This window comes from Rhodovulum sp. PH10, from assembly GCF_000293785.1.
GTDB lineage: Bacteria > Pseudomonadota > Alphaproteobacteria > Rhizobiales > Xanthobacteraceae > Rhodoplanes.
The window spans coordinates 1-56,426 of sequence record NZ_AKZI01000025.1 but is presented as its reverse complement, the minus strand read 5'-3'; the positions used below and the strand labels follow the sequence as shown (position 1 = coordinate 56,426).

At 70.5% G+C, this 56,426-nt stretch carries 48 protein-coding genes and 1 pseudogene (1 of these 49 running past the window's edge); 19 read left to right on the top strand and 30 right to left on the bottom strand.

From position 1 onward, the window contains the following. From ubiV to ubiT, 3 genes are all read right to left on the bottom strand, one after another. On the bottom strand, positions 1-324 hold the 5' end (the start) of the coding sequence (gene ubiV / locus A33M_RS05200) for a ubiquinone anaerobic biosynthesis protein UbiV (protein ID WP_008384267.1). The gene continues 597 nt to the left of window position 1, outside the view; only the first 324 of its 921 coding nucleotides appear in the window; it begins with the start codon at positions 322-324; its stop codon lies off the left edge, out of view. Positions 325-389: 65 nt separating this feature from the next. Further along, a complete protein-coding gene (ubiU, locus tag A33M_RS05195; RefSeq protein WP_008384265.1) occupies positions 390-1,439 on the bottom strand; it encodes a ubiquinone anaerobic biosynthesis protein UbiU in 1,050 nt (349 codons plus the stop codon). After that, positions 1,436-1,990: a ubiquinone anaerobic biosynthesis accessory factor UbiT gene (gene ubiT / locus A33M_RS05190; protein WP_040619375.1), complete on the bottom strand. Its 555-nt coding sequence runs from the start codon at positions 1,988-1,990 to the stop codon at positions 1,436-1,438. The genes ubiU and ubiT overlap by 4 nt, the downstream gene beginning before the upstream one ends. Before the next feature lie 109 nt (positions 1,991-2,099). Between ubiT and A33M_RS05185 the strand changes: the two genes are divergently transcribed. Continuing rightward, positions 2,100-3,593, top strand: coding sequence for a UbiD family decarboxylase (locus A33M_RS05185; RefSeq protein ID WP_202801797.1), 1,494 nt, complete (start codon positions 2,100-2,102; stop codon positions 3,591-3,593). 269 nt (positions 3,594-3,862) lie between these two features. Here A33M_RS05185 and A33M_RS05180 read toward each other — a convergent pair whose 3' ends face one another. Then, complete coding sequence (locus tag A33M_RS05180; protein WP_008384258.1) at positions 3,863-4,741, bottom strand: HAMP domain-containing protein; 879 nt, start codon at positions 4,739-4,741, stop codon at positions 3,863-3,865. Positions 4,742-5,186: 445 nt separating this feature from the next. Here A33M_RS05180 and cysK point away from each other — a divergent pair, with 445 nt between their 5' ends. Continuing rightward, on the top strand, positions 5,187-6,179 hold the full coding sequence (gene cysK, locus A33M_RS05175; protein WP_008384254.1) for a cysteine synthase A: 993 nt from the start codon (positions 5,187-5,189) through the stop codon (positions 6,177-6,179). A 205-nt stretch (positions 6,180-6,384) separates the two neighbouring features. Here the strand turns inward: cysK and A33M_RS05170 are convergent, their stop codons facing one another. Next, positions 6,385-6,864, bottom strand: coding sequence for a hypothetical protein (locus tag A33M_RS05170; protein ID WP_008384252.1), 480 nt, complete (start codon positions 6,862-6,864; stop codon positions 6,385-6,387). Between the two features lie 279 nt (positions 6,865-7,143). On the opposite strand from A33M_RS05170, the gene A33M_RS05165 reads away from it, so the two are divergent. Next, positions 7,144-7,548, top strand: coding sequence for a c-type cytochrome domain-containing protein (locus A33M_RS05165; RefSeq protein ID WP_008384250.1), 405 nt, complete (start codon positions 7,144-7,146; stop codon positions 7,546-7,548). 121 nt (positions 7,549-7,669) lie between these two features. On the opposite strand, the gene gshB is transcribed toward A33M_RS05165, so the two are convergent. Beyond that, complete coding sequence (gene gshB, locus A33M_RS05160; protein WP_040619373.1) at positions 7,670-8,611, bottom strand: glutathione synthase; 942 nt, start codon at positions 8,609-8,611, stop codon at positions 7,670-7,672. A 96-nt stretch (positions 8,612-8,707) separates the two neighbouring features. Here gshB and A33M_RS05155 point away from each other — a divergent pair, with 96 nt between their 5' ends. Beyond that, positions 8,708-10,420 carry a methyl-accepting chemotaxis protein gene (locus A33M_RS05155; protein ID WP_008384246.1) on the top strand — a complete coding sequence of 571 codons (1,713 nt, stop codon included), beginning with the start codon at positions 8,708-8,710 and terminating at the stop codon, positions 10,418-10,420. A 45-nt stretch (positions 10,421-10,465) separates the two neighbouring features. Here A33M_RS05155 and A33M_RS05150 read toward each other — a convergent pair whose 3' ends face one another. Both A33M_RS05150 and rsmI read right to left on the bottom strand, forming a co-directional pair. Further along, a complete protein-coding gene (locus A33M_RS05150) occupies positions 10,466-10,891 on the bottom strand; it encodes a YraN family protein (RefSeq protein ID WP_008384243.1) in 426 nt (141 codons plus the stop codon). After that, entirely contained in the window at positions 10,884-11,891 is a 1,008-nt protein-coding gene (gene rsmI / locus A33M_RS05145; protein WP_008384240.1) for a 16S rRNA (cytidine(1402)-2'-O)-methyltransferase, read from the bottom strand. The genes A33M_RS05150 and rsmI overlap by 8 nt, the downstream gene beginning before the upstream one ends. Before the next feature lie 187 nt (positions 11,892-12,078). Here rsmI and A33M_RS05140 point away from each other — a divergent pair, with 187 nt between their 5' ends. After that, entirely contained in the window at positions 12,079-13,263 is a 1,185-nt protein-coding gene (locus A33M_RS05140; protein ID WP_008384239.1) for a penicillin-binding protein activator, read from the top strand. A 251-nt stretch (positions 13,264-13,514) separates the two neighbouring features. Next, positions 13,515-14,621, top strand: coding sequence for an AbrB family transcriptional regulator (locus A33M_RS05135; protein WP_040619370.1), 1,107 nt, complete (start codon positions 13,515-13,517; stop codon positions 14,619-14,621). 92 nt (positions 14,622-14,713) lie between these two features. Here A33M_RS05135 and A33M_RS05130 read toward each other — a convergent pair whose 3' ends face one another. Beyond that, positions 14,714-14,998, bottom strand: a complete 285-nt coding sequence (locus tag A33M_RS05130) for a hypothetical protein (protein WP_008384236.1) — start codon at positions 14,996-14,998, stop codon at positions 14,714-14,716. A 528-nt stretch (positions 14,999-15,526) separates the two neighbouring features. Between A33M_RS05130 and acnA the strand changes: the two genes are divergently transcribed. The 3 genes and pseudogenes from acnA to A33M_RS22760 all read left to right on the top strand — a co-directional run bounded on the left by acnA (position 15,527) and on the right by A33M_RS22760 (position 21,011). Continuing rightward, positions 15,527-18,232 (top strand): aconitate hydratase AcnA, encoded by a 2,706-nt coding sequence (gene acnA / locus A33M_RS05125; protein ID WP_008384233.1) that lies wholly within the window; start codon positions 15,527-15,529, stop codon positions 18,230-18,232. A gap of 266 nt (positions 18,233-18,498) precedes the next feature. Then, a complete protein-coding gene (locus A33M_RS05120) occupies positions 18,499-19,494 on the top strand; it encodes a DUF1223 domain-containing protein (protein WP_008384232.1) in 996 nt (331 codons plus the stop codon). 149 nt (positions 19,495-19,643) lie between these two features. After that, a pseudogene (locus A33M_RS22760) lies at positions 19,644-21,011 on the top strand (IS1182 family transposase). A gap of 226 nt (positions 21,012-21,237) precedes the next feature. Here the strand turns inward: A33M_RS22760 and A33M_RS05100 are convergent. The 4 genes from A33M_RS05100 to hemC all read right to left on the bottom strand — a co-directional run bounded on the left by A33M_RS05100 (position 21,238) and on the right by hemC (position 26,264). Beyond that, entirely contained in the window at positions 21,238-23,034 is a 1,797-nt protein-coding gene (locus A33M_RS05100; RefSeq protein ID WP_008384228.1) for a heme biosynthesis protein HemY, read from the bottom strand. A gap of 51 nt (positions 23,035-23,085) precedes the next feature. Further along, a complete protein-coding gene (locus tag A33M_RS22185) occupies positions 23,086-24,156 on the bottom strand; it encodes a COG4223 family protein (protein ID WP_157223339.1) in 1,071 nt (356 codons plus the stop codon). 452 nt (positions 24,157-24,608) lie between these two features. Continuing rightward, positions 24,609-25,316 carry a uroporphyrinogen-III synthase gene (locus tag A33M_RS05090; RefSeq protein ID WP_008384226.1) on the bottom strand — a complete coding sequence of 236 codons (708 nt, stop codon included), beginning with the start codon at positions 25,314-25,316 and terminating at the stop codon, positions 24,609-24,611. 15 nt (positions 25,317-25,331) lie between these two features. After that, a complete protein-coding gene (gene hemC / locus A33M_RS05085) occupies positions 25,332-26,264 on the bottom strand; it encodes a hydroxymethylbilane synthase (RefSeq protein ID WP_008384225.1) in 933 nt (310 codons plus the stop codon). Positions 26,265-26,354: 90 nt separating this feature from the next. On the opposite strand from hemC, the gene tsaD reads away from it, so the two are divergent. The 4 genes from tsaD (at position 26,355) to A33M_RS05065 (ending at position 29,745) form a co-directional block, all read left to right on the top strand. After that, positions 26,355-27,758: a tRNA (adenosine(37)-N6)-threonylcarbamoyltransferase complex transferase subunit TsaD gene (tsaD, locus tag A33M_RS05080; protein ID WP_083850318.1), complete on the top strand. Its 1,404-nt coding sequence runs from the start codon at positions 26,355-26,357 to the stop codon at positions 27,756-27,758. Further along, the gene (locus A33M_RS05075; protein WP_008384223.1) at positions 27,755-28,771 is read left to right on the top strand and encodes an NAD(P)H-dependent glycerol-3-phosphate dehydrogenase; all 1,017 of its coding nucleotides are present in this window, start codon (positions 27,755-27,757) and stop codon (positions 28,769-28,771) included. Before tsaD ends, A33M_RS05075 begins: the two co-directional genes overlap by 4 nt. Positions 28,772-28,781: 10 nt before the next feature. Then, entirely contained in the window at positions 28,782-29,204 is a 423-nt protein-coding gene (locus tag A33M_RS05070; protein ID WP_008384222.1) for an EVE domain-containing protein, read from the top strand. A gap of 115 nt (positions 29,205-29,319) precedes the next feature. Continuing rightward, complete coding sequence (locus A33M_RS05065) at positions 29,320-29,745, top strand: type II toxin-antitoxin system PemK/MazF family toxin (RefSeq protein WP_008384221.1); 426 nt, start codon at positions 29,320-29,322, stop codon at positions 29,743-29,745. A 182-nt stretch (positions 29,746-29,927) separates the two neighbouring features. Here the strand turns inward: A33M_RS05065 and murA are convergent, their stop codons facing one another. The 3 genes from murA to A33M_RS05050 all read right to left on the bottom strand — a co-directional run bounded on the left by murA (position 29,928) and on the right by A33M_RS05050 (position 35,162). Beyond that, positions 29,928-31,217, bottom strand: coding sequence for a UDP-N-acetylglucosamine 1-carboxyvinyltransferase (murA, locus tag A33M_RS05060; RefSeq protein WP_008384220.1), 1,290 nt, complete (start codon positions 31,215-31,217; stop codon positions 29,928-29,930). Between the two features lie 102 nt (positions 31,218-31,319). Next, positions 31,320-31,529, bottom strand: coding sequence for a hypothetical protein (locus A33M_RS05055; RefSeq protein WP_008384219.1), 210 nt, complete (start codon positions 31,527-31,529; stop codon positions 31,320-31,322). A gap of 93 nt (positions 31,530-31,622) precedes the next feature. Further along, positions 31,623-35,162: a chemotaxis protein CheB gene (locus tag A33M_RS05050; RefSeq protein ID WP_083850317.1), complete on the bottom strand. Its 3,540-nt coding sequence runs from the start codon at positions 35,160-35,162 to the stop codon at positions 31,623-31,625. 271 nt (positions 35,163-35,433) lie between these two features. Between A33M_RS05050 and A33M_RS05045 the strand changes: the two genes are divergently transcribed. Beyond that, positions 35,434-36,441: a chemotaxis protein CheB gene (locus A33M_RS05045; protein ID WP_008384216.1), complete on the top strand. Its 1,008-nt coding sequence runs from the start codon at positions 35,434-35,436 to the stop codon at positions 36,439-36,441. 79 nt (positions 36,442-36,520) lie between these two features. Here A33M_RS05045 and A33M_RS05040 read toward each other — a convergent pair whose 3' ends face one another. The 3 genes from A33M_RS05040 to A33M_RS05030 form a co-directional block, all read right to left on the bottom strand. After that, positions 36,521-37,378 (bottom strand): Crp/Fnr family transcriptional regulator, encoded by an 858-nt coding sequence (locus A33M_RS05040; RefSeq protein WP_008384214.1) that lies wholly within the window; start codon positions 37,376-37,378, stop codon positions 36,521-36,523. Between the two features lie 261 nt (positions 37,379-37,639). Next, positions 37,640-38,065: a DUF6894 family protein gene (locus tag A33M_RS05035; RefSeq protein WP_157223338.1), complete on the bottom strand. Its 426-nt coding sequence runs from the start codon at positions 38,063-38,065 to the stop codon at positions 37,640-37,642. 206 nt (positions 38,066-38,271) lie between these two features. After that, a complete protein-coding gene (locus tag A33M_RS05030; RefSeq protein WP_008384212.1) occupies positions 38,272-39,759 on the bottom strand; it encodes a methyl-accepting chemotaxis protein in 1,488 nt (495 codons plus the stop codon). Positions 39,760-40,040: 281 nt separating this feature from the next. Between A33M_RS05030 and A33M_RS05025 the strand changes: the two genes are divergently transcribed. Continuing rightward, positions 40,041-40,493 carry a cache domain-containing protein gene (locus A33M_RS05025; protein WP_008384211.1) on the top strand — a complete coding sequence of 151 codons (453 nt, stop codon included), beginning with the start codon at positions 40,041-40,043 and terminating at the stop codon, positions 40,491-40,493. An 88-nt stretch (positions 40,494-40,581) separates the two neighbouring features. On the opposite strand, the gene holA is transcribed toward A33M_RS05025, so the two are convergent. The 9 genes from holA to A33M_RS04980 form a co-directional block, all read right to left on the bottom strand. Continuing rightward, on the bottom strand, positions 40,582-41,607 hold the full coding sequence (holA, locus tag A33M_RS05020) for a DNA polymerase III subunit delta (protein WP_008384210.1): 1,026 nt from the start codon (positions 41,605-41,607) through the stop codon (positions 40,582-40,584). Positions 41,608-41,623: 16 nt separating this feature from the next. After that, a complete protein-coding gene (gene lptE, locus A33M_RS05015) occupies positions 41,624-42,172 on the bottom strand; it encodes an LPS assembly lipoprotein LptE (RefSeq protein WP_008384209.1) in 549 nt (182 codons plus the stop codon). Positions 42,173-42,200: 28 nt separating this feature from the next. Further along, a complete protein-coding gene (gene leuS / locus A33M_RS05010) occupies positions 42,201-44,825 on the bottom strand; it encodes a leucine--tRNA ligase (RefSeq protein ID WP_040619366.1) in 2,625 nt (874 codons plus the stop codon). 96 nt (positions 44,826-44,921) lie between these two features. Beyond that, on the bottom strand, positions 44,922-45,416 hold the full coding sequence (locus tag A33M_RS05005; RefSeq protein ID WP_040619389.1) for a hydrogenase maturation protease: 495 nt from the start codon (positions 45,414-45,416) through the stop codon (positions 44,922-44,924). Positions 45,417-45,705: 289 nt separating this feature from the next. Continuing rightward, positions 45,706-47,190 (bottom strand): Ni/Fe hydrogenase subunit alpha, encoded by a 1,485-nt coding sequence (locus A33M_RS05000; protein WP_008384205.1) that lies wholly within the window; start codon positions 47,188-47,190, stop codon positions 45,706-45,708. 14 nt (positions 47,191-47,204) lie between these two features. Then, entirely contained in the window at positions 47,205-47,771 is a 567-nt protein-coding gene (locus A33M_RS04995) for an NADP oxidoreductase (RefSeq protein WP_008384204.1), read from the bottom strand. Then, positions 47,768-48,496, bottom strand: coding sequence for a 2Fe-2S iron-sulfur cluster-binding protein (locus A33M_RS04990; protein ID WP_008384203.1), 729 nt, complete (start codon positions 48,494-48,496; stop codon positions 47,768-47,770). The genes A33M_RS04995 and A33M_RS04990 overlap by 4 nt, the downstream gene beginning before the upstream one ends. Beyond that, positions 48,493-50,316, bottom strand: a complete 1,824-nt coding sequence (locus tag A33M_RS04985) for an NAD(P)H-dependent oxidoreductase subunit E (RefSeq protein WP_052026851.1) — start codon at positions 50,314-50,316, stop codon at positions 48,493-48,495. Before A33M_RS04985 ends, A33M_RS04990 begins: the two co-directional genes overlap by 4 nt. Positions 50,317-50,895: 579 nt before the next feature. Continuing rightward, a complete protein-coding gene (locus A33M_RS04980; protein WP_008384200.1) occupies positions 50,896-52,530 on the bottom strand; it encodes a sensor domain-containing diguanylate cyclase in 1,635 nt (544 codons plus the stop codon). 115 nt (positions 52,531-52,645) lie between these two features. Between A33M_RS04980 and A33M_RS04975 the strand changes: the two genes are divergently transcribed. After that, a complete protein-coding gene (locus A33M_RS04975) occupies positions 52,646-53,374 on the top strand; it encodes a YggS family pyridoxal phosphate-dependent enzyme (protein ID WP_040619365.1) in 729 nt (242 codons plus the stop codon). Positions 53,375-53,391: 17 nt separating this feature from the next. Here A33M_RS04975 and A33M_RS04970 read toward each other — a convergent pair whose 3' ends face one another. After that, positions 53,392-53,955, bottom strand: a complete 564-nt coding sequence (locus tag A33M_RS04970; RefSeq protein WP_202801795.1) for a L,D-transpeptidase family protein — start codon at positions 53,953-53,955, stop codon at positions 53,392-53,394. 108 nt (positions 53,956-54,063) lie between these two features. Here A33M_RS04970 and A33M_RS04965 point away from each other — a divergent pair, with 108 nt between their 5' ends. Next, on the top strand, positions 54,064-54,750 hold the full coding sequence (locus A33M_RS04965) for a response regulator transcription factor (RefSeq protein ID WP_008384197.1): 687 nt from the start codon (positions 54,064-54,066) through the stop codon (positions 54,748-54,750). 121 nt (positions 54,751-54,871) lie between these two features. Then, positions 54,872-55,348: a cyclic nucleotide-binding domain-containing protein gene (locus tag A33M_RS04960; RefSeq protein ID WP_040619382.1), complete on the top strand. Its 477-nt coding sequence runs from the start codon at positions 54,872-54,874 to the stop codon at positions 55,346-55,348. Between the two features lie 37 nt (positions 55,349-55,385). On the opposite strand, the gene A33M_RS22180 is transcribed toward A33M_RS04960, so the two are convergent. Further along, on the bottom strand, positions 55,386-55,739 hold the full coding sequence (locus tag A33M_RS22180; protein ID WP_157223336.1) for a hypothetical protein: 354 nt from the start codon (positions 55,737-55,739) through the stop codon (positions 55,386-55,388). A gap of 129 nt (positions 55,740-55,868) precedes the next feature. Here A33M_RS22180 and A33M_RS04950 point away from each other — a divergent pair, with 129 nt between their 5' ends. After that, on the top strand, positions 55,869-56,384 hold the full coding sequence (locus tag A33M_RS04950) for a GNAT family N-acetyltransferase (RefSeq protein ID WP_040619379.1): 516 nt from the start codon (positions 55,869-55,871) through the stop codon (positions 56,382-56,384). The last annotated feature ends 42 nt before the right edge of the window (positions 56,385-56,426 follow it).

Below are 56,426 nucleotides of genomic sequence, written 5' to 3'. Positions count from 1 at the left end.
GAAGGTCGAGATGTCGTTGCCTTCGACCAGCACGCCGTCGGTCGCCACCAGCCCGTCGATCATCGCCCGCTCGCGCGGCAGCGTCGGCAGCATCAGCGACGACAGGATCACGGTCTTGCCGGACGCCTTCAGGCGCTCGACGATGTCCGGCAGCACCTCGTCGTAGAACGGCAGACGCTTGGAGCACACCGCCTCGCCGACGCACACCCGCTCGACCGGCGCCTCGTCGGCGATGCGGGCGTAGAAGTCGCGCAGCCGGTCGGCCGGCCAGTTGAACAGCACGGTGCCGAGCGTGAGGGTCGGCCGCGTCGCGTCATCGGACATCGTCGTCTCCGTCCGCCCGCTGTCTTTCGTCACCGGGCTCGTCGGTCTTCAGCGCTAAAAAAAACTCAGCGCCACGTCTTCTGATAGGCGCCGCGGGTGGTGGTGGCGCCTTCCGACAGCGACATCAGCGCGCGGCTGTCGATCGGCTTGCCACGTGCATGCGCATCGACCGCGGCGCGAAGCGCCCGCACCACCGCGTCGGTGTAGCTGCGGCTTCTTTGCCGGCCCTCGATCTTCAGCGCGGTGACGCCGGCCTCGGCGAGCGGCGGGATCAGGAGGCTCGCGTCGAGGCTCGCCGGGTCCTCGAAGATGTGCGAGGTCTCGCCATTGGCGGTGAAGCGGCCCTTGCACAGCGTCGGGTAGGGCATCGGCACGCCGGCGGGCACCTTGTTGATCAGGAACTCGCCGAGCCGCGAGGAGAAGGCGCCGCCTTCCTGGTGATAGGCGACGTGGCTCGGCGGCGAACAGACGCCGTTCATGTTGGGCGAGCAGCCGGTGGCGTAGGAGGAGAGCGAGCAGCGCCCTTCCGCCATCACGCACAGGCCGCCGAACACGAACACCTCGGTCTCGCAGGGGATCTCCTTGTTGAGCGCGGCGATCTCGGCGACGGTCAGCACGCGCGGCAGCACCACGCGCTTCACGCCGAAGCGCTCGACATAATAGCGGATCGAGTCGGCGCTCGCCGCCGCCGCCTGCACCGAGAGATGCAGCCGCAGTTTCGGATGCTTCTCGCAGGCGTAGTCCAGGAGGCCGATATCGGCGACGATCGCGGCGTCGCCGCCCGCCGCCGCGATGGTGTCGATCGCCTTGTGCCACGAGCCCGGGGAACCGGCGCGCGGAAACGTGTTGACGGCGACCAGCACCTTCACGTTGCGCTTGTGGGCATAGGCGATGGCGTCGGCCATCTCGGTCGGGCTGAAATTGAGGCCCGGAAAGTTGCGGGCATTGGTCTCGTCGGCGAAGCCGCAATAGACCGAGTCGGCGCCGGCCTCGATCGCCGCGCGCATCGCCGCGGGGGTGCCGGCCGGGCACACCAGCTCGAGCTTTTTCGTCCACGGCCGCGGCGCGGGAGTGTTGGCGGCGGGAGCGGGCGAGGCGAGGGTGGCTGCGGTCATGGTTCGCTCCGTGTGCGCGCGAAGGCGATGCCGGTGATGCGCTCGGCGACGCCGGCGGCGATCCGGCCGACCCGCTCGGCCGGGTTCGCCAGCGGCCCGAGCACCGCGGCGGCCTCGGCGACGAGGTCGATCTCGGCGTCGTCCAGCGCGTTGCGCAGCGCCACCACCGCCGACATGTCGCCCTCGACCGAGAGGTCGCGCGAGAAGAACAGCGCGTCGCCGTCGTAATTGCCGTGAACGAGGCCGACCAGGCCGGCCAGCGGCCCGGCGATGCGGGCATCGGCGGCCGGCTCCTCGCCGCGGCGCACCGCCTCGATCTCCGGGTCGTCCAGCCGCGGCGTCATCACCACGACGAACGGCAGGTCGGTCGGATCGATCACGAAGCGCTTGCCGGCTTGGTCACCCAGACGCGCGAACATCGCCGGGTGGCGGTGCACGGCGGAGCGGACCAGGATTTTCAGGGCCATCGACAACGGCGCGAGCGGCAACGGCCGCAGACCGAGCGACAGGGCGGCCGGGAGTTCCGGAACGGTAGCGGATTGGCTCGACATGGAAGCTGGTACTTATCGCCGGAGATCGGGTACGGCTTTGTCCTATATCAAGGACGCTTGACACACCAGCGCCGTTGATGACCCGGACTGCGAAGGAATTGCCGTGCCCATTCGTGATTTCCCCCCGTTCCACGATCTTCGCGAATTCCTGCGTCATCTCGACGCCGAGGGCGAGGTTCGCCGCATCTCGCAGCCGGTCGACCTGGTGCACGACATGGCGGAGATCCACCGCCGGGTGATCGCGAAGGACGGCCCGGTGCTGGTGTTCGAGCGCCCGCGCGCCGGCGACGGCAGAATCGTCGGCATGCCGGCCGCGGTGAACCTGTTCGGCACCCGCAAGCGCGTCGCCGCCGGCCTCGGCATCCGCCCGGAGCGGCTCGCCGAGCTCGGCGAGGTGTTGGCGGACTTGCGCGAGCCGCAGCCGGTGGAAGGCCTTCGCGATGCGATCGCCCGGCTGCCGATCCTGAAGGCCGCGATGCGCACCCGCGCCGAGGTGATCGATCGCGCGCCGGCCCAGCAGGAGGTTTTCCTCGGCAAGGATGCGAGCCTCGAGACGCTGCCGGTTCAGACCTGCTGGCCGGGCGAGGCGGGGCCGCTGATCACCTGGGGGGTGGTCGCCACCCGCTCGCCCGACAGCGCCTCGGTCGCCGGCTACAATCTCGGCATCTACCGCATGCAGGTGCTGGCGCCGGACCGGCTGATCATGCGCTGGCTGCACCATCGCGGCGGCGCGAAGCACCACGCGCAGTGGGCGGCGCAGGGCAAGGACACGCCGGTGGCGATCGCGATCGGCGCCGATCCCGCGACCATGCTGACCGCCGTGCTGCCGCTGCCGGAATCCTTGTCGGAGATCCGCTTCTCGGGGCTGTTGCGCGGCGCCCGGCCGCGGCTCGCCAAGGCGCGCACCGTGCCGCTCCTGGTGCCGGCCGACTCCGAGATCGTGATCGAGGGATACGTGTCGGCGACCGAGACCGCGCCCGAGGGGCCGTTCGGTGATCATACCGGGTATTACAACGCGGTGGAGCCGTTCCCGGTGATGCGCGTCACCGCCATCACCATGCGGCGCGACCCGACTTACGTCTCGACCTTCACCGGCCGCGCGCCCGACGAGCCGGCGGTGCTCGGCACCACCTTCAACGAGCTGTTTCTGCCGATCGCCAAGCGCCAGTTCCCCGAGATCGTCGACGTCTGGCTGCCGCCGCACGCCTGCTCGTACCGGATGGCGATCGTCTCGATCAGGAAGCGCTATCCCGGCCACGCCCGGCGCATCATGATGGGCCTTTGGGGGATGCTGCCGCAGTTCACCTACACCAAGACCATCGTGGTGGTGGACGACGACATCGACCCGAAGAACTGGGACGACGTCGCCTGGGCGATCGCCACCCGCGCCGACGCCTCACGCGACCTGATGGTGATCGACCGCACGCCGATCGACTATCTCGACTTCGCCTCGCCGGAGTCGGGGCTCGGCGGAAAGCTCGGGATCGACGCCACCAACAAGATCGGCACCGAGACGCACCGCGAATGGGGCGAGGTGCTGAAGGCGACGCCCGACCTCGTCGCCCGCGTCGATGCCCTGTGGCCAAAACTCGGGATTTCTTGACGACGTCTCGACGCCGCCTCGACGGCGCCTCGGCGGCTCGACCCGCCAGGCTTCGGCCGCGCGACGCTGGTCCCCGCAAGCGGGGAGCGAGAGGCGTCATGGCGCAAGGCGGGTGGGGCGGGGAGAGATTCGGCGTCCCGCGAGGGCGGGAAAAGCGGCCGGGGGAGCCGGCCGCGGCGTCCTCTCCCCGCGTGCGGGAAGAGGATCGGCGAGAGGGGCCCGTTTGCGCGAGCGCTTCCGTGCGGCGCGCCGGGACCCTCGAAACCGCGTCACGCGCGGGCAGGGGTCTCGTCGGTCAGCCACGCCTTCCACGACGACCAGTCGGTGACCACGGTGCCGACCGAGGCGAGCTTGCCGATGCCGCGGCCGACCGCGCCGGCGGCGAGCTTGCCCTCGGACGCCGCGAGCGAGCCCGCTCGCGCCAGATGCGCGCCGAACCGCGCCGGCAGCTCGGTGGCGCGCCCCAAGGCCGCACCGACCGAGGCGAGCATCTCCGCATAGGTGCCGACCACCGGGCCGAGGGTCGATGCGGGCGCCGTGGCGCGCTCCGCCTTCAGCCGCTCGAGCTCGACCATCCGCTCCTGCAGGGTGGCGGTCGCACGGGCGAGCCGCCCGATCTCGTCGGTGCGCTCGCGGGCGGTGATCGCGACGTCGGTCTCGCCGGATGCCAGACGGTCGGCGGCGCGGGCGAGACGACCGAGCGGCTCGACGAAGCCGCCGGCGAGCTGCATGCCGAGTGCGCCGACCACCACCAGCACCAGCAGGCTGGCGAACAGCAGGTTCTTGCGCATCGAGGCGATCGTGTCGCCGGTCTCGGCGAGCGGCGCGACCTCGACCGCGGCGCGCTGCACCGAGCCCTGCGGCACCAGCGAGGCCGGGATCACCGCCGGGCCGGCGTCCTTCTGCATCACCACCATGCCGACCACCCGGCCGTCGCCGCCGATCACCGGGGTGACCGTCGCGCCGCCCTGGTTCACCAAGCGCTCGAGCGCGGCGAGCCGCTGCGGTTGGGCGCGATCGAGATCGCTCGCCAGGCGCCGCAGCATCACGTCGCCGACGCCGCCGATCGCCACCGCGACCACCAGCGCGACGCCCATCACCAGCATCGACAGCTTTTGACCGAGACCGCCGTTCGAGAGACCGGGCATGTTTCTTTTCTCCGTCGGAAGATTTTCGGATTCCTGCTGCGCCGCCGCCGGGAGAGCGCGCGGGGTGCACGAATCACCTCAAGAACTGCTCCTAAGTTGTTGTTTTACGCTTAATCGGTGGTTAACGGTCAAGCCGGCGTCAACGCTTTGGTAAGGAGGTCGCGCGCTTCGCGGGCAGAATTCACGCGATGCGCCATTTCTGACCTGGATCGCGGGGCCGGCCCGCCGGCTCCGGTCACGTTCGCGCGACCGGTGGAGGCACGACGGCACCGGGATGCGGCCGATCTTCTCCGGAATCGCGCCAGAAGAAATATTGTTCTTCCATCGTGCAGGAGCGTGAGGAAAGTCTTTCGTTCTGCCGCGATCGTGTTGTCCGCGGGAGATGGATATTTTAAGGATCCTCCCCATGTCGGGGGTTCAGGGCCCGTCGCCAGGGAGAAAGACCATGTCCGAAGCCGCGTTGCGCTCCGTTCCGCCGTCCTCGCCGGTCCGTCAGGTCGGCCGCGGGCGGGTCTACGACTCGATCACCCAAACCATCGGCGACACGCCGCTGGTCCGCCTCGGCCGTCTGCCGCAACTCCAAGGAATCAAGGCCAACATTTTGGCCAAGCTCGAGTTCTTCAATCCCATCGCGAGCGTCAAGGACCGCATCGGCGTGGCCATGATCGACGCGCTCGAGGCCGAGGGGAAGCTGAAGCACGACTCGGTGCTGATCGAGCCGACCTCCGGCAACACCGGTATCGCGCTCGCCTTCGTCGCCGCCGCGCGCGGCTACCGGCTGATCCTGGTGATGCCCGAGTCGATGTCGGTCGAGCGCCGCAAGATGCTGGCGCTGCTCGGCGCCGAGCTGGTGCTCACCCCGGCCGCGCAGGGCATGAGCGGCGCCGTCGCCAAGGCCGACGAGCTGGCGCGCGACAACCCGAACGCGATCATCCCGCAGCAGTTCAAGAACCCGGCCAATCCCGAGATCCACCGCCACACCACCGCGGAGGAGATCTGGAACGACACGGATGGGGCGGTCGATGCCTTCGTCGCGGGCGTCGGCACCGGCGGCACCATCACCGGCGTCGGCGAGGTGCTGAAGACCCGCAAGCCGGCGGTGAAGATCTTCGCCGTCGAGCCCGAGGACAGCCCGGTGCTGTCGGGCGGAAAGCCCGGCCCGCACAAGATCCAGGGCATCGGCGCCGGCTTCGTGCCGGACGTGCTCGACCGCTCGGTGATCGACGAGGTGGTGCGGGTCGGCAACCAGACGGCGTTCGAGACGGCGCGTGCGCTCGCCCGCTACGAGGGCATCCCGGCCGGCATCTCGTCGGGGGCGGCGATCGCCGCGGCGCTGTCGATCGGCGCCCGCCCGGAGTTCGCGGGCAAGAATATCGTGGCGGTGCTGCCCTCGTTCGCCGAGCGCTATCTCTCGACCGCGCTGTTCGAGGGGCTTTGAGCCCACGCGTGGGCAGCCCACGAACGGCCACGGTCCGCCGCGATACCCCCAAAAGCCCGTCGGAGCCCACCGCTCCGGCGGGTTTTTTCACCTGCGCCGGGGCGTGAACGCGCCGTCCCGCATCACGTCACGCGGGCAGCCGCATCGCCTGCGCCGCCTGCGTCGCCGTCCTGCACGGCGCGGAATCCGTTCGGACGAGTCTGCGTCAGGACGCCGAGGGCACGACGCCCGGCGGCGGCAGGCCGGGCTCGGCGGCGGCCCCTTCGGCGCGCGCGGCCGCCATCGCCTCCTCGAGGGCTGCCGCCTTGCGGCGGTCGGCCTCCTCCTTGCGGGCGGTGTCGAGCTCGCTCATCCGGTACTCGACGCGAAGGCTCATCCAGGTCGCGTAGGCGGCGAACAGGAAGAGCAGGCCGACGAGATCGGTCAGCGCCATCACGCTGTCGCCGCCGAAGAAGAAGTAGAGCGCGACGATCTGCAGCGCGACCACCATCACGAAGAACAGGATCACCGGCCGCATCATCTCGCCCATGGTGGCGACCGAGCCGAGATCGAGCTTGGCGTGCACCGGCTCGCCGGCGGCGACCGCGGCGGCGCGGGCGGCCAGCACCTTGCGCCGGTGCAGCACGGCGGCGGTGAACAGGTACGCCCCGAGGGCGAAGAACACGAGACCGGTCCAGTAGCGCATGACGTTCTCCTCGTGCGGGGTGCGGCACAAATCGGAGCACGCGTCTCCGGCCGAGGCAAATCACATCACCGGCGGCCGGCCCCACCGGCCGCATGATGGCGCCATTTTACCATTCGGCAACCCTGACGTCCCGATCCTGCGCGTTTCTCCGATTGATTTCATCTCGCAACGCCTTAGCATCGATCGCCGCGGGGGTCGGCCTCCGCTGTATCCGGTGCGCGAACCCCCGCCCCGTCCGGATGCCCCCGACAGCGCTGGCGTTGTAACGAGGGAACCGAGATGAGACCTTGGCTGCGGGGCATCGTCGCCGTGCTCGCCGTGACGGCGATCGGCGCACTCCCCCAAATCGCGATCGCGAAGAGCAAGTCGAACCGGGCGCCGACCATCAGCTTCAGCGAGGACGTCGTTCCGATCTTCAAGGGTCGGTGCATCGAGTGTCACGCGCCGGGCGGCGCCGGATACGAGGCGAGCGGCCTCGATCTGCGCACCTACGAGGGCGTGATGAAGGGCACCAAGTTCGGGCCGATGGTGGTCGCGGGCGACGCCAGCGCGTCGAGCCTGATGGCGCTGCTCGACTGGCGGGTGAAGCCGGAAATCCGCATGCCGCACGGCAAGAAGAAGCTGTCGACCTGCGACCGCGACACCATCCGGCGCTGGATCGAGGAAGGCGCGCCGAACAACTGACGGCGCGTCAGACCCGTTGCAGCGACACCGGCGCCGGGACGGCTCGCCCCGGCCTCCATTCGCTCGCGCCGTTCGCGACGGCGGGCGAGAAAAAAATGCGCGACGGCGGACGAAGAAGGACTCAGCCGCGCTTCGCCTCGATCGCGTCCCAGATCGTCACCGCGATGTCCGGCCCGCCGAGGTTCTTCACCGCGCGGATGCCGGTCGGCGAGGTGACGTTGATCTCGGTGAGGAAGCCGTCGATCACGTCGATGCCGACGAACAGAAGCCCGCGCTCGCGCAGGGCGGGGCCGATCCGCTCGCAGATCTCGCGCTCGCGGCTGGTCAGCTCGGTCGCCGCCGCGGCGCCGCCGCGCACCATGTTGGAGCGCAGATCGTCGGCCGCCGGCACCCGGTTGACCGCGCCGGCGAACTCTCCGTCCACCAGGATGATGCGCTTGTCGCCGAGCGACACCGCCGGCAGGAACTTCTGCACCACCCACGGCTCGCGATAGGTCACCGCGAACAGGTCGTAGAGCGAGCCGTAATTGAGGTCGTCGCGGGTGAGCCGAAAGACCGCGCCGCCGCCGTGGCCGTACAAGGGCTTCATCACGATGCCGCCGTGCTCGGCACGGAAGGCGTCGATCTCGGCGCGGTCGCGGGTGATCAGGGTCGGCGGCATCAGCTCGGGAAACTCGGTGACGAACACCTTCTCCGGCGCGTTGCGCACGCTCGCCGGGTCGTTGACCACCAGCGTTCGCGGATGCACCCGCTCCAGCATGTGGGTGGTGGTGATGTAGGCGAGATCGAACGGCGGGTCCTGCCGCAACAGGATCACGTCGAAGCGGGCGAGGTTCTCGCGCTCCGGCGCGCCGAGCGTGAAATGGTCGCCCTCGGTGTCGCGCACGGTGAGCGGATGCACCCGCGCGAAGACGTCGTTGCCGCGCTGGGCCAGTGCATCGGGGGTATAATAATGGATCGAATGTCCACGACGCTGCGCTTCGAGCAGCAGAGCAAAGGTCGAGTCGCCGCGAATCTTGATCCGCTCGATCGGATCCATCTGCACTGCTACGTACAACTTCATATCCTCGGGGGTTTTTCGGTCGTCACAAGGGTTGCTTAACGGCCAATGCCCGACATTCGCGCAGTTCGCGTAAAAGTCCGTCCGGAGGCCGCAGAGGTGAATGCGCTAGCACGGGTATCGATCACCGCAAAGCTGTACACGATTTTTGCCGTTCTCGGGATCGCCGTCGCGGTGCTCGGCACCGTCGCCTACCTGGCGATCACCGAGGAGGAGCATCTCGCGGCCGAGATCGAGTCGGCGGCCGCCGGCGCCCGCAACGTCGAGCGGATCAACAGCCTCGTCTATGCGGTGGTGATGGAATCGCGCGGCATCTACATGTCGACCGAGCCCGCCAAGGTGAAGAAGTACGGCGAAGGCTTGATGGCCTTCAACGCCCGGATCGAGACGGTGCTCGGCGAGTGGGGCAAGATCGTCCGCGACGACGACGCCGCGCAGTTCGCCGCCCTGTCGGAGAAGGTGAAGCAGTTCGTCGCGTTCCGCACCGAGCTGGTGCGCCGCGCGGTCGAGGTGTCCCCGGCGGCCGGCCGCGAGTGGGGCGACAACGAGGCCAACCGCTCGGTCCGCAAGGCGCTCAACGCCGAGCTCGAATCGATCGCCAAGATCTATGCCGCGCGCACCCACCGCGTCGACGACACCCGCGCGAGCGCGGCCCGCTTCAAGACCATCGAGAACACCGTCGCGATCCTCGCGGTGCTGATCGCGATCGCCGGCGCGCTGATGATCCGCCGCCAGATCGTCGGCCCGCTCTCCACCATCACCCGCACCATCGAGGCGGTCGCGGGCGGCACCCATACCGGTGCCGTAGCCTATACCGAGCGCGGCGACGAGATCGGCGCGCTCGCCCGCGCGGTCGCGGTGTTCGACGGCGCGATGACCCGCAACAAGGAGCTCGCCTCCGAGATCGAGGCGCAGTCCGCCGCCACCGCCGAGCGGACCGAGACGCTCGAGGCGGCGATCTCCGAGTTCCATTCCTCGGTCGCCCACATCCTCGAATCGGTGACGCGCGGCGCCGGCTCGATGCGCACCGCCGCCGAATCGATCACCGGCCTCGCCACCGATGCGACCAACGAGGCGGGCGCCGCCTCGCAGGCGACCGAGCAGGCGAGCCACGGCATCCAGACGGTCGCCGCCGCCGCCGAGGAGCTGACCGGCTCGGTCGGCGAGATCGGCCGGCAGGTCGAGCAGGCCTCCGGCATCGTCGCCGACGCCGACGCCAAGACGGTGCGCTCGGTGCAGGAGATCGAGGGGCTCGCCGCGGCGAGCGTGCGGATCGGCGACGTGATGCAGCTGATCCAGGCGATCGCCGCCCAGACCAATCTGTTGGCGCTCAACGCCACCATCGAGGCGGCCCGCGCCGGCGAGGCCGGCAAGGGGTTCGCGGTGGTCGCCCAGGAGGTCAAGCAGCTCGCCGGCCAGACCGCCAAGGCGACCAGCGAGATCTCCGAGCAGGTGTCGGCGATCCAGGCCTCGACCCGCTCGGCCGCCTCGGCGGTGGGCGAGATCGGTACGGCGATGCGAAAGATCTCCGACGTCACCACCACCATCGCCACCGCGGTCGAGCAGCAGAACGCCGCCGCCCGCGAAATCTCCGAGAGCGCCCATCTCGCCGCGCGCGGCAACCAGGCGCTGGTCGGCAACATCGCCGGCGTCACCGGGGCGATCGGCGAGACCAGCCGCTCGGCCGGCGACGTGCTGGAGCGGGTTTCCGCCCTCACCCGCGAGACCGAGGAGTTGGCGCGGGCGGTGGAGGGCTTTTTCGACCGGCTGCGCGACGAGCGCGGCACGGGGACCGGCCGGCGGGCGGCCTGACGGCCCGACGGCGAAGTGTGCGGGCGGCCGCCGTCCGCGCTGGCGTCACTCGCTGGCGTCGAAGGCGCCCGGAAGGTGCTGCGGGGCACGGCCGGGTGCGACCAGGATCACGTCGAAGGTGAGCGCGGCGTTCGCCGCCATCGGCGAGCGCGCCAGCCAGTGCTGCGCGGCGGCGATGATTCTCGCGCGCTGGCGCGGCGTCACCGCCTCGGCCGCCCTGTCGAGCGAGCTGCGCGCCTTGACCTCGACGAAGGCGATGGTGCCGGCCCGCTCCGCCACGATGTCGATCTCGCCGACCGGCGTCCTCACCCGCCGCTGGAGAATCCGCCAGCCGCGCCCCATGAGAAACGACGCCGCCCGGCTCTCCGCCGAAATCCCGAGCTTTTGGGCGGCCACCCGCTCGGCGGCCGGCTTCTGGTCGGCCGGCTCGTGCGCCGCCGGCGGGCCGGAGGAGGCGTCCTTCTCAATCACCGGTGTCGTCCTCCTGCACGTCCTCCTGCGCGGTCCCCTCCGGGGTGTCCCCGTCCGGCGCGTCGTCCCGGCCGAGCGCCAGCGCGCGCTGATAGACCACCCGGCGCGGCGCTCCGGTCGCCGCCACCACCGCCGCCACCGCGTCCTTGAGGGAGCTTTTCTCGGCCAGCGCCTCGCGCAGCCGCGCCTCGATCTCGGCGTCGTCGGCGCCCGCTTCCGCAGCCGGCGGGCCGATCACCAGCACGATCTCGCCGCGCGTCTCCGCCCCCGCCGCATAATCCCGTGCGAGCGTGCCGAGGGTGCCGCGCCGCACCTCCTCGTGCAGCTTCGTGAGTTCCCGGCACACTGCGGCCTCGCGCTCCGCGCCCAAACCCTCGGACAGGTCCGAAAGCGCCGCGGCGAGCCGCGGGCCGGTCTCGAACACCACCAGCGTCGCCGGAATGTTTTTCAGCGCCTCGATCCGGCTTTTTCGTGCGCCTGCCTTGGGTGGCAAGAATCCCTCGAAGAAGAAGCGGTCGGTCGGCAGGCCTGCGATCGCCAGCGCGGTCGGCACCGCCGACGGCCCCGGCACCGCGGTGACCGGCAGCCCGGTCTCGCGCGCCTCGCGCACCAGCCGAAAGCCGGGGTCCGACACCAGCGGCATGCCGGCATCCGACACCAGCGCGATCGCCGCGCCGTCCCGCAGTTTTGCGATCAGCGCCGGGCGGGCTTGCGCGGCATTGTGCTCGTGATAGGCGGTGAGCGGCCGCGCAATGCCGTAGCGCGCCAAGAGCTTGCGGGTGACGCGGGTGTCCTCGCAGGCGATCAGGTCGGCGGCGGCGAGCGTTCCGAGCGCGCGCAGCGACACGTCGTCGAGATGGCCGATCGGCGTCGCCACCACGTAGAGGCCGGGAGCGAGCGGCGGCGCTGGCCGGTCCTCGCCGAGCAGCAGGAAGGTGCGGGCATCGGCCGCGGCGGTCGGCGCCCGCTCGCGGGCGTTTTCGGGGTGGGCACGGGTCATGCCCGTTTCTAGCCCCCGGCGCGGCGCCCCGGAAGTCGCACGGCGCGGCGGGCACGGCCGGTTCGTGGCTTTCGGGTGGCCGAAAAGGGTCACGAAGGATTGACCGGCCGGGCATGCTGTGGCGCTCTGGGGCGATACGAACGCTGCTCGAACGGCCCGCGCCCCGGTGTGTGGGGGGAGTATCCGCATGGAACCATTCGATCCGACCCGCCGTGTCGTGGTCCTCGGCCTCGCGCTCGGCACGCTCGCCGGCTGCTCCGGCCTCGATCTCGGCAGCCCCTCCTCGACCACCCCGCCGCCCGCCGACCCCAATGCCGTGCCGCCCGGCGCCGGCGCGCTGCCGCCGGGCGGCGGCACCCGGATCGGCCTGATCCTGCCGCTCGGGGCCGGCGGCAATGCCGGCGCCGCCGCGATCTCGATGAAGAATGCCGGCGAGATGGCGCTCGCCGAGTTCAACAATCCCGAGCTCCAGCTGGTGGTGAAGGACGACGGCGGCACCGCCCAGGGCGCCCAGGCGGCCGCCCGGCAGGCGCTCGACGAGGGCGCCGTGGTGCTGCTCGGGCCGCTGTTCGCCCATGCGGTCGGCGCCGCCGCCCAGGAGGCGCGCGGCCGCGGCGTGCCGGTGATCGCCTTCTCCACCGATTCGAACGTCGCCGGCCGCGGCGTCTTTCTCCTGAGCTTCTTGCCGGAGACCGACGTCGACCGGATCGTCGACTACGCCGTCTCGCAGAACAAGCGCTCGTTCGTCGCGATGATGCCCGACAACCCTTATGGCAGCGTGGTCGAGGCGGCGTTCCGCCAGCTGGTCGGCCGCAAGGGCGGCCGGGTGGTGGCGATCGAGCGCTACAAGCCGACCGATGCCGGCCTGCAGGGGCCGGTCCGCCAGATTGCCGCCGCCGCCTCGCAGGCGGATGCGCTGTTCATTCCCGATTCGGGCGACACGGTGCCGCGTGTGGTGAAGGCGCTGCAGGGCGGCGGGGTCGATCTCTCGCGGCTCCAGCTGCTCGGCACCGGCCTGTGGGACGATCCCCGCGTGTTTGCCGACCCGGCGCTGCAGGGTGCCTGGTTCGCCGCGCCCGATTCGGCCGGCTTTCGCGCCTTCTCGACCCGCTATCGCGGCCGCTACGGCCAGGACCCGGTGCGCACCGCGACGCTCGCCTACGACGCGGTGGCGCTGGTCGCCGCGCTGATGCGCGCGCAAGGGGGCAACCGCATCGGCGACCAGGTGCTCACCAACCCGTCCGGCTTCTCCGGCATCGACGGCGTCTTCCGCTTCCGCCCCGACGGCACCAATCAGCGCGGCCTCGCGGTGCTGAAAGTGACGACCTCCGGCGGGCAGGTGATCTCGCCGGCGCCGCGGACCTTTGCCTGACCGTCCCCCGAGGCGCGCCGCCCCCGGCCGCCCCCTTCCGGTGCACCACCGCGGAGCGTGATCGACGCGCGTCGCAACGCATGCGTTTTCGGAAAGACTGTCCGCTGCCGGACGGGCGGGTCGCGGCTTGATTTTCGCGGCATCGTCACCGACGTTGCGGACGGGCCACCCCTGTCTCTCTCCATCCGATCCGTCCCCCGCATCGGGGCCGCCCGTCGCCCACGGCCGGTCGGATCCCCCGGACGTTCTCCATGCGCCTGCCCGATGCCCGTCGCCCGCTCTCCCTCGCGACGACGGGGACGGGGGTCCGCTGGGGCGTGCTGCTCGCCCTCACCGCGGTCGTCGTCGCCTTTCTCGAATATCTGCGCTTTCCGGCGGCGATGCTGCTCGGCGCGATGGCCGCGGGCATCGCGCTCGCCGCGGCCGACGGCCCGGTGCGAGTGCCGCGCATGCCGTTCCTGGTCGCGCAAGGGGTGATCGGCTGCCTGATCGCGCGATCGATCACCCCGGAGCTGCTGGTCGAGATTTTGCGCGACTGGCCGGTGTTCGTCGGCGCGGTTTTTTCGGTGATCGCCGTGAGCACCATGCTCGGCTGGCTGCTCGCCCGCTTCGAGGTCTTGCCCGGCACGACCGCGGTGTGGGGCGCCTCGCCGGGTGCGGCGACCGCCATCGTGCTGATGTCGGACGGCTACGGCGCCGATGCCCGCCTCGTCGCGTTGATGCAGTATCTGCGGGTGGTGATGGTGACGGTGGTCGCCTCGCTGGTCTCGGCGCTGTGGGTGAGCGGCACCACGACGGCGCCGGCGATCGACTGGTTCCCGCCGGTGCACTGGCCTTCGCTCGCCGGCACCGTCGCGGTGGTGGCGATCGGCAGCGTCGTCGCGGTGCGGTTGCGTCTGCAGGCGGGGCCGATGCTGGTGTCGCTCGCGCTCGCCATCTTGCTGCAGGATCTCGGCTGGCTCACCATCACGCTGCCGCCGTGGCTGCTGGCGATCGCCTATCCGCTGATCGGCTGGACCATCGGTCTGCGCTTCACCCGGCAGATTCTCGTCCATGCCGGCCGGGCGCTGCCGCGGCTCGCCGCGGCGATCTTTCTCCTGATCGTGGTGTGCGGCGGCTTTGCCGTCGTGCTGGTGCAGTTCGCCGGGATCGACCCGCTCACCGCGTATCTGGCGACCAGCCCGGGCGGGGCGGATTCGGTGGCGATCATCGCCGCCTCGACGCCGGTCGACGTGCCGTTCGTGATGGCGATGCAGACCGGCCGGTTCCTGGTGGTGCTCCTGACCGGCCCGGCGATCGCCCGCTTCGTCGCCACCCGGGTGGCGAAGGTGCACGCCTCGCGCCGCTCCGGCCGGTGAGGCGATCGGGCGTGAGCCGCGACGGCCGGCGCGCGCGGGCGCCGGCCTCGGTCGAACGGTTCGGGAGGTCGTGCGGTGCGGGCCGGCCGGCCTCACTCGGTGAGCGAGCCCGGCGTCGAGGCGGCGGCGCGCGGCTCGCGCGGCAGCCCGGCATCCTCGCGCGCCTGCTGCTTGCGCCAGAAGCGGGCGCGCATCCGCGGCACCAGATACCAGGTCAGCGGCACGGCGAGGCAGAAGCTCACCGCCACCACCCATGGCATCAGGGTGCCGGCGCTGTCGGCGAGCGGCGTCGATGCGACCAGGACGGTGCCGATGCCGAACAGCACGGCCTGCACCATCCCGTAGATCAGCCCGGCGATCAGAATCTTGGTGAGCATCGCGGACCCTCCGGGGCTCGGGATTTCGGTTCGGAACATGGCGGTTCGAGGCGTGTCCCGACGGGAACCTCCCGGGGTGAACCCGCCCCGTCGGGCGTTGTTCCGGCGGGGGCACCCCCGGCTCGCCCCACCGTCCGCGACGACGCGCGCCGTCAAACCTTCGTGACGCGCGCCGACATTTTCGCCCGCGGTATTTCGGGAACCTTTGTCCGTCCGACCACAAAAGCTATCGCGGCCGCGCGGGAAACCGGCGCGACGGCCCGCCGTGCCGTGATGCCGCGGCGTTTGGCGCGCTCGCGGTGCACGCGAATCCCACCCGGCCGCGCGACGAGAATTGTCTTGCCCCGCTTTGACCCGCCGTGATACGACCCGCGCATAAAGTTATAATCAGTCCAACCTGGACACAGTCCGGCGTAGACTCATCCGCAACCGACGATGCCCCGGTGCCGAGTCATGGGCGATCACCATCGCCCCGGGGTGATCTCGCCAACAGGCAGTCCGGCTTCCTGCCGGAACGGGACGATCGCCATGACCGCACAAAACACGTCCGCACAAACCACCTCCGTCGACAGCTTCGCCTGCGCCCGCACGTTGCAGGTCGGTGCCAAGACCTACACCTATTACAGCCTGCCCGAGGCCGAGAAGAACGGCCTCGCCGGCATCTCGCAGCTTCCCTTCTCGATGAAGGTGCTGCTCGAGAATTTGCTGCGCCACGAGGACGGCCGCACCGTCACCAAGGACGACATTCTCGGCGTCGCCGAATGGCTGAAGGGGCGCACCTCCACCCGCGAGATCGCTTTTCGCCCGGCCCGCGTGCTGATGCAGGACTTCACCGGCGTGCCGGCGGTGGTCGACCTCGCCGCGATGCGCGACGCGATGACCGCGCTCGGCGGCGACCCCAAGAAGATCAACCCGCTGGTGCCGGTCGATCTCGTGATCGACCACTCGGTGATCATCAACTTCTTCGGCTCCGACGACGCCTTCGCGAAGAACGTCGAGGAGGAGTACAAGCAGAACCAGGAGCGCTACCGGTTCCTGAAATGGGCGCAGCGCTCGTTCGAGAATTTTCGCGTGGTGCCGCCCGGCACCGGCATCTGCCACCAGGTCAATCTCGAATATCTCTCGCAGACCGTGTGGACCGCGCCCGGCGGCGCCGGTGAGGTCGCCTATCCCGACACGCTGGTCGGCACCGACTCGCACACCACCATGGTCAACGGCCTGTCGGTGCTCGGCTGGGGCGTCGGCGGCATCGAGGCGGAAGCGGCGATGCTCGGCCAGCCCTATTCGATGCTGCTGCCCGAGGTGATCGGCTTCAAGCTCACCGGCAAGCTGAAGGAAGGCACCACCGCCACCGACCTCGTGCTCACCGTCACGCAGATGCTGCGGAAGCGCGGCGTGGTCGGCAAGTTCGTCGAGTTCTTCGGCCCCGGCCTCGCCGGCCTGTCGATCGCCGATCGCGCGACCATCGGCAACATGGCGCCGGAATACGGCGCGACCTGCGGCTTCTTCCCGGTCGACGCCGACAGCCTCGGCTATCTGCGCGCCACCGCCCGTGACGAGGCGCGCGTCGCGCTGGTGGAAGCCTACACCAAGGCGCAGGGCATGTTCCGCACGGCGGAGACGCCCGACCCGGTGTTCACCGACGTGCTCACCCTCGATCTCGGCGACGTCGAGCCCTCGGTCGCCGGCCCGAAGCGCCCGCAGGACCGCGTGCCGCTGAAGGGCGTCAAGGCGGGCTTCGACGCGGCGCTCGCCGGCGAGTTCAAGAAGGGCGCGGAAGCCGGCAAGCGCGTGCCGGTCGAGGGTCGTGATCACGATCTCGGCCACGGCGACGTGGTGATCGCGGCGATCACCTCGTGCACCAACACCTCGAACCCGAGCGTGATGCTCGGCGCCGGGCTTCTGGCCCGCAAGGCCGTGGAGAAGGGTCTCACGGTGAAGCCGTGGGTGAAAACGTCGCTCGCGCCCGGCTCGCAGGTGGTGGCCGAATATCTCGCCGCCTCCGGCCTGCAAAAGGATCTCGACGCGCTCGGCTTCAACCTGGTCGGCTTCGGCTGCACCACCTGCATCGGCAATTCCGGCCCGCTGCCGGCCGAGATCTCGAAGGCCATCAACGACCACGATCTGGTCGCCGCGGCGGTCCTGTCGGGCAACCGCAACTTCGAGGGCCGCGTCAATCCGGACGTGCGGGCGAACTACCTCGCCTCGCCGCCGCTGGTGGTCGCCTATGCGATCGCCGGCAACATGAACTTCGAGCCGGACACCACGCCGCTCGGCAAGGACAAGGCCGGCAAGGACGTCTTCCTGAAGGACATCTGGCCGTCGAGCGCCGAGATCGAGGCGATGGTGCGCAAGACCATCACCCGCGACATGTTCGCCACCAAATACGCCGCCGTGTTCGAGGGCGACGCCAATTGGAGCGCGATCGACGTCGAGGGCGGACTGACCTTCGCCTGGGACGAGGCGTCCACTTACGTGCGCAACCCGCCCTATTTCGTCGGCATGGACCGTCACCCGAAGCCGCCGACCGACATCGTCTCGGCGCGCGTGCTCGGCCTGTTCCTCGACTCGATCACCACCGACCACATCTCGCCGGCGGGCTCGATCAAGGTGAACTCGCCGGCCGGCAAGTATTTGGTCGACCACGGCGTGAAGCCGCTCGACTTCAACCAGTACGGCACGCGGCGCGGCAATCACGAGGTGATGATGCGCGGCACCTTCGCCAATATCCGCATCAAGAACCAGATGGTGCCGGGCGTCGAAGGCGGCGTGACGATCCATCAGCCGTCGGGCGAGCAGATGCCGATCTACGACGCGGCGATGCGCTATCAGCAGGAAGGGGTTCCGCTGATGGTGTTCGCCGGCAAGGAGTACGGCACCGGCTCCTCGCGCGACTGGGCGGCCAAGGGCACCATGCTGCTCGGCGTCCGCGCCGTGGTGGCGCAGTCGTTCGAGCGCATCCACCGCTCCAACCTGATCGGCATGGGCGTGGTGCCGCTGGTGTTCGAGGAGGGCACCTCCTGGCAAACGCTCGGGCTGAAGGGCGACGAGACGGTGACGATCCACGGCTTTGCCGATCTCAAGCCGCGCCAGATGCTCGAGGCGGAGATTTCCGGCAAGGACGGCTCCACCCGCAAGGTGGCGCTGCAGTGCCGGATCGACACGCTCGACGAGCTCGAATATTTCCGCAACGGCGGCATCCTGCACTACGTGCTGCGCACGCTGGCCGCCTGAGCCTTCGAACGACCATCACGGCCGTCGCGTGAAAAACGCGGCGGCCGTCGCGTTTCGTCCCGATGCCGCCTCGCGAAACCGTGCATCCGCCTCACCATGACGTGAGTGGCCGCCGAGGGCTACGGCGTACTATGCACTGACCCTGCACTGTCCCATCCCATGACGTCCGCAACCCCCGAGAGTGCAAGGTCCGGCGCAACGGACCGAACCGGAACGGCCGTGCGTGCGGCCGGAGCCGGACCGATGATCGAGCGGCGAGGTGAACCATGAACGAGAGCCGCTGGCGGGTTTCGGTGACGTCCGTCCTGATGTGCCTGATGACGACCGCGGTGGCCGGCCCGGCGAGCGCCGGGCAGGGCGCGGCATCGGCCGGATCGGCGGCGCGGCCGCAGGTCGTGCTCGAGCTTTTCACCAGCCAGGGCTGCTCGTCCTGCCCGCAGGCCGACGCGCTGCTCGCCCGGCTGAAGGACCGGCCGGGCCTGATCGCGCTCAGCCTGCCGGTGACCTACTGGGACTATCTCGGCTGGAAGGACACCTTGGCGAGCCCGCGCCACACCGCGCGCCAGAAGGCCTATGCGGCCGTCCGCGGCGAGCGCGACGTGTTCACGCCGCAGCTCGTCGTCAACGGCACGGCGTCCGTGCTCGGCAACGACACGGCGGCGGTCGAGAAGGCGGTCGCCGCAGCGCGGTCGAACGGCGAGGATGCGCCGCTGCCGGTCACGGTGAGCATGACGATCGAGCACGGCCGGGTGACGGTGCGCACGCGCCCGTCCGGGACGCCCGACGCGGCGCCGGGCGCCGATGTGCCGGTGAGCGCGGTGCCGTCCGGCCCGACGCTCGCGAGCGTCCCGACGCGCACGCGCAGCCTGTCGGCGCCGGCTCCTTCGGCCGAGGCCGCGAGCGGCGGCGCCACCGAAACCGGGCTTGCCGGCGCCTCCACCTCGGGCGTGCACGCGCCGGCGGCGACCGACGCCGCGGCGAAAGCCGACGCCGGGCGGGGCGAGGTGTGGCTGCTCGCGGTGTCGACGAAGATCGCGGTGCCGATCGGCCGCGGCGAGAATTCCGGCCACACCGTCACCTACACCAATGTGGTGCGCCGCTGGCATCGGCTCGGCGCCTGGACCGGCACCGGGCAGAGCTGGACGGTGCCGCTCGCCGACATCCGGGGCGAGGCGACCGACGCGGTGGTCGCGCTGGTCCAGCGCGGCGACGCCGAGACGCCGGGCGAGATCGTCGGCGGGGCCCTCGTGCCGCTGAATTGAAGCCGACGGTCGAATCGAGCCTGGTCCTTCGGCCGCGCCGCGCTCTCCGCACCTCCGCGCGCGAAAAATAACGCCCCGGACGTTTTGCCGGCGCTTCAGACTGCTGACGAACCCCTGGCGTGAGCCGGGGGTTTTTGATTCAGTGGGTCATGCTGAGGAAACCGGCGCCGAGCCAGACCGGTCTCGAGATCGTGACGCTGGAGGAGCTGGTCCCGAAGGACCACCTTTTGAGGCGGATCGGTGCGGCAGAGGACCTCACCTTGATCCACGATCCGACGCCGCCACTGCACTGCGCCGACAACGGCCGGCCGGCGCCCGATTCGACGCTGATGTTCAAGGCGCAGTTCCTGGGCTACCTGGTCGGCATCCGCTGAGCGCCAGCGGGTGCGCGAGATCGAGGTGAATGTCGCCTATCGCTGGTTCTTGCGATTGTCGCTGCGGGACAAGGTGTTCGACGCCTCGACGCTGTCGCAGAACCGCCGCGGGCGCTACCGGGACGAAAGCGCGGCGCAGGCGATCTTCGACCGGATCGTCGAGCACGCGATGCGCCGAGGCTGGTGGAGGGGCGCACGCTCTACACCGAATCCACTCACCTGAAGGCGAGTGCCAACAAGAACCGCCACGGCATCGTCGCGGCGTCCAAGTCCCGCGCCGCCTATTGGGCCGAACTCGATGCGGCGGTCGACGCCGATCGCACCGCCCACGGCCGGCCGCCGCTGCCGTCCGCCCCGCCGGACGAGCCGCGGGTGGCGCCCACCAAGATCAGCCGCACCGATCCAGACAGCGGCTACATGGTGCGCGAGGGCAAGCCCCGGGGCTTCTTCTATCTCGACCGTCGCACGGTGGATGGCCGCCTCGGCATCATCACCGTCAGCTTCGCCACGGCCGCCAACATGCACGGCAGATCCCTTGTCTGGAGCGCCTCGACCGCCAGCGCACCCGCTTCGGCCTACCGGCCGCCACCGTCGGGCTCGATGCCGGTACGCCACGGCGGCGATCGCCCGCGGGCTTTGCCGGCGCGGCATCACGGGCGTCACCGGCACCCGCAACCCGACCCCGCCGCGGCTCGTGATGATACGGTCGTCACGCTTCCTCTACGAGGCTTCGACCGACACCTATCGCCCCGCAGGGCCAGAGCTTTGCCTACGCCAACACGGATCGGAACGGCTATCGCCGCTACCGGTTGTGCCCCGCGTAGTGTCGCGCGTGTTCGCTGCTCGCCTCCCGCACGCACCACGAATGCCAAGGCAGAGCGCACACTCACCCGCCATATCTGGCAGGACGCCCGCGAGCGGGTCGACGCCAACCGCCTGACCCCTCGGGGCCGGCTGATCTATGCCCGGCGCAAGGAGACGGTGGAGCGCTCCTTCGCCGATGCCAAGGAGCTGTTCGGCCACCGCTGGGCTCGCTTCCGGGGGCTCGTTCGCGCCGGGGTCCAATACCTGCTCGCCGCGGCTGCCCAGAACGTCAAGAAGATCGCCCTCGTCACCACCCCTTCGCCGGTCGCGAGCCGCTGAACTCCGCCTCGCCCCCCCAAATCGCCGGACGACCCGGCCCCGACCGAACGCCCCTCCGGCAAACGAAAACCCCCGCCGAAAGAATCGACGGGGTTCGTCAGCGGTCTGAAGGCCCGGGTTTCGCCCGGGCCTTTTTGCTTGGGTTCGCTCTCGGCGCCGCGTGTGCCGATCGTGCTCGCCGGTCGGCGTCGGGTCGTCCCGCCCGCGGGCGGAACGACAAGACCGGTCAGCGGAAGAACGGCCGGCGCGGCTCGGGACGCTGCGGACGGTCGGCCGGCGAGGCCTCGTCCTTGGCGCTTCCCGAGTTGGACTTGGCGGCGCTGCCCGAGGTCGGCAGCGCGATCACGTCCTCGCTGCGCGGCGCCCGGTCGCGCGGATGGATTTCACGGGGCACCGGGCGAAACACCCGCGACGGCGTCTCCTCGCGCTTGCTCTCGTCGGCCTTCGCCTCGACCTTGGCCTCACGCTTCGCCTCGACCTTGGGCTCGGGCTTGCTGTCCACCTTGGCCTCGACCGGCTTCGCCTCGGCCTTGGGGGCCGGCAGCGGGATCGGCGCCGGCTCGGGCGTCGGCGCAGGGGGAGGTGCCGGAGGGGCGGCCTTGCGCGGGGTCGGCGGCGGCGGCGGGGGGGCTGGCTCGGCCTTGGCCGCCGGCGGGGCGGGCGGCGGGCTCGACACCGTCTTGGCCGGCGTCACCTCCTTGGAGGCGGCGGGCGGCGGCGGCGGCGCGGCGGCGATCTGGCTGCGCTGGGCGTGGTCGTGCTCGATCACCGGGCCCTGCTGGGCGAGATCGGCGATCGGGATGCGCCACTCGAAGGCGTCGATCCGGCCGGTGGTCGGCGAGGCCGGCAGCCACTTGTTGGTGACCAGGCCGTCGGCCGTCCAGGTCGGGTCGCGGGTGGCGACCAGCGCCCGGCGCATCCATTCGCGGGCGCGCCCGACGTCGCCGCTCTGCTTCTCCTCGAGCTCGGCCATCAGGGCGGCCATGCGCTGGGTCGGCATGGTGAGCATCGGGGTGAGCGCGTTGCGGGCCGCCGAGAACTCCTGCGCGTCGATCGCCGCGCGGGCGGTCGCCATGGCGCTCTCGGGGTGCTTGGGCGCCAGCTGGGCGAGCCGGCGGATGCGGCCGAGCCGGTCGCGGTTCGACTCGCGCGGATGGATGTTGGCGTAGGTCTCGACCAGATCCGGATGCGGATTGATCGCGAACGCCTTCTCGATCACCCGCGCGGCCTTGCGCGGGTGCCCGGTCTCGGTGAGCAGCCGGCCGGCGAGCGAGGCGGCCGGGACCAGCCCCGGCGACAGCTTCAGCGCCTCGAGCGCCAGCGCCTTGGCGTCCTCGGTGCCGACCTCGCCGGACATCGCCCGGCCGGTCAGCAGCACTGCGCGCTGGCGGCGATAGACGTCCTTGGCGATCAGCCCGTTGCGCATGTTGCGCTCGAGCGCGGCGACGGCGCCGACCCAGTCTCCGGCGGCGGCGCGATACTGCAGCACCGCCTCGGCCGCCCAGGCGAGGCTCGGCGCCTCCTTGGCGGCGTCCTCGGCATAGGTGCGGGCGGCGGCAGCGTTGTCGGAGCGTTGCGCCTCGATGAACAGCCCGTGCAGGCCGAGCAGCTTGGTGTCGTCCCGCGAGGCCATCGCCTTGAAGGTGCGCTCGGCATCGGCCGGGTTGCCGGCGAGCTGGGCCGCCTGGGCACCGAGCAGCAGCGCCAGCGGCTCCTTGGGGGCGAGGCGCTGCGCCTCGTTGGCGTAGCGGCGCGCGGCCTGCGCGTCGCCGGCGCCGATCGAGACGATGCCGTTGGAGATCGCCCGGTAGGCGCGGCGCGCCCGGCGGTCGAGCCGGCGGGCCGCGATCGCGCCCGGCGCCCGGACGATGCCGCGCAGGATCGACCAGATCAGCACGGTGAGGACGACCAGCGCGAGCAGCGCCAGGATCGTCACCATGATCGAGGTCTCGACCTGGTAGCCCAGCCAATTGACGGTGACGTCACCCGGACGGTCGGCGAGCCACGCCGCACCGAACGTCAATGCAGTCACGCCAACAAGGAATAAAAGAACACGTATCATGGTATTCCGGTCCTATGGATTGGCGAGGGCCCCGAGGGCGGCGGTGGCGACGCGACGGGCGGCCGCGACGGCGGCGCGCCGGGCCTCCGCCTTCCGGATCCACGGCTCGGCCGGGGCGCGGACGGCGGGCGGCAGCGTGCCGAGCGATTCGAGCGCGCCGGCGAGGTCGCCCTGGCGGGCTTTCGCCTCGGCATTGCCGATCACCACGGCGACGTCGGCACCGGCGCCGGCGTCCTTCACCTGGTCGACCTTGCGGACGCGGACGAGCGACTCGGCCTTGGCCTGCAGGCGCTCGAGATAGCCTTCGCCGGGCGGCACGTCGGCCGCCTGCATCATCGCCGGGACCACGGCGCTCAGCTCGCGGCCGAGGGCGGTGGCGCTCGGCACGCCGGTGGTCGCGAACGGCTCGAGCGGCGCGAAGGTTTGCGGGTCGGAGACCAGCTGCTTGGCGGCGGCGAGCTCGGAGGCGTAGGGCGCGCCCCGCTCGACCTGCGCCCGCAGGCCGTCGGCGAGCACCGCGAGGCGGACCGCCCGGTCGGAGATCGGCGCGGTCGAGCGCTGCGCCACCTGCTGCTGCAGCGACGACAGGGTCCGCTCGGCGGTGGCGATCTGCGACGACAGCGCCGCGATCTCGGCCGGCTGCACGCCGGGCGCGGCGGGCGCCGCGGCGTCGGCGGCCTTGGCGGCGGCCTCGGCCTGGGTGCGGGCGGCCTCGGCGGCCGACAGCGCTTCGTCGAGCCGCTTGTCGGTGGCCGACACGGTGTCGCCGAGCGACTTCACCGCCGCCTCGGCGGAGGAGAGGCGGTTCATCAGCGCCGGGTCCGGCCCGCCGGCGGCGGAGGCGGGACGCTCGGCGAGCGCCTTCTCGAGCTTGTCGAGCCGGGCGCCGAGCTGGCTCACCGCCTGCGGCGCGGCCCCGCCCGCGGCAGGACGCGCGGCGATCTCGTCGACCTTCAGCTCGAGCGCGGCGAGCCGTGCGGTCAGCTTGTCGTTCGATCCGGAATCGCCCGGCTGCATGGTCGACCAAGCGAGACCGGCCGCGATCGCGACCACGGCGCCGCCGGCGAGTCCGGCGGTCAGCATCGATCCCATACTCGGCGTGCGCGTGGACCGCGCCATGTCGTCACTCCCTTCAATATGCGTCGGTGGCGGCGAAGCGGCCGCCGCATCCCCGCGATCCCGGCGCGGCGACGCCGGCTCGGTCGTGTCGGTCTCGTCGATGGACGTGATGTCGTCCGCCTTGTCGGCACCGGCGGCCGTCGTTCCCGGCGGCGCGACGGGTGTGTCGGCAGCGCTGGTCGGCGGCTCGGCCCGGGTGTCGGGCGTCTCGATATCGGTCGGCTCGAGAGGGGTCGTCTCCCGCGTCGGCGGGGGGCCCTTCTCCTCCGGCGTCTCGGCCGGCGTGTCGTTCGATGGCTTCTTGTCGTCGACCATCCACCCCTCCCGCTGCAATTGCGGTCGCAGTCCGCCGAAGGCGGATCACACCCGCATACTGCGCCGGTTTGGTGACGGCAACAACGCCATAGGCGTGATCGCTAAAGAAGTCCGAACAGGCTCTTCTGATCGGGCTGCGGCGCGACCCGAACGTCCCCGGCCGCCGCCGCCCGCAGGGGCGCCGCGACCGCCAGCGACAGGCAGTAATGAGCGGCCGACAGGCGGGCGGGCGCGAGCCCGTCGACCGCGAGCGCGGCGAGGAAGGCCTCGGCGGAGCGGCGGGAATAGTGGAGCACGCCGTCGATCGTGCTGTCGGCGAGCGCGGCGCGCACCGCCGCGGGCAGCCGCGTCTCGGCGACCGCGCGATAGACGACCACGGTGCGCACCGAAAGCCCGTGCCCGGCGAGCAAACCCTCGAGGTCGCCGGCCCGCTCCTCACCGGCGGGATAGAGCACCGGCTCGCGCCGCGCGCCGAGCGTCTCGGCGATCACCGCGGCGAGCGCCGCGACGTCGCCGTCGGCCGAGCGGGCGACCGTCAGCCCGGCGGCGGCGGCCGCCGCCGCGGTCTTGGCGCCGACCGTGAACACCGGAACACCGTCGAATGCGGCCCGTGCCGGGTGCGACACTATGGCGCTCGGCGCATGGGCGCTGGTGAGGGCGATCGCCGCCCACGGACCGTCGCCGATCGCCGCATCCGGGATCGTGGCGATTCGCAACAGCGGCGCGACCACGACCTCGTGCCCGCGCGCGCGCAAAAGCGCGGCGGTGCGGGCGGCGTCCGGATCCGGTCGGGTGACCAGCAGGCGCACGCCGTCCTCCGCACCTCAGCCGGCGAAGAAGCCGGCGCCACCCCGCGCCTTCAGCTCGGCGCCCGCGTCCGCCCCGAGGGCTTCCGCCTCGCCGACCGTGCCGGCCCGCGAGGTCTCGTGGGCGACGCTGCCGTCGGTCTTGACGATCAGCCCGCGCAGCGCGAGCCGCTCGCCGTCGACCGTCGCATGGCCGGCGATCGGCGTGCGGCAGGAGCCGTCGAGCGCCCCGAGAAACGCCCGCTCGGCGGTCAGCGCGATGCGGGTGTCGCGGCAGTCGATGGCGGCGAGCAGCTCGCGGGTCCGCGAATCACCGGCGCGCGTCTCGATCGCCACCGCCCCCTGCCCGACCGCCGGCAAAAAGGTCTCGGCGTCGAACACCGAGGCCGCCTTGTCGGCGATGCCGAGCCGCTTGAGGCCGGCGAGCGCGAGCAGCGTCGCGTCGACCTCGCCGGACGAGATCTTGCGCAGCCGCGTGTCGACATTGCCGCGGATCGACACCACCTCGATGTCGGGCCGCAGCCGCTTGACCATCGCGCCGCGCCGCAGCGACGCGGTGCCGACCTTGGAGCCGGCCGGCAGCTCGGCGAGCGTCTTCGCCTTGGCACAGATGAAGGCGTCGCGGACGTCCTCGCGCGGCAGGCAGGCGGTGAGCACCAGCCCGTCCGGCAGCGCCGTCTCCATGTCCTTCGCGGAATGCACCGCGAGATCGATGGTCTCGTCGAACAGCGCCTGCTCGATCTCTTTCGTGAAAAGACCTTTGCCACCCACCTCGGCGAGCGGCCTATCCTGAATGGCGTCGCCCGTCGTCTTGATGACGGTGATCGTGATCGCCTCGAGCGGAACGCCGTGTGCGGCGGCGAGGCGCCGCTGCGTCTCGTGGGCCTGCCACAGAGCGAGCGGGCTGCCACGCGTGCCGATCCGAAGGAACGGCGGGGAGGATTGCACCATGGGACCTCACAATGCTACGCCGAGCCTTATAGAAGCGGGTTGCGCGAAGGGGAAGAGGAGCGAAGGCGAGCATCGCCTCGCCCGTTGATCATGATCGTTCTCGGCCTGGAGACGACCTGCGACGAAACGTCGGCCGCGGTGGTGCATCGCGACGCCGAGGGTCGCGGCACGATTCTCGCGAACGTCGTCCTGTCCCAGATCGAGGAGCACGCGGCCTATGGCGGCGTGGTCCCCGAGATCGCCGCGCGCGCCCATGTCGAGGTGCTCGACCGGCTGATCGCCCAGGCGATGCGCGAGGCGGGCGTCAGCTTCACCGCGCTCGACGGGGTGGCGGCGGCCGCCGGCCCCGGCCTGATCGGCGGGCTGATCGTCGCGCTGACCACCGCCAAGGCGATCGCCCTCGTCCACGAGAAGCCGCTGATCGCGGTCAACCACCTCGAGGGCCACGCGCTGACCACGCGGCTCACCCACGAGCTGCCGTTCCCCTACTGCCTCTTTCTCGCCTCCGGCGGCCACACCCAGATCGTCGCGATCCGCGGCGTCGGCGATTACGTGCGGCTCGGCACCACGCTCGACGACGCGATCGGCGAGGCGTTCGACAAGACCGCGAAGGTTTTGGGGCTGCCCTATCCGGGCGGGCCGCAGGTCGAGGCCTATGCCGCGCGCGGGGTGGCGAGCCGGTTCGCGCTGCCGCGGCCGATGGTCGGGCGGCCGGACGCCGATTTCTCGCTGTCGGGGCTGAAGACCGCGCTGCGGCTGGAGGCCGAGAAGGTCGCGCCCTTGTCCGAGCAGACGGTGTGCGACCTGTGCGCCGCCTTCCAGCAGGCGGTCGCCGACATGGTGCGCGACCGCTTGCGGGTCGGCCTGAAGCTGTTCCGTGAAAAATTCGGGCAGCCGATGGCGCTGGTCGCCGCCGGTGGGGTCGCCGCCAACACGACGATCCGGCGGCTTCTGCACACCGCCGCGCTCGACGGCGGCACCGTGCTGATCCTGCCGCCGCCGGAGCTGTGCACCGACAACGGCGCGATGATCGCCTGGGCCGGGGCCGAGCGGCTCGCCCACGGCCTCACCGACACGCTCGACGTCGGCCCGCGGCCGCGCTGGCCGCTCGGCGACGTGAAGAAGCCGGACAGGCCCGCCGAGCCGGAACCCGCACCGCATGCCGGCCCCCATGCCGCTCCCCATGCCGGCTCGCTGTCGGCCGCCGCCACGCCTTTCGGCGAGGAGGGGCTCGACGACGAGCTGCACCACGCCGCCATCGAGAGCGAGGCGTTGCTGTTCGAGACGGCGTCCAGGGCCGCGGCACTCTCGGCGCCCGCTCGGCGCACCGACTCGTCGGGTGCCGACTCGTCGGGCTCCGGCTCGCCGGGCTCCGACTCGTCGGGGTCCGACTCGTCGGCCGGCTCACCGGAAGCCGACCCGTCTGAAACCGACCAGAAAAATGCCGCGCAGCCGGACACCGCCGAGCCGGCCAAAAACCCGGACGCCCGGTGAGCGCGGCGATGGAGACCGTGCCGTCGACCTTCGGGCGCATCGCGGTGATCGGCGCCGGCGCCTGGGGCGCCGCGCTCGCCAATGTCGCCGCCCGCGCCGGCCGCGAGGTTCTGCTCCTCGCGCGCGACGCGGCCGCGGCCGAGCAGGTCCGCGAGGCCGGCGCCTCCCCGCATTTGCCCGACATAAAACTCGATCCGACGGTGACGGTTCTGGCCGGGCCGCAGGCGGCGCGTGACGCCGATGCCGTGCTGATGGTGGTGCCGGCGCAGGCGCATGCCGGCGTCGCCGCGGCGCTGGCGCCGGTGCTGCCCGAGGGCACCCCGGTCGTCGCCTGCGCAAAAGGGATCGAGCGCGGCACCCGCCGGTTCATGACGGAGGCGATCGCGCAGAACCTGCCGCAGGCGGTGCCGGCGATTCTGTCGGGCCCGAGCTTTGCGAGCGACGTCGCCCGCGGCCTGCCGACCGCCATCACGCTCGCCGCCGCCGACACCGGCATCGCCCAAAAGCTCGCGCACACGCTCGGCACCACCACCTTCCGGCCCTATCACTCCGACGACGTGCGCGGCGTCGAGATCGGCGGCGCGGCGAAGAACGTGCTGGCGATCGCGGTCGGCATCGTCCACGGCAAGAAGCTCGGGGCGAGTGCCGCGGCCGCGCTCACCACCCGCGGCTTTGCCGAGCTCACCCGCTTCGGCCGCGCCTTCGGCGCCCGGATCGAGACGCTCACCGGCCTGTCGGGGCTCGGCGACCTGATCCTCACCTGCTCGAGCCGGCAGTCGCGCAATTTCTCGCTCGGCATCGCGATCGGCGACGGCTTGTCGCCCGACGAGGCCCGCCGCGGCGGCCTGTTGGCGGAGGGCGCCTTCACCGCGCCGGTGCTGGTCGAGATGGCACGCGAAAGGCAAGTCGACATGCCGATCGCGACCGCGGTCGCCGCCGTGCTCGACGGGCGCCTGAGCGTCGACGGCGCGATCGAGGCGTTGCTGACGCGCCCGTTCAAGGCGGAGCATTAGGACGAGCGGGATGGCGTACTGGCTGGTGAAATCGGAGCCGTCGGCGTGGTCGTGGGACGACCAGGTGAAGGCCGGCAAGAAGGGCGAGCCGTGGACCGGCGTGCGCAACCACGCGGCCAAGCTCAATCTGATGCGGATGAAGAAAGGCGACCGGGCGTTCTTCTACCACTCTGTCGACGAGAAGCGGATCGTCGGCGTGGTCGAGATCGTGCGCGAGCACTATCCCGACCCGACCGCCGAGCCCGGCTCGCCCTGGGTGGTGGTCGACGTGAAGGCGCTCGAGGCTCTGCCGACCCCGGTGACGCTCGCCGCCGTCAAGGCCGAGAAGTCGCTTTCCGAGATGGCGCTGTTGAAGCTTTCGCGCCTCTCGGTGCAGCCGGTGACCGACGCCGAGTGGACGAGAATTTGCGAGATGGGCGGCCTCGCCGGTTGACGCCTTTCGCAGAAGCGCGAATCGGATCACGATTCGCCCGGCCGCACGTCCGCTACGGTTTCTGTTTCGAGCGTTCTCGTTTTCGAATCACGTCGTTTCAGATTCGGCTTCCGACATGGCGATCCGAGAGCATCCGGCGCAAGGGACGATTCTCGTCTGCGATTTCGACTCGAGCTTCAAAGTGCCCGAGATGGTCAAGTCGAGATGCGTCGTCGTGCTGAGCCCGAAGATCTCCGGCCGTCCTGGCTTGTGCACCGTCGTTTGCCTGAGCACGACGGACCCCGATCCGGTCATGTCCTACCACTGTCGGCTGGACATCGATCCGCCGCTTCCGAAACCATGGATGAGCAGCGGCGTCTGGGTGAAGGGCGACATGCTCTACACCGTCGGCTTCCACCGCCTGAACCTGCTCAGGCTCGGGAAAGACCGAGTCGGAAAACGCCTCTATCGGTGGGATACACTCGCGGCGGACCAGATGCAGGAAGTAAATGCCTGCGTTCTCAATGGCTTGGGCCTCGGCCGCTTGACGCGACACCTGTGACGGACTATTTTTACGGTGATTGTGGCTCTCGCCCTGCGGCGATCCACGTCTAAGACCCCACCCGGGGCCGTCATGTGGACCGCGACGACAAGCATCCGCATGACGCAGATTTTGGCCCCGCCGAAACGCGGGGCCTTTTTCATTTCGAGATACCGTTGCGTGGGGTCGGAGCGCTCAGGCGCTCAGGCGCTCAGGCGCTCGATCGCCGCGCCGCAGGCATTGAGCTTCGCTTCCAGCCGCTCGAAGCCACGATCGAGGTGATAGACGCGGTTGACGAAGGTCTCGCCCTCCGCCGCCAGCGCCGCGATCACCAGCGACACCGAGGCCCGCAGGTCGGTCGCCATCACCGGCGCGCCCTTGAGGCGGTCGACGCCCTCGATGGTCGCGGTCTCGCCGTCGAGCTTTATGTGCGCGCCGAACCGCGCCAGCTCCTGCACGTGCATGAAGCGGTTCTCGAAGATCGTCTCGGTGATGTGCGAGGTACCCTTGGCCCGCGTCATCAGCGCCATCAGCTGCGCCTGCAGGTCGGTCGGAAAGCCCGGGAACGGCGCCGTCACCACCTCGACCGGGGCGATGCCCGCGCCGTTGCGGGCGATCCGGATGCCCTCGTTGGTGGCGGCGATCTCGGCCCCCGCCTCGACCAGCACGTCGAGCGCCGATTGCAGCAGCTCGGGCTTTGCGCCCGCCAGCATCACGTCGCCGCCGGCCATCGCCACCGCCATCGCATAGGTGCCGGTCTCGATGCGGTCGGGCAGCACGCGGTGGCGCGCGCCGTCGAGCCGCGACACGCCCTCGATCTCGATCCGCGAGGTGCCGGCGCCGGAAATTTTTGCGCCCATCTTGATGAGGCAGTCGGCGACGTCGACGATCTCCGGCTCGCGCGCGGCGTTCTCGATCACCGTGGTGCCCCGCGCGAGGGTCGCCGCCATCAGCGCGGTGTGGGTGCCGCCGACCGTGACCTTCGGAAAGACCACCTCGCCGCCCTTCAGGCCGTGCGGGGCGCGGGCGAGCACGTAGCCGCCGTCGATCTCGATCTCGGCGCCGAGCGCACGCAGCGACATCAGCAGAAGGTCGACCGGCCGGGTGCCGATCGCGCAGCCGCCCGGCAGCGACACCTTTGCCTGCCCCATCCGCGCGAGCAGCGGCGCGACCACCCAAAAACTCGCGCGCATGCGGGAGACGAGGTCGTAGGGCGCGGTGGTGTCGACGATGCGCTTCGCCGAGATGTGCAGCGTCTGCCCGTCGTACTCGCCGTCGCCCGGCCGCTTGCCGCCGACCATCACGTCGACGCCGTGATTGCCGAGAATGCGCTGGAGAAGCGCGACGTCGGCGAGCCGCGGCACGTTCTCGAGCACGAGGGTCTCGTCGGTGAGAAGGCTCGCGATCATCAGCGGCAGGGTCGCGTTCTTGGCGCCCGAGATCGGGATGGTCCCGGTCAAGTGCTTGCCGCCGACGATGCGAATCCGGTCCATGCCGCCCCTCCGAAGGTTTTTCGTCTTCGCCGGGCGAGTGTTTCGCGCATTGCACGCGGCCGCCGGCTCGAAAAACCAGTCCCCGATCAAATCCAGGTCGTTCTAGTCCGGGTCCTTCTCGTCCGCGATTCCGGCGGAATCGTGGGTCTCGTCCGCGCCCCCCGAAACGCCGCCCGGAGCAACGCCCGCGCCCTGCCCCTCGCCCGCACGGGCGCGCGACTGCGCCTTGCGGCGCTGGAGATTCTTGCGCAGCGCCTCGGCCAGCCGCCTCTCGCGGGCGGAGCGCTCGGCGTCCTTGCCGGTTCCGGACATGGTGCGGTTAGAGCACGGGCAGGGCGGCCGCGGCAATCGCCTCGCGATTCGCCCCCGGCGGTGGCGCTTCGGCGGCGGCGGCGCGAATGCCGCTCAGTGGCTCCACCCGCTCGCCGCGTCCGCGGGCGGGAGCGGCACCTCGATGCGGCAGACGAACCCGTCGGGGCGAAACTCGCGGCTCACCTCGGCGTTCGGGATCGCGTTGGCGATCAGCACGCTGCCGAGCCCGTTGCCGCGCGGCGGCGTGACCGGCGGGCCGCCGACCTCGCGCCAGCTCACCGACAGCAGCGCGCCGTGCTCCTGCGGCGCCACCGTCCAGTCGATGTGCACGGTGCCGGTGGGGCGCGACAGCGCACCGTGCTTGGTCGCGTTGGTGGCGAGCTCGTGAATGACCAGCCCGAACGGCGTCGCGAGGTCGGGCGGCAGCACCACCGGGGGGCCGTCGATCACCAGCCGCTCGGCGCCGTCGGCGAGATGGCCGGCGAGCTGGCTCTCGACGATCGCCGCGAGCGAGGCGCCCGCCCAGTCCGACTGCACCAAGAGCGCGTGCGCATTGGCGAGCGCGGCGAGCCGCTGGTCGAAGTGGGCGACCAGCTCGCTCATGCCGGAATTGCCGCGAAAAGTCCGGTGGGCGATCGCCTGCACCACCGCGAGCGTGTTCTTCACGCGGTGGTTGAGCTCGCGCAGCAGCATGCGCTGGCGCTCCTCCCACTGCTTGCGCTCGGTGACGTCGCGCCCGGTCTCGATCACCAGCCGCTCGCCGTCGAAAGCCTCGATCTGCAGCCGCGTGTCGACCACCACCGCACGGCCGTCCTTGGTGTGCTGGATCAGCTCGCCGACCCAGCTGCGCTGCTCGTCGAGCAGCACCTTGATGTCCGCCATCGAGGCGCCGTCCGCCGTGGTGCTGCGCAAGAGCTCGAAGGCGGGCCGGCCGCACGCCTCCTCGCGCGCATAGCCGTACAGCTCCTCGCAGCCGCGGTTCCAGTCGAGGATGCCGTCGTCGAACCGCCACACGAAGATCGGGTCGCGCGACAGCTCGACCAGCCGGGTCTCGCGCTTGAGCTCGTGCTCGCTGCGGCGCAGCGCCTCCTCGATGCTGAGGCGGTGCGTCACGTCGATGAAGGTGATCACGACGCCGTCGATCTTGTCGTCGATGGTGCGGTAGGGCCGCATCCGCATCTCGTACCAATGGGCGTCGCGGCTGCGGATCTCGCGCTGGACCGGCGCGAGATCGATCAGCACCGCGCGGGCGTCACGCACCAGCTCGTCGTATTCGAGCTGATGGGCGAAGTCGGTGATCGGCCGGCCCTCGTCGTGCGAGGTGATGCTGAACAGGTGCGTCACCGGATCGGTGAAGCGCTTGATACGCAACGCCGAGTCGAGAAAGAGCGTGCCGTAGTCGGTCGCCGCCATCAGGTTCTGCAGGTCGCTGTGGGCGCGCGAGATCGCCTCCAGCTTGAGCTTCAGCTCGCTGTTGACGGTCTGCAGCTCCTCGTTGATCGACTGCAGCTCCTCCTTGCTGGTCTCCAGCTCCTCCGAGGTCGACCGGTACTCCTCGTTGATCGACTGCAGCTCCTCGTTGGCGGCCCGCAGCTCCTCGTTGGCGGCGTCGGACTCCTCCCGCACCGTGCGCAGGCGCGCCTGGGTCATCTCCAGCTCCTGCGACAGCCGGCGCACCGTCTCGTCCGCCGCATGGTGCTGCTCGAAGGCGCCGTAGGTGTCGTCGAGCGTGTCGCCCTCGATCACCATGACGACCGCGGTGCCGTACTGCACCACGTCGTCGCTCGGCACCGGCTTGACCAGAATCTGCACGCGGTGCGGCGTGCCGTTGAAGCGCACCGGGATCGGCAGGCTGAGGGTGCTCTGGTTCTGCTCGAAGGCGCGATGCAGCGCCGAGCGCAGCTCGAAGCGCAGCTCGGGCCGGATCAGGTCGACCACGTCGCCGCTGAGCGGGCCGCCGGACGGCATCACGTAGCGCCCGGCGGTCTCCGACAGATGGATCACCCGGTGGGTCTGGTCGACCAGGAAGCTCGGCGGCGCCAGCTTCTCGATCGCGCGGCGATGCGCCGCCGCCTCGGTGAGCGCGGTGGTCGGGCTGACGGCGCGGCCGATGCTGCCGATCTGCTCGCGCAGCGCCACCGGGCCGACCAGCTGCGGCAGCAGGCGCGGCTTGTCGCCGGCCGAGGTGCGCGACTGGTAGATCCGCGCGCCGCGGTCGAGGCAGCGGAACAGGCCGGGCGGGTTCTCGGCGGTCTCGGAGGCGCCGACCAGCAGGAAGCCGCCCGGATTGAGCGCGTAATGGAACGTGCTGCAGACCTGGTCCTGCAGGTCGCGGTCGAAATAGATCAGCACGTTGCGGCAGGAGATCAGGTCGACGCGCGAGAACGGCGGGTCCTTGAGGAGATCGTGCACGGCGAACAGCACGATGTCGCGCAGCTCCTGGCGCACGCGATAGCCGTCGCCCTCGCGGGTGAAGAAGCGGTGCAGCCGCTCCTCGCCGACGTCCGCCTCGATCGCCACCGGGAAGCGGCCGTCGCGCGCGACGGCGAGCGCCCGGGTGTCGAGATCGGAGCCGAACACCTGGACCATCGGTCGCGGCTCGTGCCGCCCCGCCTCCTCGAGCAGCAGCATGGCGATGGTGTAGGCCTCCTCGCCGGTGGCGCAGCCCGGGATCCAGATGCGGACGGTGTCGGTCGGCTCCTTGCCCTGGAACAGCTCGGGCAGCACCTTGGTGCGCAGCGTCTCGAACACCTCGGGATCGCGGAAGAAGGTGGTGACCGAGATCAGCAGGTCGCCGAGCAGCGCGCGCGCCTCGTCGGCATTCTCGTGCAAGGCCTCGTAATAGGCGCGCAGCGTCTCGGCGCGGATCACCTGCATGCGCCGGGCGATCCGCCGCAGCACGGTCGAGCGCTTGTACTTGGCGAAGTCGTGCCCGGTGCGCACCCGCAGATGGGCGAGGATGCGGCGCAGGTTCTCCTCGTCGACCGAGGCCGGCGTGTCGCCCACCTGTCCCTGCTTGAGCCGGATCAGCTCGGCGAGCCGGCCGGCGAGCTCGGCGACCGGCAGCACGAAGTCGGCGACCCCGGTCGAGATCGCGCTGCGCGGCATCGACGGATACTCCGCCTCGGCCGGGTCCTGCACCAGGATGATGCCGCCGGATTCCTTGATCGCCCTCACCCCGACCGCGCCGTCCGAGCCCGCCCCGCTGAGGACCACCGACAGGCCGTCGCCGAGCTGCATGGCGACCGAGCGGAAGAACTGGTCGATCGGCGTGCGCCGGCCGCGCGCGTCGTCGAACGGCAGCACCGCGATCCGCTCGCCGACGATCTCGAGGCGGCGGTCGGGCGGCACGACATAGACGCTGTTCGGCCGGAACGCCTCGGCGTCGGTCACCTGCCGCACCGGCATGCTCGTCTGCGAGGCGAGCACGGCGGCGAGCTCGCTGCGGTGATCCGGGTCGAGATGGACCACCACCACGAAGGCGGCGCCGGTGTCGGCGGGAAGGACCCGAAACAACGTCTGCAGGGCGGTGATGCCGCCCGCCGAGGCGCCGATGGTGACGAGCACCACCCGCCCTTTGCTCGGCGACTCCTCCGCGGGCGCGCCCGTGTCCTCGCGCTCGTCACTCGTCATGTCGCGCTCGCTCGTTCGACTGCTCCGCGGACCGCCGGTGTGCCGCCCCGGGGAGGGGCCGGAGGCGGCCGCCGTCCGGCTCGCCCACGCACCCCGCGTCCGCCGACGACGGTGCCGCTGCCCGCGGACCGCGATGATGTTGTTCGGAACACAAAATATCGTGGGTGATGCGGCCGTACAACCAATTCGCCGAGATCGGTCCGCCGGCCGACCGAGGAACGCGACTCGTCACGAGGGGTTGCCGTCTCGGTGGCGGAACGAGAGGTACGGCATGGCCAACCGGGACATCGTCGCCATCGGCACCTCGGCCGGTGGCGTGAAGGCCCTGATCGCGCTGGCGCAAAACTTTCCGGAGCAGCTTTCCGCCGCGGTGCTGGTGACGATCCATCTGCCGGCCGACGCCAAGTCGGTGCTCGACGAGATCCTCACCGGTGCCGGACCGCTGCCGGCCCATTTCGCCGAGGACGGCGAGACGATGCGGACCGGGCACATTCACATCGCTCCGCCCGGCCGGCATCTCCTGATGGAGGACGACCGGCTGCGGCTCGGCCACGGCCCGCGCGAGAACAACGTGCGGCCGGCGATCGATCCGATGCTGCGCTCGGCGGCGATCTGCTGCGGGCCGCGGCTGATCGGCGTGGTGCTGACCGGGACGCTCGGCGACGGGGCGTCGGGCCTGTGGGCGGTCGGCGCGTGCGGCGGCATCACCGTGGTGCAGGACCCGGCCGATGCCGAGTTCGCCCAGATGCCGGAGACCGCGCTGGAGCGGGTCAGGGCCGATCACGTGGTCGGCCTCGCCGACCTGCCGAAGCTGCTCGCGCGCTTGGTCGACCAGCCGGCGGGCTTGCCGGTGCCCGTGCCGGACGGCTTGCGCTTCGACGTCGAGATCGCGAGAACGGGACGGGCGGCCATGCACGAGCTGGATCACCACGGGCGTCGCTCGGTGCTGGCCTGCCCGGACTGCGGCGGCGTGATGTGGGAGTTCGACGAGGGCGAGCTGCTGCGCTTCCGCTGCCATGTCGGCCACGCCTACACCGCCGAGATGATGACCCTCGCGCTCGACGAGAACGTGCGTCGCGCGATCGCCAGCGCACTGCGCGGCTTCGAGGAGCGGATCGCGCTGGTGGAGAAGCTGGCCGAGCAGTCGGAACACGACGCCCGCCCGTCGCTCGCGGCGAACTGGCGGCAGCGCGCGATCGAGTACCGGCGGGAGATCGCGGTGCTCGAGGAGGCGCTTCAGCGGATGGATCGCGCGGGGAGCCGCGTGGTCGCGGAGTGACCTCGCGCCGAATGCGCGGGGGGTGCCGGCTGCCGGCGGCGGGCCGGGAAGACCGTGTCGGTCCTCCCGGCCACGGGAATCACTCGCCCGGCGTCGCTCGCCCGGCGTCGCTCGCCGGCGGCACCGACCGGACGGCGCCGACCTGCTCGCGCGCGCCGTCGTCGGAGGAGCCGGCTGCGCGGCTTCCGGCCCGGAGCAGAATCTCCGAAGGCCACCGGTCGCGGCCGAGCACCTCGGTGCACGGGCAGGCGGTCGCCCGCAGCGCCGCCGGGTCGCAGATGGTGATGACGCCGCGGCGGTATCGGATGATCCCGGCGGCCTGCAGGTTGCCGGCGATCAGCGTCACCGTGGTGCGCCGCAGGCCGAGCATCTCGGCCGCCGTCTCCTGGGTCGCGGTGACGACGCCGGTCTCGGCGAACTCCGCCGCGCGCATAAGATAGCGGGCGAACCGCGCCTCGGCGGTGTGGGTGGCATGACACAGCGAGGCCTGCTGGGCCTGCACCGTCAGCCATTCCCGGCAGACCGCCTCGAGCCGGCGGAGCTCCTCGCGCTCGGCGGCCGCCGTCGCGAACACCTGGACCGGCAGCGAGGCGACGATGCCGGCGGATCGAACCGTCGCCCGCGTGAAGGACGGGCCGTGCCCGTCGAAGCCCAGCGCGCCGTCGAAGCCGACGCTGCCGACCTCGAGGGCGGTGCCGGCCGGCGTCGGGGCGAGCACCGAGACGAGGGCCGAGACCGGGAACCAGATCCGCTCCGGCCTGCTGCCGCACTCCCACAGGAGATACCGTTCGGGCAGCGTCTGGATTCGCAGGTGGGAGACGAGATGCGCGCGGGCCTCGGGGGACAGCGCCGCGAGGACCAGATTGGTCCTCGAGCGCGCGTTCGGCTGCTGCGCGTTCGCGTCCGGTGCACGGCTGTGCACGGCGACCGTTTCCATCGCTCTGTCCTCTGGTTGCTGGCCGTCGATGCAGGCGGAGTTGCAGACGGGGCGAGCGCCGCAGCAGGACCCGCGCGCCGATGCCTTCTCCGGTGCATCCGGACAGGCTCACGACGTGGTCGCGACCGGTGAGCGGGCCAGGACATGCAGACCGGCACCTCCCCCGCGCTACCTCAATGCGCGTCACGGGCGAAAGTTCCCGCGGCGACATAATAAAGATATAAGCCGACAGGGCGGGCTTGCGGTGTGACCGCACCTCGCCTACGGCGAGGCGACTGCTCGCAGGCGCTCGCCGTCCGCCGCGGCGAGATGGAGCGTCCGGTCCGCCTGCGCCATCGTGCTGCGGAGACGGAGCAGACTCGACCGGACCTCGCGAACGGTCGCCCCGAGGTCGCCGGCGGCGTGGACGGTGCGTCGCATCGTGCTGCGGAGGGCGGGATCGAAGTCGGCCAGCGTCGGATCGAGGTCGACGAACCGCAAAACCGCCACCACCCGGCACCCGGCGTCGCGGACCAGCAGGCTCCAGAAATGCGTCGCCCGCTCCCGATTCCGCATCAGCTCGAGGGCGACCGCCTCGGCATGGACGATCGCCGCGGCGTCGTCCGCGAACGGCATGCCCTCACGATCGAGCACCGAGCGATGTCCCATGGCGAGATCGAAGTGGTAGCGCGTGGGGATTGTTCTCATCGAGACTTCCCGGTCCGGACGCACGGATGCGTTGCTCACAACGCGGTCGCGAACCGAAAGTTCGGCGGCCGACGTGCGAAAGCGACATGCTCGCCGATCGGCCCCATCATCGCACCTCTCTGCCCCAAAGGGTATTTCCGGCCGCCCACCGGCCGCCGACCAACGCGGCCCGGCCGCGTCCGCCGGGTCGGCCGGGTCGGCGGTGATCAGCCCTGCGCGCGCGCGGTGTAGCCCATCCGAAAGCCGCCCCAGTGGCGGCCGCGCACCACGACCGGCGCCGAGCAGTCCTTCATCAGCACGAACTTGCCGCCGCCCATGTCGCGGCGATAGGTCTGCAGCAGGAACGGCTTGGTGTTGCGCCCGGCGGCCAGCCCGGTGCGGTCGTCGAAGATTCGCCGGTTGCGGCAGTTCGCGGTGTTCCAGGCGGTCTCGCCCGGCCGCTGGGGCTGCGAGAACTTCTTGTTGTGGGTCGGCAGATAGCCGTTGCGGTCGACCGCCGCGCAGAACGCGATCTGAGAGTTTTTCCCGAGCAGCGACTCCTGGAGCGGCGGCAGCAGCCGGTCGCACAGCGCGGTGAAGCGGGTCGTCACCTGGCGCGGATCGCTGCCCGGCACCGGCACGTAAGCCTCGTCGAACAGGTCGGCGATCGTCGTCTGCCCGCCCGCCAAAGCCGCCTCGAACAGCGCCGCGACCCTCTCCGCCGCCTCGCGCACCAAGGCGATGAACGGCGTGTCGTCGGTCTCGACGCCCGCCTGCGCCGACAGGAGCGCCAGCTCCTCGCTCTTGCGCAGGAGCGCCTGGACGCGCTGGTCGGCGGTGCGCAGATCGTTCGACGACTGCGAGATGTGCCCGCTCATCGCCTCGAACGCCGCCTGGAGGGCGTCGCAGCGGTTCTGGATGTCGCCGTTCGCCTCGACGATCATCCGCATGTCGCCGCGCATGCGGATCATCGCCGGGCCGACGTGATCGACCACCTGGCGGATCGCCGCGGTGCCGGCCTGGACGGTGTGGGCGCGCTGCACCGTCTCGGCCGATTCCGCCATCAGCCCGCGGGTCTGGGTGTCGAGCAGCGCCAGCGTCGCGGCGATCTCGGCGGTCGCTGCGGACGTTTGCTTGGCGAGCGCCTTCACCTCGCCGGCGACCACCGCGAACCCCTTGCCGGCCTCGCCGGCGCGCGCCGCCTCGATCGTCGCGTTGAGCGCCAGCAGATTGGTCTGGCGGGCGATCGCGTCGATGCCGCCGGCCGCCTTCGCCACCCGCTCGAGCGCGCTGCGCAGCCCGTCGAGCTTCGCCTCGAAGCCGGCGGTGGCGGTGGCGAGCGCGCTGATCTCGCCGAGCGAGGTCTGCACCGCGTCGGAGGAGGCCTCCATCTCGCCGCACGCCGCCTGGATGGTGGCGTCCGCCTGCCCCGCCGCGTCGCCGATCCGGCGGTTCGAGACGGTCAGCTCGGTCGCCGCGTCCGCGACCCCGTGACACTCGCTCGTCAGCTGCTCCGCCTTGGCGTCGACCGAGGCGATGTTGCCGGCGATGTCGGCGAGCTCGACCGACAGGTCGCCGACCGCCCGCGCCAGGGTCCGCACCACCGTGTCCGCGGCGTTCGGCGCACTCTTCGCGAGCGACGGTGCCTCGGGCTGCGCGTCGGGCGAGCGTTCGGGCCGGGCCACCGGCCGCGGCGCGAGCAGAGTTCGTGTCATGGAAAGCCTTTTCCGTGCGGCGCCCGGCCCCCTCCGGGCGATTGCGGAGAGTGCCCCGGTCGACACTACCATGCAGTTAATCGCTGCCGCTGCTGCGCCGCAAAAGAGCAATTCGCCTGCCGGTGCGGGTCGCGCCGGCTCATCCCTACGTCCAGGTTGCGCCGGGAGCGGCGGCACCCATAATCCTACCGCCGGCGGTGGCTCGGTTCACCGGCCGGCAGACGATTGATTCGAGACATCGCAAAAGTCCGACATCGCAAGAAACGGGAGGAATTTTTTCCATGAAGACGACCACCCTGCTCGCCACCGCCGTCACCCTGGCGGCGCTCGCCTGGCCGAGCCTCGCGCCGGCCGCCGACACCGGCACCGCCGCCGAGGCCAAGGCGATGCTGGAACGCGCCGTCGCCGCGGTGAAGACCGACGAGACGGCGGCGCTGGAGAAGTTCAAGTCCGGCGCGCCGGGCTTCAAGGACCGCGACCTCTACGTCTTCTGCTTCGATGCCGGCACCGGCCTCTTCACCGCCCATCCGACCCTCGCCGGCAAGGACGTCAAGACGCTGAAGGACAAGACCGGAAAAGTGTTCGGCGACCGGCTGTTCGCCGCCGCCCAGAAGGACTCCATCTCGACGGTCGACTACATGTGGCCGAAGCCCGGCGAGACCGAGCCGGTGCAGAAGGAGACCTACGTCACCAAGGCCGGCGACCAGGGCTGCGCGGTCGGCTACTACAAGTGAGCGGCGGCCTTCCCCGGACCTGACCGGTGACTCTTTCGCGTGGGCCTCGCCGCGCGAGGGACCGTGCCGCGGGTCGCGGTCCTTCGGGTCACCGCCGTCGCCGCGCGCGCTGGGCGATCACCAGCAGCGCGCGGTGGCAGGCGGCGTCGGCCGTCGCCGGCCGGCGCCGCGTCGTGGCGATGGTCTCGGCGAGGTCGGCCATCGCGGCGGCGAGCTTGTCCGCCGTCCAGTTGCCGAGCGCGGCGCGCACCGCCCCCTCGCGCTTGAAGAACAGCCCGCGAAAGCCGGCCCGTATCGCCTCCTGCGCCGGGCTGCCGGCCTCCATCGCGAGTTTTGCCCGATGAAGCTGCACGGCGTGGCGGAAGGCCGCCGAGATCACCGTCGCCGCCGGCGTGCCGCCCGCCCGCACGCGGGCGAATTCCTGGTCGAACGCCGCGACATTGCCGGCAAACACGGCGTCCACCACCTCGTCGAGCGCCAGCGCCGAGGCGTCCGCCACCACCGCCAGCACGTCGTCGACCTCGACCGTCCCGCTGCCGTGGGCGTACAGCGCGAGCTTGCGCACCTCGCCGCGCGAGGCGCGGCGATCGCCGCCGACCAGCGAGATCAGCAGCGTGCGGGCGTCGGGGGCGATCGACAGGCCCGCCTCGCGCATCTCCTGGTCGATCAGGCGGCCGAGCGCATCGTCGCCGTCGACGTAGCAGGGTAGCGCCACCGCGGCGCGCGCCTTCTCGCACACGGTGCGCAGCGCGGAGTCACGCTTGAGATCGCCCGCCTCGATCACCACCCGGCAGTCGGCCGGCGGGTCGGCCGCGAGCGCCTCGATCGCCGGGGCGATGTTGGAGCGGCCGGCCTTCAGCCACACCGCACGGCGCCCGCCGAACAGCGGCACGGTGTGCGCCTCTTCCGCCAGCCGGCCCGGATGGTCGAGCCCGTCGGCCTCGAGCCGCACCAGCGAGAACGGATCGGACGGATCGTCGACCGAGGCGGCGACCAACGCCTCCACGCGCTCGCGCACGAGGCCCGCATCGGGGCCGTACACCAGCACGATCGGGCGGGCGGCGTCGGGACGGCGGACGAAGGCGCCGATCTCGGCGCCCTTCAGGGCGACCATGTCGGGGCGACCATCGTCAGGTGCCGGCGACGAAATAGGAGGCGAGCCGGTTGCGGATCGACTCGGCGATCACGCCGGCGGCGCGGTCCTCGGCGTCACGCAGCGCGCGCTGGCGGGCGAACCGCTGCTGCTGGCCCGGAATGTCGTAGGACACGCGGGCAAAGGTCTGGTCGGTGACCACCGGCTTGCCGGTCTGCAGGTCGACCAGCGTGTAGCTGGCGGTGAGGCCGTAATTCTCGACGTCCGGACGGTTGGTCTCGACGTCGACGATCACCGACACGCGGGTCGAGGTCATGCGGATGTCGAGCCGGTGGGTCGGCGCCGACGGGTTGCCGCCGGAGAGGTCGAACATCAGCTTGTTGCGCAGCTCGACCGCGATGCGCGCCTCCGGCGTGCCGTTGGCCGCCGGAATCTGGGCGATGTCGATGCCCGACAGCGCAGTGTTGAGCGCCGGGCCGCCGTCGAGCGTGCGGTTGCCGTAGAGCGGCTGGAAGCAGCCGGCGAGGAGCCCCGCCACCGCGAGCGCCGCCGCCGCCCGGCCGACGCGGCCGGACAGGGTGTGCACGAAACCGGCGGCGTTTCGCCGGGACGCCTCAAGCGACCACATTGACGATCCTGTTCGGGACGACGATCACCTTCTTCGGCAGCTTGCCATCGAGCGCCTTTTGTACCGCATCGAGCGCCAGAGCGGCAGCCTCCACCTCCGCTTTTCCGGCGGTCCGTGGCACGGTGACATCACCCCGCTTCTTGCCGTTGACCTGCACCGGTAGGGTGATGGTGTCCTCGACCAGAAGATCGGCCTCGACCTCCGGCCACGCCGCCTCGGCCACCAGTCCGGGCTGGCCCAGCACCTCCCAGCACTCCTCGGCGAGGTGCGGCATCATCGGGTGAAAGAGCTGCACGAGGATTTCGGCGCATTCCCGCACCGCCCAGCGATAGTCCTGGTCCGGGCTCGCGCCGGCCGCCGCCAGCGAGGCCTGCACCGCGTTGGCGAGCTCGTAGATATGGGCGACGCAGCGGTTGAACCGCAGTTTTTCGATATCGTCCGAGACCCGCGAAAGGGCCTGGTGGGTGGCCTTGCGCAGCGCCAAGGCCGGCTCGCCGAAAAAGGCCGGGCGCGGCAGGTCGCCCGCCGATGCCACCTCGGCCGCCTCGTTGACGATCCGCCACAGGCGCTGAACAAAAGTCCAGCGGGCCTGCACGCCCTCCTCGGTCCATTCGATGTCGCGCTCGGGGGGCGAGTCCGACAGCATGAACCAGCGGGCGACGTCCGCCCCGTAGGTCTTGATGATCTCGTCCGGGTCGATGGTGTTCTTCTTCGACTTGGACATCTTCTCCACCGGCCCGATCTCGACCGGTGTGCCGTCGGAAAGCTTTGCGGTGCGCTTGCCCTCGACCGTCTCGATGGTCACCTCGGCCGGCATCACCCAGTGGCCGTCGGTGCCCTTGTAAGTCTCGTGCACCACCATGCCTTGCGTGAACAGGCCGGCGAACGGCTCCTCGATGCCGACATGGCCGGTCGCCTTCATCGCGCGGGTGAAGAAGCGCGAATAGAGAAGGTGCAGGATCGCGTGCTCGATGCCGCCAATATACTGGTCGACCGGCAGCCACGAGTCGGCCGCCGGCCGGTCGGTCGGCGCGGTCTCGATCCACGGGTCGGTGAAGCGCACGAAGTACCACGACGAGTCGACGAAGGTGTCCATCGTGTCGGTCTCGCGGACCGCCTTGCCGCCGCATTTCGGGCAGGTCGTGTGCTTCCAGGTCGGATGGCGGTCGAGCGGATTGCCGGGCCGATCGAAGGTGATGTCGTCCGGCAGCGTCACCGGCAGATCGGCGGCCGGCACCGGCTGCACGCCGCAGGTTCGGCAGTGCACCACCGGGATCGGACAGCCCCAGTAGCGCTGCCGCGAAATACCCCAGTCGCGCAGGCGATACATCACCTCGCGGCGGCCGACCGGCGCGTTGCCCCGCACCGTGCCTTCCAGCCGCTTCGCCACTTCCTCTTGCGCCTCGGCGAACGTCATGCCGTCGAGGAAGCGGGAATTGATCATCCGGCCGTCGCCGACGAAAGCCTCGTCGCCGACCACGAACATCTTCGGGTCCTGCCCCTCGGGGCACACCACGGGCGTGTTGCCGAGCCCGTACTTGTTGACGAAATCGAGGTCGCGCTGGTCGTGCGCCGGGCAGCCGAAGATGGCGCCGGTGCCGTACTCCATCAGCACGAAGTTGGCGACATAGACCGGCAGCCGCCAGCTCGGGTCGAACGGATGGATCGCCCGGATGCCGGTGTCGAAGCCGCGCTTCTCGGCCTTGTCGATCGCCTCCTGCGCGGTGCCGACCTTCTTGCACTCGGCGATGAACGCCTTCAGCGCCGGGTTCTTCTCGGCCGCCGCCTTGGCGAGCGGATGGTCCGGCGACAGGCCCATGAACTTCGCGCCGAACAGCGTGTCGTGCCGGGTGGTGAAGATCTCGAGCTCGCTCTCGCCGTTCGGCGTGGTCGCCGGATCGAGCGCGAAGCGCACGTGCAGGCCTTCCGAGCGGCCGATCCAGTTCTTCTGCATCAGCCGGACCTTTTCCGGCCAGCGGTCGAGCGTATCGAGCGCCGAGAGAAGCTCCTGCGAATACTTGGTGATCTTGAAGAACCACTGGGTCAGCTCGCGCTGCTCGACCAGCGCACCGGAGCGCCAGCCGCGGCCGTCGATCACCTGCTCGTTCGCCAGCACCGTCTGGTCGACCGGATCCCAGTTCACCTTCGACTGCTTGCGCTCGACGAGCCCCGCCGCGAGGAAGTCGAGGAACATGCGCTGCTGGTGCTTGTAATAGCTCGGGTCACAGGTCGCGACCTCGCGCGCCCAGTCGAGCGACAGCCCCATCGATTTGAGCTGCGCCTTCATCGCCGCGATGTTGGCATAGGTCCATTCGCGCGGATGCACCTTGTTGGCCATCGCCGCGTTCTCGGCCGGCATGCCGAACGCGTCCCAGCCCATCGGATGCAGCACCCGGAACCCTTTGGCGCGCTTGTAGCGGGCCACCACGTCGCCCATCGTGTAGTTGCGCACGTGGCCCATGTGGATGCGGCCCGACGGGTACGGGAACATCTCGAGCACGTAGTATTTCGGGCGCGGATCGTCGTTCTTCGAGGCGAAGATGCCCTTCTCGTCCCACACCTGTTGCCAGCGCGGCTCGGCGACACGGGCGTTGTAGCGTTCTGCGGTCATTTCTGTCGGCTTCGGTTGCGCGATGTTGCGCCCGTTGGACATCAAAGTGCCGCCGGGGTCAACGATTGCGCGCCGATCGGGGTTTTTGGGGCCTTTTCAGGCGCGAGGCGCGCTCGACGGCACCGTCACCCGGGCGCGCCAAATTTCGGCGTCGGGGGTCTCGCACAGCTCGCCGAGCAGCGGCCAGGCCTCGTCCAGCCGGGCGACGGCCGCCTCCGACATCGGCTCGCCGAGGCCGAACGTCTCACCGCGCACGCAGAAGACGAAGGCGGGCGGTGGCGCGCGGCCGACCACGGTCTCGAACACCGCGAGCAGGCCGGAGGGCTCCATCGCGTGGGTCGAGGCGCTGCCGGTGTCCTTGTGCGGAAAAACCTCGGTGAAGGAGATCGGCGGCAGGTCGCCGGTGCCGGCATCGAGAAACAGCACCAGCGCCGCTTCCTCCATGTCGAGCACGTGCTCCACCTGGAACTGGAAGTCCTCCACCGTCGGCAGCTCGGGAAACGCTTTTGCGATGCGCGCGAGCAGCGCCGGGCCGATGGCGTCGTCGCCGCGGCTCGGATTGCCGCAGGCGAGCACCACGAGGGGAGTCACGACCGCCCCCGGCCGGCCGATGGCCACGCATCCGCGACCGGCGCGCGCGATGCCGAGGCGCGGCCGCCCCTTGCTCCGCTCGTCCCCGCGAAGGCGCTATGGGATACACACAAGAAAAAAATGCCAAACGTTTCAGTTGGAACTACGCGGCTCGAAAAGCTCTCCGCCGTCATCGCCGGGCTTCGACCCGGCGATCCATCGAACCGAAAACAAGGACGCTTTTTGATTTCGATGGATGCGGGGGTCGGAGCCCGCGCATGACGGATGCATGCATCCGAAGTCGCCCCCCTCATCCGCACGACACCGCGTCGGAATCCTTGCGCACCTTGTGCACCAGCGCGCCGTCGGGATCGCGCAGCTCGACCTCGAGCGGCATCTGGCCGAGCGCGTGGGTGGCGCAGGAGAGGCACGGATCGTAGGCGCGGATCGCCACCTCGATGCGGTTGAGCAAACCCTCGGTGATGGTGCGGCCGGACAGATGATGGCGGGCGACGTGACGCACCGCCTCGTTCATCGCCTGATTGTTGTTGGTGGTCGAGACGATCAGGTTGCAGTAGTCGACCAGTCCCTCCTCGTCGACGCGGTAGTGATGGAACAGCGTGCCGCGCGGCGCCTCGATCGCACCCACCGCTTCGCGGCGGCGCGGCCCGAAATCAGCGAGGAGATCGGTGCCGGTGATGTCGGGATCGTCGAGCAGATCACGAATCACCTCGGCGGCGTGCAACAGCTCGATCAGCCGGGCGACGTGATACTGCAGCGCGCCGTGCACCGGCCGGCCGTTGCTCGCCTGCATCATCTCGTGACGCTCCTCCTCCGCGAACGGAGTCGAGAGGCGATCGGCGGTCTGCACGCGGGCGAGCGGCCCGACCTTGTACCAGCCCTTCTCCGGCCCGAGCGAGCACAGATAGGGGAACTTCATGTAGGTCCAGGGCTTCACCTCCTCGCCGATCACCTGGTCGTAGGTCGCGTAATCGACGTGATCGAGCAGGATGCGCCCTTCTGCGTTTTTGACACGCAGGCCGCCGTGATAGAGATCGAGCCGGCCTTCGTCGTCGACGATCGACATCATGTTGGAGTCGACCATGCCGAACCGGTCGTAGAATTCGGGGTTGGTGGCGAACAGCTTCTTGGTGAGCTGCACCGCCTTGCGCGCCCAGGCGATCACCTGATCGACCTCACAACGCATCTCGTCGCGCTCGGAGATCGTCAGCGCCTTGTTCATGCCGCCGGGGATCGCGCCGGTGCCGTGAATGCGCTTGCCGGAGGTGTGGCGGATCACCTCCTGGCCGAACTTTCTCAGAAGCACGCCCTGGCGGGCGAGCTCGGGATGCTCGGCGACCACGCCGATGATGTTGCGCTTCGTCACGTCGCTGTCGAAGCCGAGCAGGAGGTCGGGCGACGACAGATGGAAGAAGTGCAGCGCGTGCGACTGCAGGATCTGACCGTAATGCATCAGCCGCCGCAGCTTCTCCGCGGTCGGCGGGATCGCCTTGGCGCCGGCGATGATGTCCATCGCCTTGACGGCGGCGAGGTGATGGCTGACCGGGCAGATGCCGCACAGCCGCTGCACCGTGACCGGCACCTCCCAATAGGGCCGGCCCTCGATGAAGATCTCGAAGCCGCGGAACTCGACGATGTGCAGGCGCACCTGATGCACCTGATTGTCGTCGTCGAGCAGGATGGTGACCTTGCCGTGACCCTCGACCCGGGTGACCGGATCGATCGAGATGCGGCGATATTTTTGCGGAACCGCGACGGTTTCGAGAGACGACATGACGATGCACCGATTCAGTCGAAGCGGATGAGCTTGTCTTCGAGGCGGAGCATGTGGCCGACGATCAGGTCGGACAGAAGCTTCCAGATCGCCTGCTCTGGCGGCGGACAGCCGGGCACGAAGTAGTCGACCCGCACGACCTCGTTGATCGGAAACACCGAGTCGAGCAGCAGCGGCAGCTCGGGATCGTTCGGCACCGCGCCGCCGTTGCCGCGGCCGGCATAGACGCGCGTCAGGCAGTCGTCGAGATCGACCCGGTTGCGCAGCGCCGGCAGGCCGCCGGTCACCGCGCACGCGCCGAGCGCGACCAGCACCTTGCAGTTCCTGCGAAACTCGCGCAGCACATGGACGTTCTCGGCGTTGCACACCGCGCCCTCGATGATGCCGATGTCGCACGGCCCGCAATGCTTGAGGTCGGTCAGCGGGCAGCGGTCGAAATCGACGTGCTCGGCGAGCTGGATGATGCGCTCGTCGATGTCGAGGAACGACATGTGGCAGCCACAGCAGCCGCCGAGCGAGGTGGTGGCGACGCGCAGCTTGCGCACCGCGCTGCGGGTGTCGACGTCGGCGATCGCGTTCATGGCTCGGCTCCCGTGTCGGCGAGACCGACGACCTTCTCGCGGATCGATTCCTTGTCGTAGACGCGCTCGCCGATCGGCACCGCGAAGCCCTTGCCCTTCGGCAGGATGGCGCCGACCGGGCAAACGCTCGCCGCCTTGTCGGTGGCCGCGAACGTGCTGTCGCCGAGCTTGCCGGATTTGGAATCGACCACGAGATGCGAGTCGAGCCCGCGGCCGGCCAGCGCGAACACGTTCTTGCCGTCGACGTCACGCGATGCCCGCACGCACAGCTCGCACATGATGCAGCGGTTGAGATCGAGCACCGCGTCCGGATGCGAGGCGTCGACCGGCCGCTTCGGGAAGAAGTGGGCAAAATGCGGGTTGAGCATCTCGAGGTCGTAGGCGAGCGCCTGGAGCTGACAGTTGCCGGATTTTTCGCAGCCCGGGCAGAAGTGATTGCCCTCGACGAACAGCATCTGCAGGAGGAGCCGCCGGTGGCTGTTGAGCTCCGGCTTGTCGCTGTAGACGTCCTGGCCCGGCATCGCCCGCGTGGTGCAGGCCGCCGTGGTGCGGCCGTTCACCACCACGGTGCACAGCTTGCAGCTGCCGTGCGGCCGGAACTCCGGATGGAAGCACAGATGCGGGATGAAGATGCCGGCCTTCAGCGCCGCCTGCAGAATCGTCTCGCCCGGCGTGAAGCGCACCTGCTGGCCGTCGATCGTGAAGGAATACTCGATGTCGCTCATTGGTCGATGTCCACCCGCGTCGAGAGCCGTGCGCCGGAATCGTCGCGCCCGGTGATCGCCCGCGCCTTGCCGAGCGCCGCGTCGAGATCGAAGGCCGGCTCGAAGTCGATCGGGCGCAGCCGCCGCTCGTAGTCGCCGCGGAACTTTTGGATGGTGTCGGTCAGCGCGTTGCACGAGGCTTGGCCGAGTCCGCACTGGCTGGCGCTCCTGATCACTTGCGACAGGAAGGCGAGCTCGTTCATCTCGTACTCGGTGCCGTGGCCGTCGCCGATCTTGTCGAGGATCGACGCGACCAGCGAGGTGCCGACCCGGCACGGCGTGCAGAAGCCGCAGCTCTCGTGCGCGAAGAAATGCGCGAAATTCTGCGCCATCTCGAACAGGTCGCGGCCCTTGCCGAACACCATGAAGGAGCCGGCGGTCGGCACGTCCTCGAAGGCGATGCGGCGGCCGAACTCGCGGCGCGTCAGGCAGGTGCCGGAGGCGCCCGAGATCTGCACCGCGCGCGGCTCGATCGCGCCGGCGTCCTCAAGCACCTGGGCGACGCGCACGCCGAACGGATACTCGTAGAGGCCGGGCCGCTCGACGTCGCCCGACACCGAGAGGATCTTCGTGCCGGTCGACTGGCGGGTGCCCTGGCCCTTGTACCAGGCGCCGCCGCGCAGCATCACCTCCACCACCTTGCACAGCGTCTCGACATTGTTGACGACGGTCGGCTGGTCGCGATAGCCGCGCGACACCGGGAACGGCGGGCGGATGCGCGGCCGCCCCGGCTTGCCCTCGAGCGATTCGATCAGCGCGGTCTCCTCGCCGCACACATAGGCGCCGGCGCCGACGTGAACATCGATCTCGAAGTCGAAGCCCTCGACCCCGCAAATGTCCTCGCCGAGCAGGTTGCGGCGGCGCAGATCGGCGAGCGTCGCCTCGAGCGAGGGCAGCAGATACGTGTACTCGCCGCGCAGATAGAGGAAGCCGCGCTTCGCGCCGATCGTGTAGGCGGCGATGATCATCCCCTCGAAGATCGAGCCGGCATAGGACTGCAGCAGGACACGGTCCTTGAAGGTGCCGGGCTCGCCCTCGTCGGCGTTGCACACCACCCAGCGCGCCTCCGCCGGCGTTTTGCGCGCGGCTTCCCATTTGATGCCGGTGGTGAAGCCGGCGCCGCCGCGGCCACGCAGGTTCGATTGCTTCAGCTCGGCGAGCACGCCGTGCGGGCCGCGCTCGATCGCGGTCTGGAGCGCTGCGCCCGGCACCCATTCGGTGTTAAGCAGAAGATCGGCGCGGCGGATGTTGTCCTCGACCTTGAAGTAGGCCGCCGGCCACGCCGACACCGGCACCTGCGCGCGAATGAGGCCGATGATCTCGTCGATCCGCTCGGGCGTCAGCCGCGTCACCGCGCGGTTGTTGACCAGGAGCGCCGGCCCCTGGTCGCACATCCCGGTGCAGGAGGTGAGCGCGACCGACACCAGCCCGTCGGCCGACACCTCGCCCGGCTCCAGCTTCAGCCGGTTCAGCATGTGCCGGTACAGCGCCATCGAGCCGAGCATGCGGTCGGTGATGTTGTCGGAGAACAGGATCCGATAGCGCCCGCGCGGCTCGTCGTAGAGGAACGAGTAGAAGGCGAGCGTGCTCTTCACGCGCGTGATCGGGATCTCGAGCTTCGCGGCGAGCTGCTGCACGGTGCGCGGCGAGATGTAGTCCAGCCGGTCCTGCAGCTCGCGGAGGATCTGCACCAGACAGGCGGGGTCGCGCTGATGACGGAGGAGGATGGATTCCACGGCCTGATCGAGTGGGAGGCCGTCGTCGCCGACCGACTGACTCATGTCACGGCTCTTTGCTCTCTTCACGAACGTCACCTTCGTGAGAACGTATCTGCGTCGTGAGAACCTATCTGCAAGAAATAGAATGCTTCCACGTCGGCGCCGAGGCAAGGCCCGATATGCGGCAGCGACGCCGCTCGACCGGGCGTTGCGTGCCTGCGCCGTCGACGGACGTGACTGTCGAATGTGCACAGAAGGGCTGGCGCGATTCGTGCTTCGTGGCGCGAACGTTTGGTGTGCGGGAACAACGGATGCCGCGCGGCACGCACGGCGGCGTCGCCGCAGCCATGCGCTGCACGATGTACCGGAGCGAGCCCTTCTCATTTGGAATGGTGATCATTCCATAGCGGCCGGGCCGGTTCGCGCCGCGGTTGGTCTCCTGCATTGCAGCAGGGTGCGGAAGCCCTTGCGCCGCAGCGGTTTCCGATTATGAGAATGCCGCTCGTCGTGATGAGGTCGTGATCAGATCGCGGACGCGACGTCCGCACTGGCGGCATGGCGCGTTCCGCGCAGCGTTGCGGCCTGCGGGTGCGCGGCACGCGCAGGGCGGATCGTTTCACGAGGACGTCGCGCGCGAAAAAATCAGGCGCCGATCGCGAAGAGGTGGCGCTCGTCGGTCGCCACCATGTTGCGGCCGCGGTTCTTGGCCGCATAGAGCGCGGCGTCGGCCGCCTCGATCAGCTCGTCGGGGGTCGATCCCGAGCCGGGCTTGCGCGCGGCGACGCCGACGCTGACGGTGAGGAAGCCGAGCGGCGCGCCCTCGTTCTTCATGCGCAGCGCGATCACCGCGAGCCGCAGCCGCTCGGCGACGTCGCGCGCCGCCGCCGTGTCGGCGCTCGGCAACAGAAGCACGAACTCCTCGCCGCCCCAGCGCGCGGCGACGTCGGACGGGCCGGCGGCGGCCGCCGACAGCACCCGGCCGATCTGGCGCAGGCAGCCGTCGCCGCGCACGTGGCCGTAACGATCGTTGAACAGCTTGAAATGGTCGACGTCGATCACCAGCAGGCCGAGCGACTGGCCGCGCGCGGCGGCGGCGGTCCAGGCGGCGGCGAGCCGGGCGTCGAAGCAGCGGCGGTTGGCGAGGCCGGACAGCGCATCGATCGAGGCGAGCGCCTCGAGATGGGCATTGGTCGAGCGCAGCTCGCGCTCGCGCTCGGAGAGCCGGCACGCCATGTCGGTCAGCGCGGTGGCGAGCGGGGTGAACTCCGAGGCCCAGCGCTCCACCTCGGGCCGGGCGGTCAGGTCGCCCTGGCCGATCCGGGTGGCGGTGCGGGCGAGCGCGCGGATCGGCTCGACGACCAGATGTTCGCCGATCAGCCAGGCGGCCATCATCGTCACCACGACGAAGAAGGCGAGGTGGAGATAGGCGATCTCGGTCTCGTGCGAGATCCGCTCGAGCACGGCGCGCTCGTCGACCCCGACCACCAGCGTCGCGTCGATGCCGGGCAGCCGGGCGAAGCCGTAGATGCGGCGGGCGCCGTCGAACCCCGCTTGCGACACCGTGCCCTCCGGCTCGGACAGCACCGCCCGCACCAGCGGGCGGTCGGCGGCGGCGAGGTCGCCGATGCGGCGGTTGCCCTCGACGCCGGCCAGCAGCCGGCCGCTGCCGTCGATCAGGTAGGCGGCGGCGCCCGGCCGGTCCTGCACGCCGACCCCGACATGGGCGAGCCAATGCAGCTCGACCGGGGTGAGCAGCACCGGCGGCGCCGCGCCGCCCGACGCGGGCGCCGGATAGGCGACCAGCACCGCCGAGGTGCCGTAGGTGCGCTCGACCAGATAGTCGCCGAGCACCAGCCCGCCGCTCGCGCGGGCGCGGGCGACGTAGTCACGGTCCGACAGGTCGAGGCCGATCGCCTGCGGCCGCGTCGAGCAGCCGATCCGGTCGTCCGACCCGACGATCGACAGGCCGGCGACCCGCGGCAGGCCGTCGACGAAGCGGGTGAGGAAGGCGCGGCAGTCGGCCCGCTCGGCGCCGAGCGAGGCATAGGCCTCGGCGAGAACCTTGAGGATGCCGCGGGTCGATTCGACGGAGGCGACCTGGGCGTCGCGGGCGCGGCGGGCGAGGTCGAGCATTTCCGCACGCGTCTCGGTGAGGCGCTCGGAACGGCTGGTCTCGAGCAGCCGCACCCGGTCGGCGAGCAACGGCGCGACGGCCAGCAGCGCCAGCAGCATCAGGCGGGAGCGGATGCTCGGCTTGCCCCGCGGGCGGTCTCGCATGCTATGAGACGGTTCTCGTGCGTTCGACATCGATGTCCCCGGCCCCTCCGAGAGGGTATCGCGCTGGGGGTAAAGGCGCGCTTCCGCCGGTCGTTAGAATGTGAGCTTTTCCGCCATGCCGGATTCTCCGAAGCCTTCGTCTTCCACCGCACCGACCGATGTCGACGGCCCGGCCGGCCGGCTCGCCGCGGTGCGCCGGGAGATCGCCGAGGCCTGCCGCGAGGCCGGCCGCGACCCCGCCTCGGTCACCCTGGTGGCGGTGAGCAAGACCTTCGAGGCGGCGGCGATCGAGCCGGTGATCGGCGCCGGCCAGCGGATCTTCGGCGAGAACCGGGTGCAGGAGGCGAAGGCCAAATGGGGGCCGCTGGCCGCCCGCCATCCGGGCGTCGCGCTGCATTTCATCGGGCCGTTGCAGTCGAACAAGGCGCGCGAGGCGGTCGAGCTGTTCGACGCGATCCATTCGGTCGACCGCCCGAGCCTGTGCGTCGCGCTCGCCAAGGAGGTGGAGCGGCAGGGCCGCCGGCCGCTCCTGTTCGTCGAGATCAACACCGGAGCGGAGCCGCAGAAGGCGGGCATTCTGCCGGAGGAGGCCGACGCCTTCCTCGAAGCGTGCCGCACCGGCTACGGGCTGTCGATCGGCGGGCTGATGTGCATCCCGCCGTTCGACGAGCCGCCGGCCCCGCATTTCGCCCTCACCGCGAAGATCGCCGCCCGCAACGGGCTCGAGCTCCTGTCGATGGGCATGAGCGACGATTTCGCCACCGCCATCCGGTTCGGCGCGACGCACGTGCGGGTCGGCACGGCGATCTTCGGCAGCCGGCCGAAGGCGACGGCCGGCCAATGACCGTCGGCGGACGACCGTCAGCGGATCACGATCCGGGTGCCGCGTCCGAGCCTTTCCACCAGCCGGCGTAGGGCGGCGGGGGCGAGCGCGACGCATCCTGCGGTCGGCGCAAAACCCGGGCGAGCGACGTGCACGAACACCGCGCTGCCACGCCCGGCGATCCGCGGCCGGGCATTGTGGTCGATCTCCACCAAAAGGTCGTACAGCCCGTCGGCGCGCCACAGGCGGTCGCCGGCCTCGCCCTCGTGCAGGCGGAACGGTGTGTTGTAGCGCCGGTCGGCCGGGTCCTCGCACCAGGCGAGGTCGGGCGTGATCGGCACCACCGGCAGGCGGGTGCGCGGACGCGCGCCGCGGTCCGGCCGCCACCACACCCGCACCGGGCGAAACGTGCCGCGCGGCGTCGCGCCGTCGCCCTCGCGCTTGTCGGCGCGGATGCCGGCGCGGCCCAGTGCAACCGGTGCCTGCATACGCCCGCCCTGCAGCCGGCCGTGGGTCGGTGCGGCGGGCCGGGCGACCACCACGATTCGTGGAAAGGTCGTCCGCCGAACCGGCGGCGTGGCGCGATGAAGCAGGGAATTCAAGGGTCTGGCCCGATAAACCGGCGTTCTGGTGCTTGCTCTTTTGTCCCCGAATGCTCTACTTCGCGCAATGCCGTGTTTTGGGTGCGTTGCGCCAGGGGCCCCGAAGCCATGCCGAATGCCCGGAAGATCCTGATCGTCGACGACGAGGCCGAGCTGCGGGAGGCGCTGGTCGAGCAGTTGTCGTTGCACGACGAGTTCGAGCCGGTCGCGGTCGACACCGGGGCGAAGTGCGTCCAGACCGCCAAGGCCGAGCCGTTCGACCTGGTGATCATGGATGTCGGCCTGCCCGACATCGACGGCCGCGAGGCGGTGCGGATTCTCCGCAAGAACGGCTTCAAGGCGCCGATCATCATGCTGACCGGCCACGACACCGATTCCGACACCATTCTCGGGCTGGAATCGGGGGCGAACGACTACGTGCCGAAGCCGTTCCGCTTCGCCGTGCTGCTCGCCCGCATCCGCGCCCAGCTGCGCCAGCACGAGGCGAGCGAGGACGCGGTGTTCGCGATCGGCCCCTACACGTTCCGGCCGAGCTCCAAGCTTCTGGTCGGGCCGAAGGGCAACAAGGTGCGGCTGACCGAGAAGGAGACGGCGATCCTGCGCTTCCTCTACCGCGCCGGGCAGAAGCCGGTGGCGCGCGAGGTGCTGTTGCAGGAGGTCTGGGGTTACAATTCAGGCGTCACCACGCATACTCTCGAGACGCACATTTATCGGTTGCGCCAAAAAGTGGAGCGCGACGCGGCCAGCCCGGCCATTCTGGTGACCGAGGCGGGCGGCTACAAGCTGGTGCCGTGACGCCCGCGGGGGCGGCGGCACCCTCCCGAAACCCGTGGCACGGCCGAATGGGGGCGGCCGGCCGAACCCGACGGAGACCGCACCCTCGCGCCGCATCCGGCCCGGACCCTTCGTCGCCCGCATGAGCATCGAAGACGATATCGGCTTCCTCGAAAGCGTGCCGACGTTCCGCCTGCTCGGGCCGAACGCGCTGCGCATTCTCGCGATCGGCTGCGAGAGCCGGGCGGTGGCCGACGGCGAGGTTCTGTTCCGGGCGGGCGAGCCGGCGGACTGCGGTTTCGTCGTGCAGGAGGGCGCGTTCCGGCTCGATCCGGAGCGCGCGGGCAGCGGCGGCGGCGGGGCCGGCGGCACCACGGTCGGGCCCGGCGTGCTGCTCGGCGAGATGGCGCTCTTGATCGACACCGTGCGGCCGGTGACCGCGGTCGCCGCCGGGCCGTCGGCGGTGATGCGCATCCCGCGCCAGCTGTTTCTGAAGATGCTCGAAGGATTCCCGGACGCCGCCTACCGGCTGCGCGATCATCTCGCGAGCCGCGCCCTCGAGACCGCCGAGGAGATCGCGACCGTGCGCGCCTCGCTCGAGCCCGGGCGACGGAGCTGACGCCGGGCCGATGCGCCCGCTTCCGGCGTCCCCGGTATCAGCGCCCGGTGAGGCTGCGCCAGGCGCCGCGCAGATAGCCGGAGAAGGCGAGGCCGGCGATGACGATCGCGATCACCGGCACCCAGAACAGCACGAAGCCGAGGGCGACGAACAGGATGGCGGCGGCGATCAGGCCGATCACCACCACGCCGAGGGCGATCGAGAACGGTCCCGGCGGCTTGAAGGTCGCGTAGCGGGTGCGCCCCTCGCGGTCCACGGTGACGAACACGGTCTCGCCGCGCGCGTGGCCGCCGAACGGATTTTCGGCGCGACCGCGCGGCTCTGCGCCGGGCGGAAGAATCTCCGGCTCGCTGCGCGGGGTTTCGGGACGGTCGGTCGGATGCTGTGTCATGCCGCTCATGTGGGAGGGCGGCGGGCCGCCGCCAGTGGCGAAACGTCGCGTGCCGGTATGATACGGATGGGGCGGTTCGATGGCGCCGCCGAGCGACGGGGTGCCGACTGCTGCGGGAGTGTTTTCGAGATGTCGTCGTGCGTCGATGCGAGCATCTGGCGGCCGATGGCGGCGGACGACCTCGCCGCGGTGACGGCGGTCGCCGCCGCCGTCCATGCCGCCTATCCGGAGGACGCGAGCGTCTTCGCCGAACGCATGACGCTCGCGCCGGACGGCTGCCGCGTGCTTTGGCGAGGCTCCCGCATCGTCGGCTACGTGCTGAGCCATCCCTGGACGGGTTTGCCGCCGGCGCTGAACACGCGGCTCGAAAAGCTCCCCGAGGCGCCGACCACCTGGTACCTGCACGACCTCGCGCTGCTGCCGGAAGTTCGCGGCACCGGCGCCGCCGGCACGGTGGTGCGGGACCTTTGCGCGCATGCCGCGTCGAAAAACTTCGCCACCATGACGCTGGTCGCGGTCGGCGGCTCGGCGCCGTTCTGGCACCGCCAGCTTTTTGTCACGGCGGCGGTTGGTGACGAAAAGCTGAGGCAAAAGCTCGCGAGCTACGACGAAGACGCCCGGCTGATGGTGCGGCGGCTGGCTTAGAGCCCGTTTGGAAACTCGGACGCGGGCTGCGTTGCGGCGCGA

What these genes read in the sequence shown, in the direction of transcription:
- A33M_RS05165 (WP_008384250.1), top strand. Translation starts at nt 7,144, where the DNA reads ATGAGACCTTGGCTGCGGGGCATCGTCGCCGTGCTCGCCGTGACGGCG.
- tsaD (WP_083850318.1), top strand. Translation starts at nt 26,355, where the DNA reads ATGATCGTTCTCGGCCTGGAGACGACCTGCGACGAAACGTCGGCCGCG.
- rsmI (WP_008384240.1), bottom strand. Translation starts at nt 11,891, where the DNA reads ATGACCCGTGCCCACCCCGAAAACGCCCGCGAGCGGGCGCCGACCGCC.
- acnA (WP_008384233.1), top strand. Translation starts at nt 15,527, where the DNA reads ATGACCGCACAAAACACGTCCGCACAAACCACCTCCGTCGACAGCTTC.
- A33M_RS22185 (WP_157223339.1), bottom strand. Translation starts at nt 24,156, where the DNA reads ATGCTGACCGCCGGACTCGCCGGCGGCGCCGTGGTCGCGATCGCGGCC.
- A33M_RS22180 (WP_157223336.1), bottom strand. Translation starts at nt 55,739, where the DNA reads ATGACACAGCATCCGACCGACCGTCCCGAAACCCCGCGCAGCGAGCCG.
- A33M_RS04975 (WP_040619365.1), top strand. Translation starts at nt 52,646, where the DNA reads ATGCCGGATTCTCCGAAGCCTTCGTCTTCCACCGCACCGACCGATGTC.
- murA (WP_008384220.1), bottom strand. Translation starts at nt 31,217, where the DNA reads ATGGACCGGATTCGCATCGTCGGCGGCAAGCACTTGACCGGGACCATC.
- A33M_RS04960 (WP_040619382.1), top strand. Translation starts at nt 54,872, where the DNA reads ATGAGCATCGAAGACGATATCGGCTTCCTCGAAAGCGTGCCGACGTTC.
- ubiT (WP_040619375.1), bottom strand. Translation starts at nt 1,990, where the DNA reads ATGTCGAGCCAATCCGCTACCGTTCCGGAACTCCCGGCCGCCCTGTCG.
- leuS (WP_040619366.1), bottom strand. Translation starts at nt 44,825, where the DNA reads ATGACCGCAGAACGCTACAACGCCCGTGTCGCCGAGCCGCGCTGGCAA.
- A33M_RS05130 (WP_008384236.1), bottom strand. Translation starts at nt 14,998, where the DNA reads ATGCTCACCAAGATTCTGATCGCCGGGCTGATCTACGGGATGGTGCAG.
- gshB (WP_040619373.1), bottom strand. Translation starts at nt 8,611, where the DNA reads ATGAAGTTGTACGTAGCAGTGCAGATGGATCCGATCGAGCGGATCAAG.
- A33M_RS05135 (WP_040619370.1), top strand. Translation starts at nt 13,515, where the DNA reads ATGCGCCTGCCCGATGCCCGTCGCCCGCTCTCCCTCGCGACGACGGGG.
- ubiU (WP_008384265.1), bottom strand. Translation starts at nt 1,439, where the DNA reads ATGACCGCAGCCACCCTCGCCTCGCCCGCTCCCGCCGCCAACACTCCC.
- A33M_RS05030 (WP_008384212.1), bottom strand. Translation starts at nt 39,759, where the DNA reads ATGACACGAACTCTGCTCGCGCCGCGGCCGGTGGCCCGGCCCGAACGC.
- holA (WP_008384210.1), bottom strand. Translation starts at nt 41,607, where the DNA reads ATGGTCGCCCTGAAGGGCGCCGAGATCGGCGCCTTCGTCCGCCGTCCC.
- A33M_RS05140 (WP_008384239.1), top strand. Translation starts at nt 12,079, where the DNA reads ATGGAACCATTCGATCCGACCCGCCGTGTCGTGGTCCTCGGCCTCGCG.
- A33M_RS04985 (WP_052026851.1), bottom strand. Translation starts at nt 50,316, where the DNA reads ATGAGTCAGTCGGTCGGCGACGACGGCCTCCCACTCGATCAGGCCGTG.
- A33M_RS04995 (WP_008384204.1), bottom strand. Translation starts at nt 47,771, where the DNA reads ATGAACGCGATCGCCGACGTCGACACCCGCAGCGCGGTGCGCAAGCTG.
- A33M_RS05170 (WP_008384252.1), bottom strand. Translation starts at nt 6,864, where the DNA reads ATGCGCTACTGGACCGGTCTCGTGTTCTTCGCCCTCGGGGCGTACCTG.
- A33M_RS05180 (WP_008384258.1), bottom strand. Translation starts at nt 4,741, where the DNA reads ATGCCCGGTCTCTCGAACGGCGGTCTCGGTCAAAAGCTGTCGATGCTG.
- A33M_RS05120 (WP_008384232.1), top strand. Translation starts at nt 18,499, where the DNA reads ATGAACGAGAGCCGCTGGCGGGTTTCGGTGACGTCCGTCCTGATGTGC.
- A33M_RS04980 (WP_008384200.1), bottom strand. Translation starts at nt 52,530, where the DNA reads ATGCGAGACCGCCCGCGGGGCAAGCCGAGCATCCGCTCCCGCCTGATG.
- A33M_RS05065 (WP_008384221.1), top strand. Translation starts at nt 29,320, where the DNA reads ATGGCGATCCGAGAGCATCCGGCGCAAGGGACGATTCTCGTCTGCGAT.
- A33M_RS05045 (WP_008384216.1), top strand. Translation starts at nt 35,434, where the DNA reads ATGGCCAACCGGGACATCGTCGCCATCGGCACCTCGGCCGGTGGCGTG.
- A33M_RS05040 (WP_008384214.1), bottom strand. Translation starts at nt 37,378, where the DNA reads ATGGAAACGGTCGCCGTGCACAGCCGTGCACCGGACGCGAACGCGCAG.
- A33M_RS04950 (WP_040619379.1), top strand. Translation starts at nt 55,869, where the DNA reads ATGTCGTCGTGCGTCGATGCGAGCATCTGGCGGCCGATGGCGGCGGAC.
- hemC (WP_008384225.1), bottom strand. Translation starts at nt 26,264, where the DNA reads ATGGTGCAATCCTCCCCGCCGTTCCTTCGGATCGGCACGCGTGGCAGC.
- A33M_RS04965 (WP_008384197.1), top strand. Translation starts at nt 54,064, where the DNA reads ATGCCGAATGCCCGGAAGATCCTGATCGTCGACGACGAGGCCGAGCTG.
- A33M_RS05035 (WP_157223338.1), bottom strand. Translation starts at nt 38,065, where the DNA reads ATGAGAACAATCCCCACGCGCTACCACTTCGATCTCGCCATGGGACAT.
- cysK (WP_008384254.1), top strand. Translation starts at nt 5,187, where the DNA reads ATGTCCGAAGCCGCGTTGCGCTCCGTTCCGCCGTCCTCGCCGGTCCGT.
- A33M_RS05070 (WP_008384222.1), top strand. Translation starts at nt 28,782, where the DNA reads ATGGCGTACTGGCTGGTGAAATCGGAGCCGTCGGCGTGGTCGTGGGAC.
- A33M_RS05000 (WP_008384205.1), bottom strand. Translation starts at nt 47,190, where the DNA reads ATGTCGTCTCTCGAAACCGTCGCGGTTCCGCAAAAATATCGCCGCATC.
- A33M_RS04990 (WP_008384203.1), bottom strand. Translation starts at nt 48,496, where the DNA reads ATGAGCGACATCGAGTATTCCTTCACGATCGACGGCCAGCAGGTGCGC.
- A33M_RS05050 (WP_083850317.1), bottom strand. Translation starts at nt 35,162, where the DNA reads ATGACGAGTGACGAGCGCGAGGACACGGGCGCGCCCGCGGAGGAGTCG.
- A33M_RS05055 (WP_008384219.1), bottom strand. Translation starts at nt 31,529, where the DNA reads ATGTCCGGAACCGGCAAGGACGCCGAGCGCTCCGCCCGCGAGAGGCGG.
- A33M_RS05025 (WP_008384211.1), top strand. Translation starts at nt 40,041, where the DNA reads ATGAAGACGACCACCCTGCTCGCCACCGCCGTCACCCTGGCGGCGCTC.